The sequence below is a fragment of the Streptomyces sp. NPDC107517 genome (assembly GCF_055582645.1).
Genome location: NZ_JBVJPM010000017.1, coordinates 55,822 through 110,704, shown reverse-complemented (window position 1 = coordinate 110,704; position 54,883 = coordinate 55,822). Strand labels below are relative to the sequence as shown.

Below are 54,883 nucleotides of genomic sequence, written 5' to 3'. Positions count from 1 at the left end.
GCGAACGACGTGAGGAGGATCCCGACGATGAAGAGAAGGGCGATCTTGATGCCGTCCGGCCGCTCGATGACGTTCGTGACGAGCGTGTACCCGAACACGGCGGTGATCGCCCCGAAGCCGACGGTCGCGGCCTTGCGCCCGCGTGAGCGCACCGCGACCGTCGAGGCGAACGACGCCGACAGCATCAGGACCAGGACTCCGGTCGCGTACGCGCCGCTCTGCTCGTCGACGTTCGCGTTGAACCAGAGCGTGATGAAGACCGCGATCGCCATGAAGAGGAGCACCAGGGGGCGGACGGCGCGCGTCCACTCCGGAGCCATGCCGTAGCGCGGCAGATAGCGCGGCACGAGGTTGAGGAGCCCCGCGAGTGCGGAGGCGCCGGCGAACCACAGGATGGCGATGGTGGAGACGTCGTACACCGTCCCGAAGCCCTCGCCCAGGTACTGGTGCGCGAGGAACGCGAGGGCGCGGCCGTTGGCCGGGCCGGCGCTCTCGAACGCGGACTGGGGGATGAGGATCGTCGTCGCGAGGCTGGAGAGCAGCAGGAAGCCGCTCATGATCAGCGCGGCCGTGGTGAGCAGCTTGCGGGTGTCCCGCACCCGTCCCGCGGGCCGCTCGTACGTGTCCGTGGCGTCGCCGCGCACCTGGGGCATCACGGCGACGCCCGTCTCGAAGCCGGACATGCCGAGTGCCAGCTTCGGGAAGACGAGGAGCGCCACGCCGATCATCGCGACGGGCGAGGAGTGCGCGGCGGTCATGGCGTCCCACCAGTTTCCGATCTTCACCGGCTCGGTCAGGACGTGCCACGCGGCGGTCATGAGGACGACGACGTTCAGCATGAGATAGAGGGCGACGAGCACGACCGCCACCCGTATCGCCTCACGGAACCCCTTGAGAAACACCGCGCCGAGGCCCGCCACCAGCAACAGCGTGATCCAGGTGTTCGCGCCGTCGAGCGAGGCGGGCGCGAAGGGGTTCTCGACGACGTGCGCCGCGGCGTCCGCCGCCGACAGCGTGATCGTGATCATGAAGTCCGTGGCGGCGAACCCGAGCAGGACAAGGACGAACAGCTTCCCCGCCCACCACGGAAGGAGCCGTTCCAGCATCGCGATGGAACCCTCGCCGTGCGGGGACTCCTTGGCGACGCGGCGGTAGACCGGCAGCGCGCCGCCGAGCGTGAGGGCGATCAGGACCAGGGTGGCCAGCGGGGAGAGCAGTCCCGCGGCGAGGGCGGCGATGCCCGGCTGGTAGCCGAGGGTCGAGAAGTAGTCCACGCCCGTCAGGCACATCACCCGCCACCAGGTGTGGCCCTTGTGCTCGGCCGGCGGCGTGCCGTGCGGACCCGGGTGCCGGGCCGTCGTCTCGCTCAGACCTTCGAGGAGCCAGGACCGCCATCGTGGGGAGGGAGGCCGGACGGCCGTGCCTTCGACGGGTTCGGCCTGCGTGCCGGTCATGGGCGGAACTGCTTTCTGTCGTGGCGGTACGGACCCTGAGGGGTGCATCCGCGCAGGAAGCCGCAGGACAGGACGTCACGCGACCGCTGCGACGACGAGCGAGTATTCACCACCGCGCGACCCGGGCGACGGGCGGGGCGGGCGAACCCCGGCACGCGGCATACGCTGGCCGGATGCAGGACGAGTACCGCACCGTGGCCCGTGAGGGCGTGCACGAGACAGAGATCAGCCGCTCCCGGTTCCTGTGCGCGCTCGCGCCCGCGGCCACCGAGCGCGAGGCCCAGGACTTCGTCGCGCGCATCCGCAAGGAGCACCCCACCGCGTCCCACAACTGCTACGCGTACGTCATCGGCGCCGACGCCTCCGTGCAGAAGGCGAGCGACGACGGCGAACCGGGCGGCACGGCGGGCGTCCCCATGCTCCAGATGCTCACGCGCCGCGAGATGCGGTACGTCGTCGCGGTCGTGACCCGCTACTACGGAGGCGTGAAGCTCGGTGCGGGCGGCCTCATCCGCGCCTACGGAGGAGCGGTCGGCGAGGCGCTCGACGCGCTGGGCACCCTCACCCGCCGCCGCTTCCGGCTCGCCACCGTCACCGTCGACCACCAGCGCGCCGGCAAGGTGCAGAACGATCTGCGGTCCACGGGACGTGAGGTGCGTGACGTCCATTACGGGGAGGCGGTCACGATCGAGATCGGCCTGCCGGACGCCGACGTGGACGCGTTCCGCGCGTGGCTGGCCGATGTCACCGCCGGCACCGCGGAGTTCGAGCTGGGGGGAGAGGCGTACGGGGACGCGTGAGCGGCGGTGGCGGCCGGGACGCGTGCGCGGCGGAGCAGGTGCCGATACGCCGGTAGCCGCCCGTGATGTCCGACCCGCCCGTTAGTCTCGGGGATCATGAGGCTGCTGCACACTTCCGACTGGCATCTCGGCCGGGCGTTCCACCGGGTGAACATGCTCGGCGCCCAGGCCGAGTTCATCGGTCACCTCGTCGCGACCGTCCGTGAGCGGGACGTCGACGCGGTGGTCGTGTCGGGCGACGTGTACGACCGCGCGGTGCCGCCTCTCGCCGCGGTCGAGCTGTTCGACGACGCCCTGCACCGCCTCGCGGAGCAGGGCATCCCCACGGTGATGATCTCCGGGAACCACGACTCGGCGCGCCGCCTCGGCGTCGGCGCCGGGCTCATCGGCCGCGCCGGCATCCACCTGCGCACCGACCCCAGAGCCTGCGCGACCCCCGTCCTGATCCCGGACACCACGGGTGACGTTGCCTTCTACGGACTGCCCTATCTCGAACCGGCGCTGGTGAAGGACGAGTTCGCGGTGTCGAAGCCGGGCCACGAGGCGGTCCTGGCCGCCGCCATGGACCGGGTGCGGGCCGATCTCGCCGAGCGCCCGGCAGGCACCCGGTCCGTCGTCCTCGCGCACGCCTTCGTCACCGGCGGCCAGGCCAGCGACAGCGAGCGCGACATCACCGTCGGCGGTGTCGCCGCCGTCCCCTCCGGCGTCTTCGACGGCGTCGACTATGTGGCGCTCGGCCATCTGCACGGCAGCCAGGTAATCTCCGAGCGCGTGCGCTACTCCGGCTCGCCGCTCCCGTACTCCTTCTCCGAGGCCGACCACCGCAAGAGCATGTGGCTCGTCGACCTGGACGCGGACGGCTTCGCGGCCGCCGAGCGCGTCGACTGCCCGGTTCCCAGGCCGTTGGCCCGGATCCGCGGGGACCTCGCGGACCTGCTCGCGCGCCCGGACCTCGCCACGCACGAGGAGGCGTGGGTCGAGGCCACCCTCACCGACCCGGTCAGGCCCGACGACCCCATGGCCCGCCTCGTCGAGCGGTTCCCGCACACCCTCAGCCTCGCCTTCGACCCGCAGCGCGCCCCCGAGGACCCCGACGTCTCGTACGCGCAGCGGCTCAAGGGGCGCGACGACCAGCAGATCGCGGAGGACTTCGTGTCCCACGTGCGCGGCGCCGGACCCGACGAGCGCGAGCGCGCCGTCCTGCGTGAGGCGCTCGACGCCGTACGCATCGACGACACCCGGCGCGAGGTCGCCCGATGAGGCTCCACCGGCTGCGGATCACCGCCTTCGGACCCTTCGGCGCAAGCCAGGAAGTCGACTTCGACGACCTGTCGTCGGCGGGCCTCTTCCTGCTCCACGGCCCTACGGGCGCCGGGAAGACCTCCGTCCTCGACGCCGTCTGCTACGCCCTGTACGGGTCGGTGCCCGGCGCCCGGCAGGGCGGCGGCCAGGGCACGTCCCTGCGCAGCGACCACGCCGAGCCCGGCACGCGCACCGAGGTCACCCTCGACCTCACCGTCGCGGGCCGCCGCCTGGAGCTGACCCGGCAGCCCCCGTGGGAGCGCCCCAAGAAGCGCGGCACGGGCACCACCACGGACAAGGCCCAGAGCTGGCTGCGCGAGTACGACGCCCCGGCGGGCACCTGGAAGGACCTCAGCCGCTCCCACCAGGAGATCGGCGAGGAGATCAGCCAGCTCCTCGGCATGAGCAAGGAGCAGTTCTGCCAGGTCGTCCTGCTGCCGCAGGGGGACTTCGCGCGGTTCCTGCGGGCCGACGCCGAAGCCCGCGGCAAGCTCCTCGGCCGGCTCTTCGACACCCGGCGCTTCGCCGCGGCCGAGCAGCGGCTCGCCGAGCGGCGCCGCGCCGCCGAGAGCGAAGTACGCGCGGCGGACGCCGAGTTGCTCGCCGACGCCCACCGCATGCAGCAGGCCGCGGGGAAGATCGTCGAACTGCCCGCGACCGACGCCGCGCCCGGTGACCCCGGGCTCGCCGACTCCGTCCTCACCTGGGCCGCCGTCGCCCGCTCCACCACCCGCGAGCGGCTCACCGTCGCGCACCTCGCGCTGACCGCCGCCGACGCGGCCCGCACCGAGGCGCAGCGCGACCTGGCCGGCGTGCAGGAAGTGCAGCGGCTGCAGTGCAGGTTCGAGGAGGCGCGGGAGCGGGCCGCTCTGCTCGACGAGCGGGCCGACGAGCACCGGCGGGTCCAGGAGCGCATGGCGCGGGGCCGCAAGGCCGAGGCCGTCGCCCCCGCACTCGCGCTGCGCGAGGCCGCGGAGAGCGAACACCGCAGGGCCACGAGCGAGGACACGCGCGCGCGTGCCGCGCTGCCCGAGTCGTACGACGGCGACGGCGCGGCGGGCCTCGCCACCGCCGCGCGGAAGGCGGCCGAGGAGCTGGGCGGCCTGGAGTCCGCCCGGCGCGCCGAGCTGCGTCTGACGGAACTCGCCGGGCAGCGCCACGGACTCGACCGCGAGGAGCGCGCCGACGACGAGCTGCTCCAGGACGCGGCGAGCTGGCTCGACGGCTGGGACAGCGCCCGGGCCGCGCTCCGGGAAGCCGTCGAGTCCGCGCAGGACGCCGCGACGCGCGCCGAGCACCTGGCGGGTCAGCTGGAGCCCGCGCAGCAGAAGCTGGAGTCCGCCCGGCGCCGCGACCGGCTCGCCGACGAGGCCGCCGACGCCCGGACCCGCACCCTGCGCGCCCGTGAGGACGCCGCGGCCGCCCATGAGCACTGGCTCGGCCTCAAGGAACAGCGGCTGAACGGAATCGCTGCCGAGCTGGCCGCGCAGCTCGTCCCCGGCGAGAGCTGCGCGGTGTGCGGGTCCACCGACCACCCCGACCCCATGCGCAAGACCGCCGAGCACGTGGGCCGCGACGCCGAGGAGTCCGCCCTCGCCGCGTACCGCCGCGCGGACGACGCGCGCACCGCGCAGGAGAGCCTGCTGGCCGCGGTGCGCGAGTCGCTCGCCGCCGCGACGGCCGCCGCCGGAGAGGCGTCCGCCCTGGAACTCGCCGATGCGGCCGAGGAGTTGCGCGCGCGACACGCCGAGGCGCGGGGCCTCGCCTCGGGGCTGCACGCCGCGCGTGAGGCACTCGGCCGGGCCGAGGGCGAGCACGACCGCAGACTCGCCGCGCAGCAGGAAGCCGCACGTCGCGCCGTCGCACGCGCCACCCTGCGTGAGAGCGTCGACCGCGAACAGGGCGTTTTGGAGCGCGAGTTGGCGCAGGCGCGCGGGACGGAGGCCAGTGTCGGCGCGCGCGCCGCGCAGCTGGAACGGCTCGCGGCGCAGCTCACGGCCGCCGCGGACGCGGCACGCGGCGCCGACGAGGCCGCCGAGCGGCTCAAGGACGCCGACGCACGACTCGCCGACGCGGCGTTCCGCGCCGGGTTCGACACGCCGGAGGCGGCCGGGGCCGCCCTGCTCGACGACGCCCAGCATCGGGACCTGCAACACAGGCTCGACGCCCGCCAGTCCGAGGAGGCCGCGGTGCGCGCCGTACTCGCCGAGGACGACACGGCGGCAGCGGCCCGGCAGGCGCCCGCCGATGTGGCCGCGGCACGGTATGCCGCCGAGGCGGCCGACCGACGGGTGCGCGAGGCGGCCTCCGCGCGCGACGACGCGGCCCGCCGCTGCACCGAGATCGACCGGCTCTCGGCCCGCTGCGCCACGGCCGTGCGACGGCTCGCACCGCTGCGCGCCGCGTACGACCGCGTGGCGCGCATGGCAGGCCTCGCCGCCGGGACGTCCGCGGACAACGAGCGCAAGATGCGCCTGGAGTCCTATGTGCTCGCGGCCCGGCTCGAACAGGTCGCGGCCGCCGCGACCGCGCGGCTGGCCCGCATGTCGTCGGGCCGCTACACGCTCGTGCACTCCGACGACCGTTCGGGGCGCGGCCGTTCGGGCCTCGGCCTGCATGTCGTCGACGCGTGGACGGGGCGCGAACGGGACACCGCGACACTCTCCGGCGGCGAGACGTTCTTCGCGTCGCTCGCTCTGGCCCTCGGCCTCGCGGACGTCGTCACGGACGAGGCGGGCGGCGTCCGCCTCGACACGCTCTTCATCGACGAGGGCTTCGGCAGCCTCGACGACCAGACCCTGGACGAGGTGCTCGACGTCCTGGACTCCCTGCGCGAGCGGGACCGCAGTGTCGGCATCGTCAGCCACGTCGCCGACCTGCGGCGCCGGGTGCACGCGCAGCTGGAGATCGTGAAGGGACGGTCGGGTTCGGCCGTACGGCAGCGGACCTGAGCCACTTCCGGCGGCGGGTCAGTGGCCGAGCGGGCGCCGCGGGAGCGGGGACGAGTAGACCACGCTGGTCGTCACCGAGCCGAGCGCGCCGATCCTGCCGGAGACCTCCTCCAGGTGCTTCATCGAGCGCGCCGCGACCTTGATGACGAAGCAGTCGTCGCCGGTGACATGGTGCGCCTCGAGGATCTCCGGAGTCACCTCGACGAGGTCGTGGAACGGCTTGTAGTGCCCGTTCGGGTAGCGCAGCCGTACGAACGCCAGGATGGGCAGGCCGATCCGCTCCGGGACGACCACCGCCGCGTACCCCGCGATCACCCCGGCCTCCTCGAGGCGCCTCACCCGCTCGGTGACGGCACTCGCGGACATGGAGACGGCCCGCGCGAGCTCGGCGTAGCTCGCCCGGCCCTCGCGCTGGAGGACGTCGAGGATGCGCCAGTCGGTGGCGTCGGGGATGTACGGGGATTCACCGGTCATGCGGCAGGAATAGCAGGGACATCCCCGGCAGATCAAGGGTGATGCCGGGGATCGTCACTTCAGGAAGATCGCCGGGAACCGTAGATTTCTGGTCGAGGGCGGCACGGTCGTGCGGCCCGCAGAGATCCGCCCGGGAGGCCGACATCATGACCGCGACCACCACCGTCACCCCCAACTCCGTACTCCGTGTGCCCCCGGCGTCCCCCGCCGCGGCCGCCGCGTACTTCGGCGCGAGCCTCGCCTTCCACGCCGACGTGTCCGACGTCGCCTCGGCGCTCGCCGCGGGCGGCGACCCGGGTTTCGTCGTCATCGACACCCGCTCCACCGCCTCGTGGGACCAGGGGCACGTACCCGGCGCCGTCCACCTGCCCACCGCGCTCATCGCCGAGCAGGCCGAACAGCTCCTCGACAAGTCCGTGCCCGTCGTCACGTACTGCTGGGGCCCGGGCTGCAACGGCGCCACACGCGCCGCTCTCGCCCTCGCCGAACTCGGCTTCCAGGTCAAGGAGATGCTCGGCGGCTTCGAGTACTGGGCGCGGGAGGGCTTCGCGTACGAGACGTGGGAGGGGCCCGCGCAGCGCGACGCCGACCCGCTGACGGCGCCGGTGGACTCGGACGACTGCGGCTGCTGAGCGAGTGCCGGGAGCGTGGGTGTGCGGGCGGCAGCCGCCAAGTGCCGCCGCCCGCGATCGAGCTACAGCTGGGACAGCTCGTCCACCAGGTCGTCGAGGCCGAGCGATCCCTGTGAGAGAGCCGCCATGTGCCAGGCCTTCGCGTCGAACGCGTCCCCGTGCCTGGCCTGCGCGCCCGCCCGGCCGAGCAGCCACGCGCGCTCGCCCAGCTTGTAGCCGATCGCCTGCCCGGGGATGGACAGATAGCGGGTCAGCTCGCTCTCCACGAAGTCCGCGGGCCGGCTGCTGTGCGCGCCGAAGAACTCCTGCGCGAGGGCGGGCGTCCACCGCTCGCCCGGGTGGAACGGCGAGTCCGCCGGGATCTCCAGCTCCAGATGCATGCCGATGTCGACGATGACGCGGGTCGCGCGCATCATCTGCGCGTCCAGATATCCGAGCCGCCGCTCGGCGTCCGTGAGGAAGCCCAGCTCGTCCATCAGACGCTCCGCGTACAGCGCCCACCCCTCGGCGTTGGCGCTCACCATGCCGACGCTCGCCTGGTAGCGGGAGAGGCTGTCCGCGACGTGCGTCCACTGCGCGATCTGGAGATGGTGACCGGGTACGCCCTCGTGGTACCAGGTCGAGACCAGGTCGTAGACGGGGAACCGGGTCTGGCCCATCGTCGGCAGCCAGGTGCGCCCCGGCCGCGTGAAGTCCTCCGACGGCGCCGTGTAGTAGGGCGCCGCGGCGCTGCCCGCCGGGGCGATCATGGACTCCACCTTCCGTACCCGCTCCGCGAGTTCGAAGTGCGTGCCGTCGAGGGCGTCGATCGCCTCGTCCATCACGCCCTGGAGCCAGCGCTGCACCTCCTCCACGCCCTCGATGTGCGTGCCGTGCTCGTCGAGGTGCGCGAGCGCCACCCACGGCGTCGCGGCGCCGGGCAGGATCTTCTCCGCCTCGGTCCTCATCTCGCCGAGCAGGCGGTGGTACTCCGCCCAGCCGTACGCGTACGCCTCGTCGAGGTCGAGGTCCGTGCCGTTGTAGTAGCGCGACCAGCGGGCGTACCGCTCGCGGCCCACCGTGTCGGGCGAGCCCTCGATCGCGGGCGCGTACACGTCGCGCATCCAGTCGCGCAGCTCGACCACCGCGGCCGTCGCGGCGCTGCCGGCCCCGTCGAGCTCGGCGCGCAGCGCGTCGGGCCCGGCCGCGGTGAAGTCCTCGAACCAGCCGCGTCCCTCGCCCGCCCACTCGGTGAGCTGCTCGATGAACGTGGCGGTCGGCCGCGGTCCGCCGTGGAGCTTCTTCTCCAGGCCCAGCGACAGCGTCTCGCGGTACCCGGCGAGCGCCCCCGGCACGGCGCGCAGCCGCTCCGCGACGGCCGCCCAGTCCGCGTCGGTCGCGGTGGGCGTGAGGGTGAACACCTCCCGCACGTTGTGGACTGGCCCGCCCAGATTGGTGACGGCCCGCAGGTTCTCCTCGGCGTCGTGCACGGCGAGTTCGGCCGTGAGCCGCTCCCGCAGGAGGCGGCCGCAGCGGCGCTCGGCCGCGCTGTCGGCCCCGGGCCTGCGCTCGGCCTCGTCGAGCCGGGCGAGGGTCGCCCGCGCGAGATCGGCGAGGGCCTCCTGACCGGCGGGCGAGAGGTCGGGCAGCCTGCTGTGGCTCTCGGGCACGCCGAGGTAGGTGCCGGTGACGGGGTCGAGGGCGATGAGTTCGTCGACGTAGGCGTCGGCGACTTCGCGCGGGAGCGGTCCGGTGACGGATGCTGCTGTGACTGACGAATCTGACATGCCGCCATCGTCGTACGGGGTGGGGGGCCGCGTCATCAGGATTCGCCGACGGCGTCGGCGGACGGGGGCAGCAGCGGGCCGCACTCCCACTGCTGGAAGATCAGCCGCGTCTCGACGCGCGCCACCTCGCGGTGCGCCGTGAACTCGTCGAGCACCAGCCGCTGGAGGTCGGCGGTGTCACGCACGGCGACATGCACCAAGTAGTCGTCGGGGCCCGTCAGATGGAAGACCGACCGCGCTTCCGGCAGCGCCCGGATCCGCTCCACGAAGGGGCCGACCAGCTCGCGCCGGTGCGGCCGCACCTGCACCGAGAGCAGCGCCTGGAGCCCGCGGCCCAGCTTCGCCGGGTCGAGGCGCAGCTGATGCCCGAGGATCACGCCGGACCGGCGCAGCCGGGTCACGCGGTCGAGGCACGTGGAGGGCGCGACGCCGACCTGCGCGGCGAGGTCCCGGTAGGTGATGCGGGCATCGTTCTGGAGGAGGCGCAGTATGTGCAGATCAACCGGATCAAGTGCGACGGAATCGGCCATTGGCCGAACGTAGCACGGGGTCCGCCCGAAGAACCCCGGCCCTTGTTCAGGCTGTCACCCATGGACAACGACCTGTACGCAGCGATGCGCCCGGGCCCCGCCCACCGGCGGGCCCTGGCCACCGAAGCCGTGCACGCCGGCCGCGACGACCTCGCCGGACTCGGTCTGCACGCCCCGCCCATCGATCTGTCCACCACCTACCCGTCGTACGACAGCCGCGGCGAGGCCGCCCGCATCGACGCGTTCGCGGCGGACGGCGTCGTCGACGAGGGCCCGCCGGTGTACGCCCGGCTCGGCAACCCGACCGTCGGCCGCTTCGAGACCGCGCTCGCCCGGCTCGAAGGGACCGAGAGCGCGGTCGCCTTCGCGAGCGGCATGGCGGCCCTGACCGCGGTGCTGCTCGTACGCAACGGCGCCGGGCTGCGCCATGTCGTCGCCGTCCGGCCGCTGTACGGATGCAGCGACCACCTCCTCACCGCGGGGGCCCTCGGCACGGAGGTGACCTGGGTGGACCCGGCGGGCATCGCGGACGCGATCCGGCCCGACACCGGGCTCGTGATGGTGGAGTCACCCGCCAATCCGACGCTCGCCGAGCTCGATCTGCGGGCGCTGGCCCACTCGTGCGGAACGGTGCCGCTCCTCGCCGACAACACCTTCGCCACGCCGGTGCTCCAGCGGCCCGTCGAGCACGGCGCGCGGCTGGTGCTGCACAGCGCGACCAAGTTCCTCGGCGGGCACGGGGACGTCATGGGCGGGGTCGTGGCCTGCGACGAGGCGTTCGCCCGCCGGCTGCGCCAGGTGCGGTTCGCGACGGGCGGCGTGCTGCACCCGCTCGCCGGCTATCTGCTCCTGCGCGGTCTCGCGACCCTGCCGGTGCGCGTCCGGGCGGCGTCGGCGACGGCGGCCGAACTGGCGGCGCGCCTGTCGGGGGACCCGCGCATCGCGCGCGTGCACTATCCGCGGATCGGCGGCGCGATGGTCGCCTTCGAGACCGTGGGCGACCCGCACGAGGTGATCCGTACGGTCCGCCTGGTCACGCCCGCCGTCAGCCTCGGCAGCGTCGACTCGCTCATCCAGCACCCGGCGTCCATCAGCCACCGCATCGTCGACGCCGGCGACCGCAGGTCGGCGGGCGTGAGTGACCGGCTGCTGCGGCTTTCGGTGGGTCTTGAGGACGTCGAGGACCTGTGGGCGGACCTGGACCAGGCATTGGGGGAGCCGGGTGCGGTGACCGGGCGTGCGGCCGAGGCGCGTCTGCGGGTCCCGGAGTGACGTAGAGGTGCTTGCCCGGACCGGACAGAAGCAGGAGGGGACCGGTCCGGGTCGGACAGACGCAGGACCGGACCGGACCGGACCGGACCGGACCGGACCGGACCGGTCCGGGCCGGCTCGCGCGGAGCAGGTCCCGGCCGGCCAGGCCGTCAGCGCCGGCCGGCCCGGACCTCAAAGCCGGCCGGCAAGGACCTCAGTGCCGGTCGGCCCGCTCGTACGCCGCGCGGGGCCCCTCGTACGGAAGCCGCGACCTGACCGCGGTCGCCTCCAGGCGCGCCGTGATCACCAGCGTGCCCTCCTCGATCTGGTAGTCGAGGGGCAGTCCGAGGCCGCGCATCGCCGCGACCATCCCGGTGTTGGACGCCTGCGTGACGGCGTACACGCTCTCGCAGCCCGCCTCGATCGCCATCGCGACCAGGCGGCCGAGCAGTTCGGTGCCGATGCCGCGGCGCTGCCAGTCGTCCTCGACGAGCAGTGCGATCTCCGTCTCGTCGCCGTCCCAGAGCAGATGCCCGAGGGCGACGATGCGGCCCGACGCGGTCTGCGCGGCGAGCGTGCGGCCGAAGCGGGGGCTGAGGAGGTGGTTGAGGTAGCGGTCCGCGTCGCCGACGGGCCCGTGGTAGCGCTTGCTCAGGGTCGCGCGGGAGCAGCGCTCCTGCATGGCCTTGGCGGCCTCCACGTCGTGCGAGTCGGCCCGGCGCACGGTGATCGCGTTGCCCTCGGGGAGCGTCAGGACGTCCTGGCTGCGCGGGATGCGCGGGCCGAGCCGCGCGTCGAGCTCGACCAGGGCGCGGGCGCGCGCGAACTCGGTGGGCGTGAACGGCAGATACGGCCGCTCCACGGTGATCACGCCGCCTTCCGGGGCCCGGAGCCGTATCACGGTCCCTTCGAGTGCCCCCTCCACGGGCGCGCTCTCACTCCTTCGGCCGCTCATCGTCGTGGCCGGGAGTGACCTGATGGTGCAGCGGCCGAGCAACTGGCGCAGGGCGAGCGGGAGTTCGGCGGCGTCCAGGGCCGTGCGCGTGGCGAGACCGAGGATGCGGGTGGGCGCGTCCACGAGGTCGTGGGCGTCGGCCCGCTCGATCCAGGTACCGGAGCCGCCGGCCAGGGACACGGCCCGGGTGAGTTCGGCGGCGGGCAGGTCCTGCGGCGCGCGCAGCAGGAACTCGTCCACGGTGCCCTCGCCCAGCGGATGCGTCTGGAGGCTCAGGATGTCGACCCGCAGCGGGGCGAGCGCCGTGCACAGTGCCGCGAGCGACCCCGGCTCGTCACGGACCGTCGTCCGCATGCGCCACAGCGCGGTGGCCGTGGCTTCGTTCGTCGCCTGCGGGCCGGCGCCCGCGGTGACCTCTGTGTCGGGCCGTTCCGACTGCCCGGCGGGCTCCGTGGGGAGCCGCCGGGCGTCGGTATCGCCTGTCGGGGGTGCGTGGTTGTGGCGGCGTGCCCACCATGTGTGGAAGCCGGCCGTGGCGAGGAGCGCGACCGCCGAGATGGCGAGCAGCGCGGGGCCGTCGGGGCCGTGACCGACGAGGTTCGCCACGGCGTCCGCGACGGCCACGGCCGTGAACAGGGCGGCGAGCTCGACGACGTCGCGCCGCCAGTGGTGGACGGGGCGGCCGTTCCTGGCCCGCCTCACATCAGACATGTCTGGACTCATGCAGCCACTGTGAAGGAACGGTGTTGCGTGATCACGAACGCTTTGTGACCGATGGGTAAAGCCTGCTTATGTCCTCTTTGGCTGCCTTGGTCCCCTACTGGCCGACCCGCCCCGGCTGAAGCACCTTGGAGAACAGCACGTCGCCGCCCTGCTGCCGCAGCCGTACCGTCAGCTCGCCGCTGCCTCCGTCGATGTCGACCTCGCCGAAGTACTGCGGGGTCTCCATCGGCGACGTGTTGGCCCGGTCCGGCGCCTTGACGAAGCTCTGCTCGGGACCGAAGGTGGCGTCCAGCTTCACCGCCTGGAATCCGCCCGCCGCCAGCGGGCCCGAGACGAACTCCCAGAACGGCTCGAAGTCCTGGAACGCGGCGCGCGAGGGGTCGTAGTGCTGCGCCGACGTGTAGTGCACGTCCGCGGTGAGCCACAGCGTGCCCGTGATCCGGTCGTGCTTGATGTGCCGCAGCAGCTCGGCGATCTGCAGCTCGCGGCCGAGCGGTGCTCCCGGATCGCCCTGCGCGACGGCCTCGAAGTTCACCGCGCCGTCGGCCACGACCAGGCCGAGCGGCATGTCGGAGGCGATCACCTTCCAGACGGCCCGCGACCGGGACAGCTCACGCTTCAGCCAGGCCAGCTGCCGCGCGCCGAGGATCCCGGTCGCGTCGTCGGGCTGCCGGCCCGGGGAGTTGGCGTTGCGGTACGAGCGCATGTCGAGCACGAACACATCGAGCAGGGGGCCGTGCCGCAGGACCCGGTACACGCGGCCCTCGTCGTCGCCCGGCGGCAGCGTGGAGACGGGGAAGTACTCGCTGAACGCCCGCAGGGACCGGGCGGCCAGGACGTTCGTGTCCTTCTCCGTGTAGCGGGCGTCGTCCAGGATCTGGCCCGGATACCAGTTGTTGTGCACCTCGTGGTCGTCCCACTGGACGATCGACGGCACCTGCGCGTTGAAGCGGCGCACGTTCTCGTCGAGGAGGTTGTAGCGGAACGCGCCGCGGAACTCGGCCAGCGTCTCGGCGACCTTGGACTTCTCCTCGGTCGTGACGTTCCGCCACACCCGGCCGTCCGGCAGCGTGACGCTGGGCAGGATCGGGCCGTCGGCGTAGATGTTGTCGCCGCTGCACAGGAAGAAGTCCGGGTTCAGGGCGCGCATGTCCTCATACACGCGGTAGCCGCCGATGTCCGGGTTGATGCCCCAGCCCTGGCCCGCGATGTCGCCCGACCAGAGGAAGCGCACCCCGTCACGGCGGCCCACGGGGGTGGTGCGGAAGGTGCCGGTGACGGGTTCGCCCGTGCGGCGGGGGTCGTCGGGGTCGGCGAGCGTCACGCGGTAGTGGATCTGCTCGCCCGGCGGCAGGCCGCGCAGGCGGGTGGTGCCCGTGAAGTCCGTGCCCGCGCCGAGCAGCGGCCCGTGCCACCTGGTGGACCGGCGGAACGACTCCGTCGCGGAGGTCTCCACGATCATGCGGGCGGGCCGGTCGGAGCGCGTCCAGATCAGCCCCGAGTGCGCGCCGACGTCCCCTGCCTGAACACCCCACGCCGCCTTCGGGCGACCCGACAGGGCGAAGGCCGGCGCGGCGGCCGCGACCGCGGCGGGCAGCGCCAGCGCGGCCGACGCGGCGAGCGAACCGCGCAGCACCCCGCGGCGGCCGGGCAGAGAACTCGGCGGACGGTGTGACATGAATACGCCTCCAGAAACGGGTTCCGACGACAGTGCGGTGCCACCCTGCGTGGACGCCGCGGCGAAGCCACACCTACGGGCTCACCACGGCGCACACGCGAACCCCAAGTGAACAACTGCCCCTGCAGATCGGGGAACCCGGCGCGCTGTCGCCTCACACGCCCATGACGCCGTTCACGCGTGCGTGGCCCTCCCATGCGCCGCGCGCGCCAGGAGACGTACGCCTTCCGCGATCCGGGCCGGCGGCAGATGCGCGTAACCGAGGACCAGCCGCACCCCGCCGTCGCCCCTGTCCGACGTGCCGTAGTGGCTCAGCGGGCGGACGGTGACCCCGGCCGCCGAGGCCCGTTCGAGGAGCGCCTCCTGCGGTCCGTAGCGCTCGGGGAGGCAGGCGATCACATGCAGTCCGGCGGCGATCCCCGTCACCTCAGTGCCCGGCAGATGTTCCCGCAGCGCGGCCACGAGGGTGTCGCGCCGCTCTCGATAGGCGCGCTGACAGCGCCTCAACTGGCGGTCGTAGTCGCCGCGCTCGATGAAACGGGCCAGGAGCGCCTGGTCGAGGGCGGGGTTGCCGAGGTCCATGTAGCGCTTGCGCTCGACGACCTCGTCGGTCAGCCTCGCGGGTACGACCATCCAGCCGAGCCGCAGCCCGGGAGCGAGCGACTTGCTCACCGAGCCCGCGTACGCGACGTGCTCCGGGTCGAGCCACTGGAGCGCTCCTACCGGCGCGCGGTCGTAACGGAAGTCGCCGTCGTAGTCGTCCTCCACCACGAGGCCGTCCACCGACCGTGCCCAGTCGAGGAGTTGAGTGCGGCGCGCCGGTGAGTAGGCGATACCGGAGGGGAACTGGTGGGACGGCGTGGTCACCGCGGAGCGCACACCCGCGGCCCGCAGCGGTCCGAGGGCCGGTCCGTCGCCGTCCAGGGGGAGCGCGGTCGTGCCGATACCGGCCGAGGCGAACAGTGAAGCGAGGTCGGGGCTCCCGGGGTCCTCGACGCCCACCGACCGCTCCCCGCGCGCGTGGAGCACGAACCCGAGCAGCGTCACCGCCTGTGCCACCCCGGAGCAGACGACGATCCGCTCCGGATCGGCGACCACGCCCCGCCGGCGCGCGAGGAGTTCCGCCAGCGCGGTACGCAGCCGGGGGATACCCCGCGGATCCGGGTAGCCCAGCATCTGGTGCGGCAGTTCGGCCAGCACGCCGCGCTGCGCCGCCGACCACGCGGCCTGCGGGAACAGCGACAGATCGGGGCTGCCCGCCACGAAGTCGGCGCGCGTGCCCGGCGGGCGGGGCGCCAGGTCCCGCACACCGGCCGCCGCCGCGGCGCGCACCGCCCCGCCCACCCACGTACCCGCCCCGCGCCCGCTGCGCAGATACCCCTCGGCGGTCAACTGCTCGTACGCCTCGGTGATCAGCCCGCGCGAGACACCCAGATCCGCCGCGAGATCTCGGCTCGACGGCATCCGTGTCCCGGGGGCGAGCCGCCCTGACCTGACGGCGTCCCGCAGCGCGGCCTGGAGACCGCGGCCACGCGCGCGTGCGGGCGCCGATGCGGCGGGAAGCAGTAACTCCCAGGCGGCGGACCATGGTTGGCCGCCACCGCTTCCTGCGCGCGGATTGGTCCCCGATGGCGTCATGAACGTGGACCTTAATCCGGGCCGCCGCTCTCCCTAGCGTCAGGGCCATGAACGCGCACCCGATCCGAGGGGCCCTGCCGACCGCCCTCGCCTGCGTCCTCGTCGGTGCCTCCTTCACCGCCAACAGCGTCCTGGGCGACTATCCGTACGCGGGCGGCCAGTTCCTCCGATACGCCCTCGCCTGCCTGCTTCTGCTGCCGCTCCTGGGCCGGGGCGGCACGGCGCCGCTGCGCCACCTCACCGGCCGCCGATGGGGGCGTCTCGCCGTGCTGGCGGCCGTCGGGATGGTCGGCTTCAACCTCGCGGTGCTCGCCGCCGAGCGCGGCGCCGAACCGGCCGTCCCCGGGGTCTTCGTCGGCTGCGCCCCGGTCGTCGTGGCCGTACTCGTACCCCTGCTTGCGGGCCGTCGGCCCCGATGGGTCGTCCTCAACGGGGCGTTGCTGGTCGCCGCAGGCGCGTTCACCGTGCAGGGCTGGGGGCGCACGGACACGGCCGGTCTCCTGTTCTCCGTGGGAGCCCTCATCGGGGAGGTCGGTTTCGCCGTCCTCGCGGTGCCGGTGCTGCGGGCCCTCGGCCCGAAGCTGCTCTCCTGCACGGTCTGCGGGGTCGCGGCCCTGGAATCGGCCGCGGTCGGCGCGGTGCTCGACGGCACGGACATGCTCCGCGTACCCGACGCCACCGAGGCGACGGCACTGTTGTGGCAGGCCGCCGTCGTCACAGTGATCGGCTTCGTGTGCTGGTACATCGGCATGCAGCGCATCGGCGCCGAGCGCGCCACGCTGTTCTCCGGCCTCATCCCCGTGGCGGCGGCGTGCACCGCGCCACTCGTCGGCACCGGGACGTACGGCGCCGCGCAGGCCGTCGGCAGCGCGCTCGTCGGCGCCGGAGTGGCGCTGGGCTCCGGCGTGTTCGGCGCGCGGTCAGCGGCTGGTGTCCAGGATGACGCGGGAGACGAGCGCCGGGTCGTCGCTCATGGGGACGTGACCGCAGCCGGGCAGCCGCACGAGGCGGGCCCCGGGGACGGCGTGCTTGGCCCTGATGCCCTGGCGGCGCAGCAGCAGCCGGTCGCGGGTGCCCCAGGCGACGGTCACCGGGAGGTCCGGAACGTCGTCCGTGAACTGCACGTCCAGGCCCGCGGCGAGGGTCTGCGCGAACCCGGGGGCGTGGCGCAGGGCCAGGGTCTCCGCGACGACCGCATCGGGTGAACGGCGGCCGGGGCGGGCGTAGATGGTGCTCGTCAGGGCCGCCCGGCCCGCGGCCGAACGGGACAGCCGCTCGATCGCGGGAACGGGCAGCACCCGCGCCCCCTGCCGCATCGCGCGGAGCGTGCCGAACGCGTAACGGCGCTCGGTCTGCGACCAGAACCCGCCGGGCGACAGCGCGGTGACCGACCGTACGAGCTTCTCGCGGCCGAGCTCCAGGGCAAGCAGACCGCCGAGGGAGTTGCCCGCCACGTGCGGCCGCTCGATGCCGAGGGCCGCGCAGAGCGAGCCGAGCGTCGCCGTCACCGTCGGCAGGTCGTAGGAGACGCCGTCGGGCAGTGCGGGAGAGGCGCCGAAGCCCGGCAGGTCGATGGCGATCACGTCGCGTTCGGCGGCCAGGACCGGGATCACGGGGGCCCAGGCCTGCCAGTGGTGGCCGATCCCGTGCAGGAGGAGCAGAGGTTCCCCGGTGCCCACGCGTTCGTACGCGACGGTCACCTCGCGGGGGCCATCGGGGGTTTCGATGCTGAAGGACACCTCTGTGGCCATGTCGCTCCCTGTCCCCGACGCCGGCGCGACGGTTCCTTAGACTGCTTGTCAGCAACAATTACCGCTCAGTAGCCTCCAGTTCAAGGGGGACGGGGGAGCGAAGCCCGGCGCGGGGACGTTTGTGGCCGGCGACGCACCGAATTCACCTGGACACGTGCCGCCGCGTCCGTTGGGATGGAGGGGTGGCAACCGACACCGTGACTGAGGTCTTCGAAGAACACCGGCCGGTCCTGATGGGGGTCGCCTATCGCATGCTGGGCCGCGTGGCCGACGCCGAGGACGTCGTCCAGGACGCCTGGCTGCGCTGGGCGCAGGCCGACCGCGACGAGGTGCGCGAACCACGCGCCTACCTCGTCCGCGTCGCCACCCGCCTGGCCATCGACCGGCTGCGGCAGGCGCAGACCCGGCGCGAGGCGTACGTGGGTCCCTGGCTGCCGGAGCCGCTGGTCACCGACTTCGGGCCGACCGCGCCCGACACCGCGGAGGCGGCCGTGCTCGCCGAGTCGGTGTCGCTCGCCGTTCTCGTCGTCCTGGAGTCGCTCTCTCCGCTGGAGCGCGCCGTGTTCGTGCTCCGCGAGGCGTTCGGGTTCCCGTTCGCCGAGATCGCCACCACGCTCGAACGCAGCGAGTCCGCCGTGCGTCAGCTCGCGGGACGTGCCCGCAAGCACGTGGACGAGCGCCGGCCGCGCTTCGACGTCGACCCCGTCGAGCAGCGCGACCTCACCGAGCGCTTCCTCGCGGCCGCGACGGGCGGGGACCTGGAGGGCCTGATGGTGCTCCTCGCGCCCGACGCGCGCCTCGTCGGCGACAGCGGCGGCAAGTCCAAGGCGCCGCTGCGCGTCATCGAGTCCGCCGACAAGGTGGGCCGTTTCCTGCTCGGGGCCGCCAAGGGCGGCGGCGCCGGATTCACCTTCCGGTTCGTGGAGCTCAACGGAGGGCCTGCCGTGCTCGCCCTCGTCGACGGCAAGCCGGACGGCGTCTTCCAGGTCGATGTCGCCGACGGTCACGTGCAGTGCGTATACATCGTGCGCAACCCGGACAAACTGGTGTCGCTCGCCTGACGCTGTTCCCGCGGCCCTCTTCGCGGCCGTCTTCGCGGCCCTTTCCATGGCCGTCCTTGTGGCCACCGAAGCCCCCGCCCCGACCGGGCGGGGGCCTTCGTCGTTTCGCGAACGCGGCGTGAACGCTCTGCTGACCGCCATGAACGCTCTGCGGCAGAGGCCCCGCGGGCCCCGGAGCGGACCGACGATTGGTCTTGACCAAGTCGGAGGGCGGGCCTACCCTCGCAGAGATAGTGCAGGAACCTTTAATAAACAAGGGCGCTAAACGCAGCCGGGACACGGCGATTGCGGAGGACAGGGTGGGGACCACGCAGTTGGAAACGGCGCCGGAGCCGAAGTACTGGCACCTCAAGACCGTGCTGACCGAGGCACTCGACTCCGAGTTCGCCGTGGGAGAGATCCTGCCGAACGAGCGGGACCTCGCGGCCCGCTTCGGAGTCGCCCGTGCCACGCTCCGCCAGGCGCTCGAACAGCTCGAACTCGAAGGCAGGCTCCAGCGCCGCCGTGGCGTGGGCACCACCGTCGCGCCGCCCCGTGTGGGCGTGGCGGTCGACTCGTCCGACGACCAGGAGTGGCCCGGCGCCGCCGACGGTGACGCCTGGCAGGCCGTCGACAGCGAGCTCGCGGTGCCGCCGCCCGCTGTGGCCCGCATCCTCGGCTCCGCGCCCGACGAGCGCGTCCACATGGTGCGCCGTACGCGCGTGTCGCACGGCCAGCCCGTCGCCGCCGAACTGCTGTACGTACCGTCGTCGTCCGTGCCCGAACTCTCCGCCATAGACGCCCCGTCGGGGCCCTCCCGCGCGCGTTCCGTGCTGCGTGAGCTGCGGCGGCTCGGGCTCGAAGGACAGGACCGCGCCGTCGAGCTGGGCTCGGCCCGCGCCGACGACGCGAAGGAGCTCGACCGGCTGCCGGGCGCGCCCGTCCTCGTCGTCACGACCCGGTTCTTCAGCGAGGGCGAGACCGCCGCGGTCTCCGTGGCCACCTACCGAGCCGACACCTGCCGCCTCACCTTCGGCGACTCGGGCGGCGTCGAGATCCACCACGGCCCGGACCGCCGCGCCTCCTGACCCGGGCACGCCGCCATCCGGGCACGCTGCAATCCGCGCACGCCGAGCGTGCCGCAATCCGTAAGGCCCACCGTGATCCTGCACGGTGGGCCTTTCGATGTCCGGCGCGTTCTGGCTAGCGGCGCGCCGTGACCGTGCCCTCGACGGCGAACAGCTGCTCTTCGACATGGTCCAGCGCGAGCCGCAGCGCCCCGGTCGAGACCGCCGCCTCGCCCAGCACCGACAGGGCCACGCGCGGCGGCCGCAGGCAGTAGCGGGCCAACTCCCGGCGCAGCGGCTCCAGTACGCCGTCCAGGCCGGCCGCCCAGCCGCCCACGACGACCAGTTCCGGATCGAGGGCGAGCACCAGCGCCGCCACGTCGTGCACCAGCCGCTGGAGGAACCGGTCGACGGCCGCGCCCGCCCGCTCGTCGCCCTGGCGAGCGAGAGCGAAGACCTGCGCGACGGCCTGCTCGTCGAGCGGGTGCAGCGGCTCGTCCGTCGTCGAGAGCAGCGTCTCGGGGCGCACCTCGCGTCCCAGCAGGTGCAGCGCCCCGATCTCCCCGGCCGCGCCGCCGTACCCGCGGTGCAGCCGGCCGCCGATCAGCGCGCCCGCGCCCGGGCTGAGCCCCGCCAGGACGAACACGACGTCGTCGGACTCGGTCGCCGCGCCCTTCCAGTGCTCGGCCACCGCCGCGGCGTTCGCGTCGTTCTCCACCAGGACCGGGCACTTGAAGGAGCGCCGCAGCCGCTCGCCCAGCTGAAGGCCCGTCCACTCGGGAAGGGCGGTGCCGAGGCGCACGGTGCCGTCGGCCTCCACGATGCCGGGGCTGCCGACGCCGACCGCCCGCAGCGAGTTGCGGGCGACGCCCGCGCGGCGCAGCAGGTCCGCGACCGCGATGCGCAGCCGCTCGATCCGCTCGTCGGCCGGAGCGGTCTCGTCGACGTCCCTGGCGGCCGTGCCGAGCACCTTGCCGTCCAGGTCCGACAGGACCGCGGCCACGCGGTGCGGGCCGATCTCCAGACCGAGCAGATGCCCCGCCTCGGCCCGGAAGCGGAACCGGCGCGCGGGCCGCCCCTGGCGCCGCGTACCGCTGTCGTCGACGGCCGTCTCCACGACGAGCCCCGCCGTGATGAGCCCTTCGACGACGCCCTCGACCGTGGGCCGGGACAGCCCGGTGACCCGGGTGATCTCGGTGAGCGTCGCGAGATCCGTGGCGCGCAGGGCATGCAGCACCACCGCGGAGTTGATCCGCCGTAGCAGGGAGGGGTCCCCGCCGGTCAGCCGCCCCAACGTCCGTCCTCCCAGCTCGCGCGCGTGTTGGGCGGATCGTACTCGCCGCCGCGCAGCCCGGCGAGCGCGGGTGCACTTCTGGGACGGGGGACGCTCAGCCGGGCGAGACGAAACCGGATTCGTAGGCGGCGATGACCGCCTGCGTCCGGTCCCGCGCCCCGAGCTTGGCGAGGACGGCGCTTACATGCGACTTGACCGTCTCCGTGCCCACGACGAGCCGGCCGGCGATCTCCGAGTTGGACAGGCCCCGCGTCATGAGGCGCAGTACGTCCGCCTCCCGCTCCGTGAGCGCCGCGCGCTCCATCGCCTCCCGCGCCGATGTGTTGCCGTACTCGGCCGCGAGGCGCCGCACGGCCGCGGGGAACAGCAGCGAGTCGCCCTCGGCCACCAGCCGGACCGCGTTCACGATCTCGGCCGGCCGCGAACGCTTCAACAGGAACCCGTCGGCGCCCGCCCGCAGCGCCCCGTACACGTACTCGTCGTTCTCGAACGTCGTGATCACGAGGATCTTGGGCGGTTCGGACACGCTGCGCAGCACTGCGCGCGTGGCCTCGATGCCGTCCAGGAGAGGCATGCGCACATCCATGGCGACCACGTCCGGACGCAGCTGCCGGACGAGCGGAATGACGGCGGCGCCGTCGGCCGCCTCGCCCACGACCTCGATGTCCGGCTGCGCCGAGAGCACGGCGCGCAACCCCGCGCGGACCAGCGGTTCATCGTCGACGAGGAGCACGGTGAGCGGCATCCGGACAGCCTAGGCGAGCGGGTCAGGGCGTACGCGAGGGGCGGGGATCAGCCGAGCAGGACAGGGCGTATGTGAGGGGCGGGGATCAGCCGAGCGGGTCGGGGCGTGCGTGAGGGGCGGGGATCAGCCGAGCAGGACAGGGCGTATGTGAGGGGCGGGGATCAGCCGAGCGGGTCAGGGCGTACGCGAGGGGCGGGGATCAGCCGAGCGGCAGCTCGACATGCACCCGCCACTGCCCCTCGTCGGGCCCCGTCCGCGCCCGTCCGCCGAGAAGAGCCGCCCTCTCGCGGATGCCCCGCAAACCGCTGCCGGTCCCGCTGCCCCGGCCGTTCACCGGCGCGCCCACGGGAAGCGGATTGCGTACGTCGAGCCACAGGCGGGCGTCGTCGACCGTGACGGCGACCCGGATCGGGACGGTGCCCGAGTGGCGCAGCACGTTCGTCAGCGCCTCCTGAAGGATGCGGTAGCCCTCTCTGGAGACGGGACCGGGCACCGTGTCCAGCGCACCGAGCACCTCCGCGTCGACCTCCGCGCCCGAGGCGCGCGCCGAGTCCAGAAGGCGGTCCGCCTCGGTGAGCGTGGGCCGGCGGTTCGCGGGCTGCCCCGACTCGCGTAGCACCAACAGGACACGCTCCAGGTCCTCCAGGGCTGCCCTGCCCGTCTCCTCGATGGCGTCCAGGGCCCGGTCGGTGAACGCCGGGTCGGCGGCCGCCCGTGCCGCGCCCGCCTGCACGACGGCGACGGTCAGCGCGTGCCCGATGGAGTCGTGGAGTTCGCGGGCGATGCGATTGCGCTCGAGCAGCTGCTCGGTGCGCTCCTCCAGGGCGGCCAGACGCTCCGCCGCGGACGGCCCGAGCAGGCCGAGGGCGGCCGACGCCATCAGGCGCCCGGCGAGCGCGACCACTGCCAGAAGCACCAGCGGCGGCACCGGCACGAGGAACGCGTACGCCCAGCCGTGCCCCGGTACGGGGACGAGGGACTCGGCCTCGGCGGGGCCGCCCGACGTGGCGTCCACCAACTCCAGTGCCAGCGCCATGAGTTGGCCGGTCGTGAACGCGACCGCGCAGCCTGCCCACAGACGCAGCACCAGCCACACCGCGGTCCTGCCCCGGTCTCGCCACGACGCGGACGGTGTCACGGACACCCCCGCCTCCCGTGGACCCGAACCGTCCTCCACGCGCGCGTGGGCACCCGGGAATAGCATGAGGCGGGCCTGAAGACCCTCGGCCCTGCGCACCACGGGGATCACGGCGGCCGCCATGAGCAGCGGGACCGGAATCAGCAGCATCAAGGCCCAGTCCCCGTACCCCGGCCGGGTGAGCCCCGGGTACACGGACCCGCACACCAGAGCGATGATCGCGCCGACGAGGAGGTGCAGCCAGCGGGTGTACGTGACCGCGCGGGTCAGCGGCGCGAGGAGGCGGGACATGCCGCCATCGTGCCAGCGGTGCGGGTGCGGACGGCTCCCCCTCATGGGGGAGACGCTCTCCACGCCCGGGGGAGGACCCGGCGGGGCGCGGCCGGAAGGCTGGGGCCATGACCAGCATCGACGTCCAAGAGCTCACCAAGGAGTACGGCTCGACCCGCGCGGTGGACCGCCTGACGTTCCGCGTCGGGCCCGGCCGGGTCACCGGATTCCTCGGCCCGAACGGCGCCGGGAAGTCCACCACCATGCGCCTCGTCCTCGGCCTCGACCGGCCCACATCGGGCACCGCCACACTCGGCGGCCGCCCTTACGCCACGCTCGGCGAACCCCTGCGCGAGGTCGGCGCCCTCCTCGACGCCCAGGCCGCCCACGGCTCCCGTACCGCCCGCGACCACCTCCGCGCGCTCGCCGCCTCCAACCGCATCCCGGTGCGGCGGGTCGACGAGGTCCTGGAGCTCGCCGGGATCGCGGCCGTCGCCGGGCGGCGGATCAAGACGTTCTCGCTGGGTATGCGCCAGCGCCTCGGCATCGCCGCCGCACTCCTCGGCGACCCGCGGGTCGTGATGCTCGACGAGCCGTCGAACGGCCTGGACCCCGAAGGCATCATCTGGATCCGTGAACTGATGCGCGGGCTCGCCCGCGAAGGCCGTACGGTCCTCGTCTCCAGCCACCTCATGAACGAGACCGCCACGTTCGCCGACCACCTCGTCGTCCTCGGACGGGGCAGGCTGCTCGCCGACACCCCGATGCAGGACTTCATCGACGCGCACAGCGAACGGCGCGTCCGCGTGCGCACCACCGATCCCGCGAGCCTGCACGCCGTGCTTCGCCGCAAAGGACTCGAAGCCGTGGCCACCGGCGACGGCCGCTGGACCGTCGCCGGGGCGCGCGCAGAGGAGATCGGCGCGCTCGCCGCCACGGACGGCATCCCCGTCCTCGAACTCGCCGACGAATCGGCCTCCTTGGAGGAGGCCTACCTCGCCCTCACCGCGGACACCACCGAGTTCGCGTCCGCCGCGACGCCCCTCCAGGAGGCCTGACGATGTCGACCACCGCCGTGCTGCGTTCCGAATGGATCAAGGTGAGATCGGTGCGCGCCGGCGCCGGCTCACTCGTGGCGGTCTTCGTCACGACCGTCGCCATCACCGTCCTGGCCTCTGCCACGGTCGGACAGGCCGAGGCGGACAACGAAGGAGCCGACCTCCTCTTCGGTGCCTTCTACGCACTCAACTTCGGCCAGATCGCGGCCATCGCCTTCGGCACGACCGCCGTGTCGTCGGAGTACCTGGGCGGCGCCCTGCGCGTGTCCCTCGCGGCGGTCCCCAACAGAAATCTCCTCTACGCCGCGAAGATGACGGTCGTCGGTGCCCTCGCCGTCGTCGCGGGCCTTCTCACCTCGTTCGTCACGTTCCTCTCGGGGCAGGCGTTCATGGGGTCCTACGCCCTCGGTCTCGGCGACCCGGGCGCGCTGCGCGCCTGCGTCGGAGGCGGCCTCTACCTCGCGCTGATGTCCCTGTTCGCAGCGGGTCTCACCGTCGTCCTGCGCAGCGCGGTCGCCGTACTGAGTCTGCTCATCCCGTTCATCCTGATCGTGTCCTTCGTCGTGGGCGACATGGCCGCCTCCGTCGCCGACTTCCTGCCCGACCACGCCGGACAGCAGGTCCTGCGCCAGGACCCGGCCGGCACGCTCGGGCCGTGGACGGGGCTCGCCGTGACCGCGGCCTGGGCGGCGGCCGCGCTCCTCGCCGGCTGGTGGGCGTTGCGCCGCAGGGACGCGTGACGGCAGGGGCTCGTAACCGCCGGACGCCCCGGCAAATGTCAGTGGTGGCCGCTTTACTGGACATCATGAGCACCGCACAGCATCTCGCGACGATCGACCTGCTGCGCTCCCGTGAGTTCCCCGCGGAGCACGGCAGATCGGACGCGGGCTCCGGCGGACCGGGTTACCACATCGCGGAGTTGGCGACGTGCGGCGAACTCGGGGAGCCGGGCCCCGAGGGCGCGGCTCAGGACCAGTGGGTCGCCGACCGGGACGGGCTCTCCTCGGTGCTCACCGAGCGCTGGGGGGAGCCGCAGTGGTTCAGCCTGTGGAGCGTCAGCCTGCGCGCGGTCGAGGGCGGGGAGGACATACCGGAGCCCTGGGCCGCGCTCAGCGCGTATGTTCCGGACGTCCAGTTGTGGCAGGCGGACGGGCGGTGGATCGTGCTGGGCATCCCGCTCGGCGCGGAGGACCTGCCCTTCCGGCTCGTCGCCGCCGTCACGGACGTGGACCCGCCCTGACGACGCGCCTGGGCCCCGTATACGGGAACTCCCGTGCCACCATGGGACCTTGGCAGCGGATCATGGCACGACCGAGGCGAGGGAGAGCACGTGAGCGAGCAGAGCGGGCAGGACCCGGGGGAGCGGAGCGCGAGCCACATCGCACACAACGCCCGCGTGTGGAACTACTGGCTCGGCGGCAAGGACCACTACGAGGTGGACCAGCAGGTCGGCGACCAGGTCACCTCCATGTATCCCAGCATCGGCGAAGTGGCCCGCGCCGACCGGGCCTTCCTCGGCCGCGTCGTGACCTACCTCGCCGGCCGGGCAGGCATCCGCCAGTACCTCGACATCGGCACGGGCCTGCCCACCGCCGAGAACACCCACGAGGTCGCCCAGCGCATCGCCCCCGACTCCCGCGTCGTCTACGTCGACAACGACCCGATCGTGCTCACGCACGCCCGCGCGCTCCTCACCAGCACGGACGAGGGCGCCACCAGCTATGTGGACGCGGACGCGCACGACCCCGCGGCCATCCTCCGCGCCGCGTCCGGCACCCTCGACCTGGGCCGGCCGGTCGCGGTCATGATGCTCGGCATTCTGAACTTCATCCTTGACACCGCCGAGGCCACGTCCATCGTGCGCCACCTCCTGGACGCGGTCCCCTCCGGCAGTTGTCTCGTGGTCACGCACCCCACGCTGGAACTGGGCGGGGAGGGGAACGAGGAGGCGATGCGCTTCTGGAACGAGAACGCGACGCCGCCGATCACCGCCCGCGGCCGGGCCGAGATCGAGGGCTTCCTCGAAGGGCTGGAGATCCTTGAGCCCGGCCTCGTCTCGTGCGCGCGCTGGCGGACGGACTGCTCCGACGAGGGGCCGGTCGTCGCCCAGTTCGGCGTCGTGGCCCGCAAGCCCTGACGCAAGCCGTCCTCAACGCGAGCCGTCCCCAACGCAAGCCGTCCCCGAGGCAAGCCGTGAAGCAGGCTCTAGCGCGCCGTGTCGGCCGAGGCGGCGGCGCGCAGCCGCCCGTACTCCTCGGCCATCGTCGCCGCCGTCCAATGCGCGTTCAGACCACTGGGGTTGGGCAACGCCCACACCCGCGTACCGCCGATCATCCGCTCCTGCGGGCCGATCCTCGCCTTCGGCTCCTGGAAGGCCGTTCGGTACGCCGTCACGCCCACGACCGCGAGCCAGCGCGGTCGCAGCCGCTCCACCTTGGCGGTGAGCAGACGGCCGCCGTCGCGGTACTCCTGCGTGCTCAGCTCGTCCGCCCGCGCCGTGGCCCGCGCGACGACGTTCGTGATCCCGAGCCCGTACGACAGGAGTTCCTCCTGCTCGGCGGGGGCCAGCCGGCGGGGCGTGAACCCGGACAGGTGGAGCACCGGCCAGAAACGGTTGCCGGGGCGCGCGAAGTGGTGGCCGGTCGCGGCCGTCGTCAGGCCCGGGTTGATCCCGCAGAAAAGCACGGAGAGGCCGCTCGCGACCACATCGGGAACGATGCGGTCGCGAGCGGCCTCCAGGTCCGCGGGGGTCAGCCGGGTCAGAGGATCGCTCCGGGCGCGTAACCGGCGGCCTCCGGGTGCTGCTTGACGATCTCCTCGACACGCGCGACGACGGTGGCGACCTGGTCGCTCGCCGCGCCCGTGAAGGACAGCTTGTCGGCCATCAGCTCGTCGAGCCCGGCGCGGTCCAGCGGGATCCGGGAGTCCGCGGCGAGCTTGTCGAGCAGCTCGTTGCGCTCGGCGCCCTGCTCGCGCATGGCCAGGGCCGACGCGACGGCGTTCTCCTTGATGGCCTCGTGGGCCTCCTCGCGGCCGACGCCCGCCCGCACCGACGCCATCAGGACCTTCGTCGTGGCGAGGAACGGCAGGTAACGGTCCAGCTCGCGGGCGACGACGGCCGGGAAGGCGCCGAACTCGTCGAGCACCGTCAGGAACGTCTCCAGAAGACCGTCGAGCGCGAAGAACGCGTCCGGCAGCGCGACGCGGCGCACCACGGAGCAGGAGACGTCGCCCTCGTTCCACTGGTCGCCCGACAGTTCACCGGTCATCGACGCGTAGCCGCGCAGGATGACCATGAGGCCGTTGACGCGCTCGCAGGAGCGGGTGTTCATCTTGTGCGGCATCGCGGACGAGCCGACCTGGCCCGGCTTGAAGCCCTCGGTGACGAGCTCGTGCCCGGCCATCAGACGGATCGTCTTGGCGGTCGAGGACGGCGCGGCCGCGAGCTGCACGAGCGCGGTGACGACCTCGTAGTCGAGGGAGCGCGGGTACACCTGGCCGACCGAGGTGAACGCCTGCGCGAAGCCCAGGTGGCCCGCGATGCGCTGCTCAAGATCGTCGAGCTTCGCCGCGTCGCCGCCGAGCAGGTCCAGCATGTCCTGCGCGGTGCCGACGGGGCCCTTGATGCCGCGCAGCGGGTAGCGGGAGAGCAGCTCCTCGATCCGGGCGTACGCGACGAGCAGCTCGTCGGCGGCGGTCGCGAAGCGCTTGCCGAGGGTCGTGGCCTGCGCCGCGACGTTGTGCGAGCGGCCGGCGATCACCAGCTCGCCGTACTCACCGGCCAGCTTGCCCAGGCGCGCGAGGACGGCGACGGCGCGGTCGCGGACCAGTTCGAGGGAGAGCCGGATCTGGAGCTGCTCGACGTTCTCCGTCAGGTCGCGGGACGTCATGCCCTTGTGGACCTGCTCGTGGCCGGCGAGGGCGTTGAACTCCTCGATGCGGGCCTTCACGTCGTGGCGCGTGACCTTCTCGCGCTCGGCGATGGAGGCCAGGTCGACCTGGTCGAGGACGCGCTCGTAGTCGGCGAAAGCGGCGTCCGGCACCTCGATCCCGAGGTCCTTCTGCGCGCGCAGCACGGCGAGCCAGAGCTGACGCTCCAGCTTCACCTTCTGCTCGGGGGACCAGAGAGTGGCGAGCTCGGCGGAGGCGTAGCGTCCGGCGAGAACATTCGGGATACGGGGCTTTGCAGGCGCAGCAGTCACGTGTACGGAGTTTACCGGGCGTCCGTACAGGCTCCGCACCATCCACATGATGTAGGAACCTACAGGTCAGAGGCTCCTTGGCCGTGCTCGCCGCATCACGTCCGGGAGCGGCGCGTGAGACGTGTGTGAGGCGACGGCGCCGGCGGATGCGAGGGTCACAGGCCCTGGGGCCGCCTGCCGGGTTGGCTCTTGCTGCACGAGGAGCGTTTCCAGGATGACGCGCCGGGCCTCTTCGAATCGCCGCATGGCCAGGTCCGGCAGAGAGGCGACGTGGCACCCCATGGCGCGGGCGACGGCCGGCGGCAGGGTGCCGATGGAGGCCGGCCGGCCGACGTCCAGGCCGAGGAAGACGTCGATGTCGCTGGTGTCGATCACGTGGCTTCAACGCCGATTCCGGCCTCTCGCCCGTCGATGGCTTGAACGTATGAGCAACGCTGTGATCGTGGCCCGGGACCGTGTCGAGTCCTTGCTGAGACTCCACTCTCCGGCTACGCCGGTGCCGCCTCCGACGAACTGATGGCTGAGGCGGAAGCCGCACTCGGGTTCAGCCTCCCCGCCGATCTGCGGACGCTCTGGCAACAATGCGGCGGGCCGGTCGGGCCGTTGACACCCGACGGCGAGGTGCTGCTCGGAGTGCGGCAGGCCTTGGAGACCTCCGCCCTGCTGAGTCACCCGGAGCGAACCCCGCCCGCAGGTCAGCCTCGCGGAGCCTCGTACGGGAGCAGCTCGGGGCGCTTCGCCGGGCGGCCGTCGCCGGAGGAGCGGCCCGTCAGGCGGCGGCCGATCCAGGGGACCAGGTGCTGCTTGGCGAAGCGGGCGTCGGCGAGGCGGCGCGCGCCCCAGCCCGGCGGCACGGTCGGCGGGAGCACGGCCTGCCAGTCGTCCGCGGGCTCGTGGCCGAGCGCCTGCCAGACAGCCTCGGCGACCCGGCGGTGCCCTTCGGGGGTCAGGTGCAGCCGGTCCACGTCCCACATGCGGGGGTCACCGAGGACGGGCGGCCCGTACAGGTCGACGACCACCGCGCCGTGCCGCGCCGCGAGGTCGTCGATGCAGGTGAACAGCTCCTCCATGCGGGGCCGGAAACGCTCCATCACCGGGCCGTTGCGGCCGGGGCTGCGCATCAGGACGAGCTGCTCGCAGGCCGGCGCGAGCTTCTCGACGGCCTCTTCGAGGAGCCCGCGCACCCGGCCCATGTCGACCTTGGGGCGCAGGGTGTCGTTGAGGCCGCCCACCAGCGTGATGACATCGGCGCCCATCGCGGCCGCGACGTCCACCTGCTCGTCGACGATCTGGCCGATGAGCTTGCCTCGCACGGCGAGGTTCGCGTAGCGGAAGCCGGGAGTGCGGGCCGCCATCCGGCCGGCCAGTACATCGGCCCAGCCTCGGTAGGAGCCGTCGGGCAGCAGGTCGGACATGCCTTCGGTGAACGAGTCACCGACCGTGACGAGGCTGCTGTAACTGGTGTGGTTGGCATTTTTCTGCATGGCGAAAGCGATGGTAACCCGGGCCCCGCGAGGGCCGACGGGGCGCCGTGTGCCCGACGTCGGGCACACGGCGCGGAGATCACACGGGCTGGCCGAACAGCTCTCGCAGGACGTCCTCCATCGTCACCAGACCCGCGAGCCGCCCGTCCGAGCCGAGGACCGCCGCCACATGCGTACGGCTGTCCCGCATCGCCGAAAGGACGTCGTCGAGCGGCGTCGTCTCGCGGACGCGCGCGATCGGCCGCATGTCCGGGATCCGGAACGGCAGATCGCGCGGCGAGGCGTCCAGGGCGTCCTTCACGTGCAGATAGCCGACGATGCGGCGGTTGTCGTCGACCACGGGGAAGCGCGAGAACCCCGACCGGGCCGACAGCTGCTCCAGCTGCTCGGGCGTGACGCCCACATGCGCGTAGACCACCTGCTCCAGTGGCAGGACGACGTCCCTGACCGGGCGGCGGCCCAGTTCGAGCGCGTCGCGCAGGCGCTCCTGGGCGCGGTCGTCGATCAGTCCCGCGTCGCCCGAGTCCTTGACGAGACGGGCCAGCTCGTCGTCCGAGAACGTCGCGGACACCTCGTCCTTGACGTCGACACGCAACAGCTTGAGCAGCCCGTTCGCGAAGGCGTTGACCGTGAAGATCACCGGACGCAGCGCCTTCGCGAGGGTCACGAGCGGCGGGCCGAGCACCAGCGCGCTGCGCACCGGCTCGGCGAGCGCGACGTTCTTCGGGATCATCTCGCCGAGCAGCATGTGCAGATACGTGGCCACGGTCAGCGCGATCACGAACGAGATCGGGTGGATCAGACCGTGCGGCACGCCGACCGCGTCGAACACCGGCTCGAGGAGATGGGCGATGGCGGGTTCGGCGACGATGCCGAGCACCAGGGTGCACAGCGTGATGCCGAGCTGCGCCGCGGCCAGCAGGGCCGACACGTGCTGAAGGCCCCACAGGACGCTCTTCGCCCGCCGGTCGCCCTCGTCGGCGTGCGGTTCGATCTGGCTGCGGCGTACGGAGATCAGGGCGAACTCGGCGCCCACGAAGAAGGCGTTGACGACCAGCGTCGCCAGACCGATCAGGAGCTGGATCGCGGTCATCGGTCCCCCTCCGGGGCGTCGTCGGACTGCCCGGTCAGGGGCGCGTGCAGCAGGACGCGGGCCGCGCGGTGACCCGCGGCGTCCACGACGTCGAGCCGCCATCCGGCCACCTCGACGCTGTCGCCGACGGCCGGGATCCTGCCGAGCTCGGTCGCGACCAGGCCGGCGAGCGTCTCGTAGGGGCCGTTGGGGGCGCGCAGTCCGACCCGCTGGAGCTGGTCGGTGCGGGCGGCGCCGTCGGCCGAGTAGAGACCGCGGCCCTCGTCGTCGATACCGGCAGGCGCGAGGTCCGGCGTTTCGTGCGGATCGTGCTCGTCCCGCACCTCGCCCACGACCTCCTCGACGATGTCCTCGACGGTCGCGACGCCCGCGGTGCCGCCGTACTCGTCGATGACGACGGCCATCGTGCGCTTCCCGGACAGCCGGTCGAGGAGCCGGTCGACGGTCAGGGTCTCGGGTACGAGGAGCGGCTCGCGCATGAGATCGGACACGGAACGGCGGCCGCGGAGTTCGGCGGGCACGGCCAGGACGTCCTTGATGTGGGCGACGCCGACGACCGAGTCGAGATTGCCGCGGTAGACGGGGAACCGGGACAGGCCCGTGGCCCGCGTCGCGTTCGCCACGTCCTCGCAGGTGGCCTGCGCGTCGAGCGCCACGACCTGGACGCGCGGCGTCATCACGTTCTCGGCGGTCAGATCCGCGAGGTTCAGGGTCCGCATGAACAGCTCGGCGGTGTCCGCCTCGAGTGCGCCCTCCTTGGCGGAGTGGCGGGCCAGGGCCACCAGCTCCTGCGGTCCGCGCGCGGAGGCCAGTTCCTCGGCGGGCTCGATGCCGAAGCGGCGCACAGCCCGGTTCGCGGTGTTGTTCAGGTGCGTGATGAAGGGGCGGAACGCGGCGCTGAACCAGCGCTGCGGCGTCGCGACGCGCTTGGCGACGGCCAGCGGCGACGAGATCGCCCAGTTCTTGGGGACGAGCTCGCCGACGACCATCAGGAAGACGGTGGAAAGGCCCGTGCCGATGACCAGCGCGGCCGAGGAGGCGGCACCGCGGGAGAGCCCGAGACTCTCCAGGGGGCCCGCGATCAGTGTCGCGATGGACGGCTGGGCGAGCATGCCGACGACCAGATTGGTCACGGTGATCCCGAGCTGGGCGCCGGAGAGCTGGAAGGTCAGGTTCCGTACGGCCTTGAGGGCGCCGGCGGCGCCGCGCTCACCGCGCTCGACGGCGCGCTCGAGGCCGGAACGCTCGACCGTGGTGAGGGAGAACTCGGCCGCGACGAACGCACCGCAAGCCAGCGAGAGCAGCACCGCCACGGCGAGCAGAAGCACTTCGGTCATCGGGTCACCTCCGTCCCATGATCGGGCAGGGCGGTGGGTATCGCGCGATGTCGCAGGCGCCGGGTACTGGGAGGCTCGCCCATGGGCGGACGCTCACACCTTTCAAGAGAGGAAGCAGAACAACAGCAGGACAGGTGGAGCAACCATGGTAAAGGATCGGCAAAACGGATCGGCAAAGCTGATCGGCGCGGCCGGTGGGGCCGGGACGCCCTGGCCCCGGCCCCGGATGGTGTCAGTTCGGACTGTGTCTGTTCGGACCGTGTCAGTCCGGATGGTGTCGGTCCGGACCCTGTCTGTTCGGGAGAGGCCCGTCCGGTAGGGGCACGTCCGGCAGGGGTCCGTCCGGAGCGTGAGCCCGGTACGGATCAGTCCGTGAGGTGCTTGACCCAGCGGGTCCACTGCGGCTCCGGCGCGTAACCACCGGCACGCCACGCGTGCTGCGCGCGCTCGTTGCGGTCCAGGACCATCGCGTCGCCCCGCCGCCCACCGAGCCGTACGAACCGCTCCTCCGCGGCCGCCAACAGCGCCGACCCCACGCCCTGCCGTCGCGCGTCCGGATGCACCGCGAGGCGGTACAGATGGCAGCGCCACCCGTCGAAGCCGGCGATGACGGTCCCCACCAGTTCCCCGTCGCGCTCGGCGAGCAGCAGCGACTCGGGGTCGCGGGTGACGAGCCGCTCCACGCCCGCCCGGTCGTCACTGATGCTCGTGCCCTCGGCGGCCACCTTCCAGAAGGCGAGGGCGGCATCGAGGTCGTCGGGCGTCGCGGCCCGTATCCGAAGATCACTCATGGGTCCCGATCCCATCACCGAGCGGCCGGGCCGGTGCGCCATTTCAGTATGCGGACCGCCTCATCCCCCTCGCAGCTCCTCGATGACCGGACCGAACGCCTCCATGTACGGCTCCAGGACCGTGAGGTACGTGAACCCGTAGCGCTCGCGCTGCGCGCGCACCTGGTCGGCGATCTCGCGGACCGTGCCGACGAGCAGCAGCGGAAGCTCCAGCGCCTCGTCCTGCGTGAACTGCGGGATGTGTTCGAGAACCGGCCGGATCGCGGCCCGCCGGTCGTCGGTCACCGTGACCATCTGGATCAGCAGATTGAGCTCGGCGGGCTCCGCGCGACCCGTGGCGAAACGGTGGTAGGCGGCGACGCGCTCGTCGAGTTCCCCGGGGGCGAGGTGCTGGAGCTTCCCGCTCGGGTCGCCGGGGACGGAGCGCGCCCCGGTGAACGCCGCGATCTCCGCGTGCTCGGCCGCCAGCTTCAGGAGCCGGTCGCCGTTGCCGCCGATCAGCAGCGGCGGGCGGGGGCGCTGCGCGGGCCGCGGCTGATGCTCGTCCGACCCGAGCAGCCGGTCCAGCTCCTCGACGAGGCGCCGCAGCCGGTCCACACGCTCCCCGGGTGAACCCCACGGCAGCCCGGCCGCTTCGTGCTCCGCCTGTACGTAGCCCGTGCCCAGGCCGAGTTCGAGCCTTCCGCCGGTGAGCGCGTCCGTGGTCGCCACCTCCCGGGCGAGGAGCACCGGGTTCCAGAAGCCGGCGTTGAGGACGAACGTGCCCACACGTGGGCGTTCGGTCGCCTCGGCGGCGGCGACCAGGGAGGGGAACGGGGAGGGCATGCCCAGGTGGTCGGCGACGAGGATCACGTCGTAGCCGAGTTCCTCGGCCCTGCGGCAGCGCCTGCGCCACTCGTCGCCGGTCGCGGGGGTGACCATGTTGACGCCGAACCGGAACGCGCGACTCATGAACTCTCCTCACTCTCGGGCGAGTTGAACCAGCGGGAGTCGAACTCGGGCGAGATGACGTCGGACGAGTTGAACGGCCGGGAGGCCGTATGGCGAGTACATCATTCGTGCGCGATGGCCGCCAGCACGTTCATGCGCGAGGCGCGCAGCGCGGGAAGGAGCGCCGCCGCGAGTCCCACGACGACCGAGCCGACCACGACCGCGACGATCGTCCCCCACGGGATGGCGAGCGCCTCCATGCCCTGGAGGGCCAGGACCTTGTGGATCGCGAGGCCCCACACGACGCCGAGCGTGAGCCCGAGCACCGCGCCGAACACGGCGATCACCACGGACTCCAGGCGGATCATCCGTCGCAGCTGGCGCCGGGAGAGCCCGATGGCGCGGAGCAGACCGATCTCGCGTGTCCGCTCCACGACCGACAGGGCAAGGGTGTTGACGACGCCCAGGACAGCGATCACGATCGCGAGCCCGACCAGCGCGTACACCAGGTACAGCAGCACCGCGATCTGATCGTGCACGAGCTTCTTGTAGTCGGCCAGGTCGCGCACCTGTACCTGTGGGTACGGATCGAGGGCCTTCTCCAGACGGGCGCGCAGCACGTCCGCGCCCGTACCGGGGGAGGCGTTCACGTACACCGCCGAGTCCTGGCCGTCGGGCAGGAACTTCTCCAGCGTCCCCATCCCCATGAACAGGCCGCCGGACATACCGAATCCGTCCCCGCCGCCCTGGTCGGTGAGGGCCGCGACGGTGAGCCGGCCCGTGCGCCCGCCCGGCAGGTCCACCGGCACCACCGTGCCCACGCGCGCGTGGTGCTCCTTCGCGAACTCCGCGTCCATCGCGACCTTCCCGGGCGCGAGCGCGGCCGCCGAGTCGCCCTGGGAGTACGTGACGTGCGCGACGTCGTCGAGCCGTGCCTCGTAGCCGGCGGCGGTCGTCTTCACGCGCTTGCCGTCCGGCAGGCGCACCGCGAGCGGCACGAACCGCTGGCGCACCACGAGTCCCGCACCCTCCGTGGCGCGGATCCTGTCGGTCACTTCTTCAGGAAAGGGCATGAAGTTGGAATTCTGGACTGTGAAGTCGGCGCCGAGGGTCTTGTCGATCTGCTCGTCGAACGACTTGCTCATCGACGCGCTCGCCACGGACATGCTCGCCACCAGGGCGAGCCCCACCATCAGTGCGGCGGCCGTGGCCCCGGTGCGCCGCGGGTTGCGCAGCGCGTTGCGCTGGCTCAGCCGTCCCGCCGAGCCGAACACGGCGGGGAAGGCGCCGCCCAGGACGCGGATCACGGGACGTACGAGCAAAGGGCCCGCGATCACGGTGGCCAGCAGCGTCAGGACGATGCCGACGATGAGGAGCAGCGAGGCGCTCGCCGTCTTCGTGGCCCCGGCACAGCCGGCGAGAGCGGCCACCCCCGCCACGCCGACCACCGCTCCTGCCACTGCGCGCACCCGCAGCGGCCGCCCCGCACCCGCGATCTCGGCGTCCGCGAGCGCCGCCATGGGGGAGACCCGGGACGCCCGCCGCGACGGCAGATACGCGGCCACGAACGTGACTCCGACCCCGACCGCGAAGGCCGCGACGGGTGTCCCCCAGCCGATCACCATCTCGGTCGACTTCAGGTTCATCCCGAACGCGCTCATGAGTCTGATGAGGCCGAGCGCGAGCCCGATGCCCGCCGCTAGGCCGAGCACCGAGCCCACCAGGCCGAGCAGCACGGCCTCCGTCAGGACGGAGCGGCGCACCTGCCGCCGGTCGGCCCCGAGCGCACGGAGCAGTCCCAGCTCGCGGGTGCGCTGAGCGATCAGCATCGAGAACGTGTTCACGATCAGGAAGATCCCGACCAGGACCGCGATCCCGGCGAAGCCGAGCATCACGTACTTGATCACGTCGAGGAACGAGCCGAGGGCCGCCGCGTCCGATGTGGCCTGTTCGTCGGCGGTCTTCAAGTCGTAGCCCGAGCCCAGCTGTCGGGCGATCCGTTGCTTCAGGGCGGCGTCGCTCACGCCGGGGGCCGCGTCCACGGAGATGCTCGTCGCGCGGTCCGCACTGCCGAGCAGCTTCTCCTGCGCCGTCGCCGTGTCGAGGAAGACGAGCGCGGCGCCGGGGTTGGTGGTGCGGAAGGTCGCGATGCCGACGATCCGTACGGTGAAGGAGCCCGGCTGTGCGAGGACGGTGAGCGAGTCGCCGACACGGAGGTGCTTCTTGTCGGCGGTGTCGGCGTCGAGCAGCGCCTCGCCACTGCCGCGCGGGGCGTGCCCCGAGGTCAGGCGGACCGGACTGCGGTCCGTCACATACCAGTTGGTGGCGATGGTGGGGGCGCCGCTGGTCGGGCCGACCGATCTGTTCTTGTCGTCCACGACGGTGATGTTCTCGGCGGCGGCGTCGACCCTCGCCGCGGCGACGCCGTCGATGGACCTGATCTGCCGGGCGAGGCGGGCCGGGACGGTCTCGACCGCCCCGGTCGGCACCGACTCGCTGAGGGAGTCCTGCTTCGGATTCACCTGGACGTCGGCAGACGTGGACGCGAACAGCCGGTCGAAGGTGCGGGTCACCGTGTCCGAGAAGACCAGACTGCCCGTCACGAACGCCACCGAGAGGACGATGGCAAGCCCCGACAGGACCAGTCGGCCCTTGTGCGCGAGGAAACTCCTGAGCGTCGCCTTCAGCACAACGGCCTCTCTACGGCTGCGAGTTGTGGGGGTTTCCCCCGGTGAACAGGCGCATGCGCTCCAGGACCGCCTCCGCCGTGGGCTGCGGCATCTCGTCCACGAGGCGGCCGTCACCGAGGAAGAGCACCAGGTCGGAGTGGCCCGCCGCGCCGGGGTCGTGCGTCACCATCACGACGGTCTGCCCGAGCTCGTCCACCGCCTCGCGCAGAAACCCGAGGACCTCCAGGCCCGCGCGCGAGTCCAGGTTCCCCGTCGGCTCGTCCGCGAAGATCAGTTCCGGCCGCGACGCGAGGGCCCTGGCGCAGGCCACCCGCTGCTGCTGCCCTCCGGAGAGCTGCGCGGGACGGTGCTTGAGCCGGTCACCCAGGCCCAGCGTGTCGATGACCTGTTTCAGCCACTCCGCGTCCGGGGTGCGGCCCGCGATGTCCATCGGCAACGTGATGTTCTCCGCCGCGTTCAGCGTCGGAATGAGGTTGAACGACTGGAACATGAAGCCGATCCGGTCGCGCCGCAGCCGCGTCAGCTCCTTGTCGCGCAGGCCCGTGATCTCGGTGCCCCCGAGCCACACCTGCCCCGCGGAGACCGAGTCGAGCCCGGCCAGGCAGTGCATCAGTGTGGACTTGCCCGACCCCGAGGGGCCCATGACCGCGGTGAACCGGCCGCGCGCGATGTCCACATCGACCGAGTCGAGCGCGAGGACCGCGGTCTCGCCGGACCCGTACGCCTTGGTCAGGCCGCGGGCGCGCGCGGCGACGTCGCCCGCCTCCGTCAGGCCGTAGGGCTGTTCTGCTGCCGCTGTGGACAAGGCCGCCTCCTGGATCCCGCCGTCGTCCTGGCCGTCACGACTCCCGTGTCGCGTACGAGGGTAGTGGGGCGCGTCACACCCGCGGTATCCCTCCGAGGTCGGGCTCCCGATACGCGTGTAAGGGACACCTTCGGTGTCTCCTTGCCGGTGCTAGCGCGTCGGCGCTAGCGTGAAGTCATGGCGAAGACTCAGCTGAACGTACGGGTGGACGAGGACACCGCCCGAGCCGCGCGCGAGCGTGCGCTCGCGCGCGGCGTGAGTGTGAACCGGTACATCGAGGAGCTGGTCAGACAGGACGCGGGCGAGCTCGGCCGGACGTTCGTCGAGGCAGCCGCCGACTTCATGAAGCAGTACGAATCCGTGTTCGCCGAGGAATTCGGCGCGGAGCGCGAAGGCCGACGCTGAGCACTTGAGCGAATCGAAGAACGTGCGCATCGACCTGGCCTGGCTTCTCATGATCGCCGAACAGAAGACCCCCGGAGACCCTCAGGTGACCGACTGGGGCGCGCTCGTAGCCGCCGTCAGCCGGCACGAGGCGGAGATATTCGGGACCGCCGTCTACGACAGCCCGCACGCGCGGGCCGCCGCACTGCTCCAGCTGCTTCTCCACGTCCCGGCCCTCGAACGCTCGAACGCCATGTTCGCGTCGGCCGTCGCCTACGCCTATCTCGTCGCCAGCGGCTTCAAGGTCGCCACGTCGCCCGACCAGGTCAGGGAACTGGCCCGCCTGGTCAAGGACGGCGGGGCGACCGTGCACGACATCGCGGAGGAACTCCGCAGATGGACCCTGTGAGCCGCTCGGCGCCGTCCGGGGCTACCCGGCGACGCTCGCGGCGAAGGCCGTCGCGTCCCATGTTCCGTCCAGCTCCGGTGCCAGCCAACTCGGCGCGGATGCACGGAAGTCGGGATGTGTACCCGCTCCTTCGGGAATCGCGCCGAGGAGCTTCGTACCCGAGACCTCCGGGAAGTCCGCGAGATTGCAGCGGGTCGCGAGGTCGGGGCGCTCCGGCCAGCTGCCGACGACGACGCCGAGCGGCGTCAGGTCACGGGCGCGCAGTGCCTCCGTCGTCAGGGCCGTCGAGTTGAGCGTGCCGAGCCCCGCCGCCGCGACGACGAGAACCGGCGCTCCGAGCTGCCTGGCGGCGTCCGCGAGGGTGCCCCCGTCCGCGTCGAAGCGCACGAGCAGGCCGCCCGCGCCCTCGACCAGGACGAGGTCGTGGTCCGTGGCCAGTTTCGCCGCCGCGTCGGCCACCTCGTGCGGGCGCACCGGGGGGAGGCCGGCGCGCAGCGCGGCCGTCGCGGGCGCCAACGGCTCGGGGTACCGCGCCAGTTCGACGGCCGTCACCCCGCCGCCGACCAGACGCGTCACCTCGTCCGCGTCCCCGCACTCACCGGGTCCGACCCCGGTCTGAGCCGGCTTCAGGACGGCCACCGACCGCCCCGCGGCCAGCGCAGCGGCCGCCACGGCCGCCGTCGTGACCGTCTTGCCGATCTCGGTTCCGGTCCCCGTGACCACCAGTACCGTCATGCCGTTCAGCCCTCCCGCGCCGCCGCGCACACCGCGCGGCCGATCCGTGCCAGATCCTCGTCCCCCGTGATGTACGGGGGCATCGTGTACACGAGGTCGCGGAACGGCCGCAGCCACACGCCCTCGCGCACCGCCGCCCGAGTGGCGGCCGCCATGTCGATCTCGTGGTCCAGCTGTACGACGCCGATCGCGCCGAGCACGCGCACGTCGCGCACCCCGGGCAACTCCGAGGCCGCGGCGAGCGACTCCCGCAGACCCGACTCGATCCGCTTGACCTCCGTGGCCCAGTCCTGCCCGAGCAGGAGGTCGATCGAGGCGCAGGCCACCGCGGCGGCGAGCGGGTTCCCCATGAACGTGGGCCCGTGCGCGAGCACCGGCACCTCGCCGCGCGAGATCCCTTCCGCCACGCGCGCCGTGCACAGCGTCGCTGCCAGCGTCATGTAGCCGCCGGTCAGCGCCTTGCCGACACACATCACATCGGGTGTCACCGACGCGTGCTCCGCGGCGAACAGCGCCCCGGTCCGCCCGAACCCGGTGGCGATCTCGTCGAACACGAGGAGCACGTCGTGCGCGTCGCAGGCCTCGCGCAGGACCCGCAGATACGCGGGGGAGTGGAAGCGCATCCCGCCCGCGCCCTGGACCACGGGTTCCACGATCACGGCCGCCAGCTCATGGGCATGACGCCCGATCAGCTCGTGCAAATGATCCGCGTAGGCCTCCTCGTACGCGGCCGGCGGGGCATCGGCGAACACGTGCTGCGGCAGCGCACCCGACCACAGCTCGTGCATACCGCCCTCGGGGTCGCAGACCGCCATCGGCTGCCAGGTGTCGCCGTGGTAGCCACCGCGCCAGGTCAGCAGGCGGCGCTTCTCCGGCCGCCCGAGGGAGCGCCAGTGCTGGAGGCACATCTTGATCGCGACCTCGACGGACACGGAGCCCGAGTCGGCGAGGAACACATGCTCCAGACCTTCGGGCGACATGTCGACAAGGCGCTTCGCGAGCCCGACGGCGGGCTCGTGCGTGAGCCCGCCGAACATGACGTGGCTCATCCGGCCGAGCTGGTCGCGCACCGCCTCGTTGAGCACGGGGTGGTTGTAGCCGTGGACAGCCGACCACCAGGACGACATCCCGTCGACCAGCTCGGTACCCTCACCGACCCCATCGCCCCCGCCGCCGAGCCGGAGCCGCACCCCGGCCGCCGACTCGACGACGAGCGGCTCCTGCCGCCCCGGCATCGGACCGTACGGATGCCAGACGTGCCGCCGGTCGAGGTCGAGCAGCTCCGCCACGGGCAGCCCCGACACCGGCAGTACCGGCCCCTCAGGCATTGGGCGCGAGATCCGTACCGGCACCCCGGCGGCGTACGGCGACGAGGTCCGTACGTGCCTCGGGGACCTCGGCGACCGGGGACTCCGCAGCGTCTTCGTGCGAGCCGCAGCCCCCTTCCTCATGGGAGCCGCAGCCACCGCCGGAACCGCAGGCCGAGCCCGCGCCGGAACCGCAGGCCGCCTCGGCCCCGGAACCGCAGGGCCCGCCCCGGTGTTCGGGCAGCGTCACCTGGTCGGTGCCCTCGACCTCGAACCCGGCGTCCGTGATCATGTCCAGGTCCGCCTTGCCCGCCTGGCCCTCACTCGTCAGGTAGTCGCCGAGGAAGATGGAGTTGGCGAGGTGGAGCGCCAGCGGCTGCATCGAGCGCAGGTGCACCTCGCGCCCGCCCGCGATCCGCACCTCGACGTCGGGGCAGACGAAGCGGACCATCGCGAGGATCCGCAGGCAGCGCTGCGGCGTCAGGTTCCACTCCTTGGCGAGGGGCGTGCCCTCGAAGGGGATGAGGAAGTTGACCGGCACCGAGTCCGGGTCGAGTTCGCGCAGGGAGTAGACGACGTCGACCAGGTCCTCGTCGCTCTCGCCCATGCCCGCGATGAGACCGGAGCAGGCGGACAGACCGGCCGCGTGGGCCTTCTGCACCGTGTCGACGCGGTCCGCGTAGGTGTGCGTCGTCGTGATGTCGCCGTACGTGCTCTCGGAGGTGTTGAGGTTGTGGTTGTACGCGTCGGCGCCCGCGCCGCGCAGCCGTTCGGCCTGGCCCTCGGAGAGCAGACCGAGGCAGGCGCACACCTCGACGCCCTCGTTCTGCTCCTTGATCGCGCCGATGGTCTCCGACACGCGGTCGACGTCCCGGTCCGTCGGGCCGCGCCCGGACGCCACCAGACAGACCCGCTTCGCGCCGCCCGCGACACCGGCGGCCGCGGCCTTCGACGCCTCGTCGGGCTTCAGCCACGTGTACTTGAGGATCTCCGCCTTGGACCCGAGCCGCTGCGAGCAGTACGAGCAGTCCTCGGGGCACAGGCCCGACTTGAGGTTGACCAGATAGTTGAGTTTCACCCGCCGGCCGAACCACTGCCGCCGCACCTTGCCGGCCGCGGCCACCACATCGAGCAGTTCGTCGTCGGAAGTCGCCAGAACGGCGAGCGCTTCTTCACGGCTCGGCAGCTCGCGCCGCAGCCCCTTGTCCACCAGCGTGTTCAGCAGGTCCATGGCCCGATCCTGACCTACGTCCCCTGCTCAGGCCAAGGAGGCTTCGGACAACTCTGCCGGTTCGGCGTGTGGGTATTGCCACATCCTGGGTGGCTGGATGTCCCGCTAGTGTCTGTGCACTGCCTACAAAACTGTCTACAAAGCAGCAGCGGGCACGGGACAGCACACCCCACTCGAGAACCGGCCGCGACGTGGCCGTCGGAGGGACTCACATGGCGGGATCGCCGTTCGGCTGGATCGACGAGCAGGAGCGCGTGCGCCGCGGCGCCGGACTCGTCCGCACGCTGCGTCCCCGCCCCTCCGAGAGCCCGCTCCTCGATCTCGCGAGCAACGACTACCTCGGTCTCACCCGCCACCCCGAGATCACCAGGGGAGCGGCGGACGCGGCGCTGCGCTGGGGCGGCGGGGCCACCGGCTCGCGGCTCGTCACGGGCACCACGGAGCTGCACACCGAACTCGAGCGTGAACTGGCCGAGTTCTGCGGCTTCGAGGCGGCGCTCGTCCTGTCGTCCGGCTACGCTGCCAATCTCGCCGCCGTGACCGCGCTCGCCCCGCACGGTTCCCTGATCGTCTCGGACGCGAGCAATCACGCCTCCCTCATCGACGGCTGCCGGCTCGCCCGCGGCGCCGCGCAGGTCGTCCCGCACGCCGACCCGGACGCCGTACGTAAGGCCCTCGACACGCATCAGGGACAGGCGGTCGTCGTCAGCGACTCCGTCTTCTCGGTGGACGGAGATTCGGCCCCACTGGCCGAACTGGCTGGAGCTGCACGGGAGTTCGGGGCCGGCTTGATCGTCGACGACGCACACGGGCTCGGAGTGCTCGGTGACGGTGGCAGGGGGGCGCCGCAGGCTGCGGGGCTCTCGGGCGCCGACGACACCGTCGTCACCGTCACGCTGTCCAAGTCGTTCGGCAGCCAGGGCGGCGCCGTCCTCGGTCCCGCCCGGGTGATCGACCATCTCGTCAACACCGCACGGACGTTCATCTTCGACACGGGCCTCGCGCCCGCGGCGGCCGGCGCCGCCCTCGCGGCCCTGCGCCTGCTGCGCCGTGAGCCCGAGCGCGCCGAACGGGCGCGCGCCGTCGCCTCCTCACTGCACGAACTCCTCACGGCCGCCGGGCTCCAGGCCGTACGGCCGGACGCCGCCGTCGTCTCCGTGCGCGCGCCGTCGCCCGAAGAGGCCGTGCGCTGGGCGGCCGACTGCCGCGAAGCCGGCCTCGCCGTCGGCTGCTTCCGGCCGCCCTCCGTGCCGGACGGCATCTCGCGGCTGCGGCTGACCGCCCGCGCCGATCTGACCGACGATCAAATCGCCGAAGCCGTACGGGTGATCAGCCGCAACGCTCCCGACTCGGCTTTCACCGCAAGGAGTTGAGGAACCCCTCCCAGGCGGAGGGCGTGAACAGCAGGGCGGGTCCGGCCGTGCGCTTGGAATCGCGCACGGCGAGCAGTCCGGCCGAAGGTCCGCGGTGCAGCGGAGCGGTCTCGACACAGTTGTTCATTCCGGTGCTGCGGCTGCTTCGCCGCCATGGCGCGTCGTGCAGAGAGGTGCTGGGAACCGCGGCGGATGGTACGTACCGAGGCAGAGCTGACATGGTGCCTCCTTACGTGCGTTCACTGTCCGGAGGAGGATGCGCTCCGGCGATCCCGGCGATGAAATCCAGCGTGTCCCCGGGCGAAAGGGCGTGGATCCGAAGGGTGTCGAAGGCGTCCGTGTACGCCTTGAGGTCTTCTTTCCGTTCGAGGTAGAGGCTACTCGTCAAATGGTCGAGAACTACTACGTCCAGATCGGAAGTGTTCGGAAATGAGAACACAACGAAAGGGCCGGTTAGTCCGACATGCTCCCCCGCGGCGAACGGCAATACCTGTAGCCGCACATGAGGAAGCTTCGCCACGGCCGCGAGATGGCGCAGCTGCTCCGCCATCACCCGGGGACCGCCCACGGGCCGCCGCAGCACCGCCTCGTCGAGTACCGCGCTGAGCCGCAGCGGCGACGCCGAACGCAGCACGTCCTGCCGGGCGATCCGCACCTCGACCAGGGCGTCGACCTGCCCCTCCGGCAGCCCGTCGAGCGCGGCCCTGGTCACCGCACGCGCGTAGTCGGGCGTCTGGAGGAGGCCCGGCACGACGGACGTCTCGACCGTCCTGACCCGGCACGCCTGCGACTCCAGGCTGATGAAGTCCCGGTAGGCGGGCGGCAGTAGACCCCGGTAGGCGTGCCACCAGTGCTGGCCGCCGTCGTCCCCCGACCCGGCCAGCGCGACCAGCAGATCCCGTATGCCGGGGTCCGTGACCTCGAACGCGTCGAGCAGGAGGCGTACGTCCGACGCCTTCACGCCGCTGCGGCCGGTCTCGATACGGCTCACTTTCGACTGGTGCCAGCCGACGAGCCGGGCCGTCTCGCCACTGGTGAGCCCCGCGCGGTCGCGCAGCGCGCGCAGCTCCGCGCCGAGCCTGCGGCGGCGCACCGCCGGACCGTGTTTCATTCTGTCTCCTCGGACCTGTGGCCCGGCTCCTTCCGGCCCGGCGGATCGTGTTCCGAGCCGACGGTAGAGGAAGTCGGCGGCGTACGCCCAAATGTGGTGCGCCGACGCAGAGTTCACCGCTTCGAGCGACAGATATATGCATATCTCGGGGGATCGGCTCCACCGGCGGAGCGGGAGTGGCACTCTGGCGCGAAGCACCAGTCCGGGGGTTGCCTCGAGTCATCCGCCATGTGTCGGATTCAGGCCCCGGCGAAAAAAGGGACGACGTCGCCATGGCAGATCACCAGGAAGCATCCGTCACTCTGCCGAGCGATCCTGCCTCGGTCTCCTCGGCCCGCACATATGTCGGCGACGTACTCGCCGAATGGGGCATGCCGCGCGACGCGGAAACGGCCGACACGGTCCGGCTCATCGTCTCCGAACTCGCCACGAACGCCGTGATGCACACCCGCGGGCAGTCGCCGGTCTTCACCGTCGACGTACAGCTGGAGCGCGACGAACACCTGCGTATCGGCGTCACGGACAGCCACCCGCGCCACCCGAAGCGGCTCCCGGCCGCCGTCCAGCAGGACAACGGGCGCGGCATGGTGATCATCCGCTGTCTGACGGCCGAGTGCGGCGGAAGCCTGTCGGTCAGGCCCACTCCCGAGGGCGGCAAGACCGTGTGGATCGCCCTGCCGTGGACGGTCCCTGTCCAGTCGCTGTGAAGGCCGGCGGTGGTGGCGCGGCTACGGGGACGGTGTGTCCGTCCCCTTCACCGCGCCCGCGTGAGTGAGCGCCGCACCAGACGCGGCAGCACGCCCCACAGGCCCGCACAGACCGTGAACGTGCCCGCCCCGGCCGCGATGCCCGCGGCCCGCCCCGCGGTGAAGTCCACGACGAGCAGCACGGACCCGGCCAGGGCAAGTGCCAGAACGCCCAGGCCGGCCGCGGCGAGCCACGAGGACATCCGCACGATCTGCGGCTTGGCACCCCGCCCGAACAGCGCGCGGTGCAGTGCCGCGGGCGCCGTGAACAGCGCGGCGGCGAGCACCGCGAGCAACAGCGTCGCGATGTACGTCGCGCGCTGCACGCCGTCCAGCGCCGGGAACCTGGGAGTGAACGCCAGCGTCAGCAGGAACGCGAAGAGGATCTGCACGCCCGTCTGCGTGACGCGCAGCTCCTGGAGCAGCTCGCCGAAGTTCCGGTCCGCGCGCTCCAGCGGCGTCTCGTGCCGGTCCTGCCCCACGCTCCTTGAGCCCGAGTTGCGTGGGGCGTCCTCGTCGCCGGCCGGTCGGTCCTCGTTCATACGACCACGAGTACCCCGTCGCGCGGCTCCGAGACGGCCGGGCAGGCGCGTACGCCCGGTGACGACGCCTGACGGGTCCCCGGGGTCCCCGAGGCCCCCGGGGACCTGTCAGGTGGCGCTACCGCACACGCCCGTACCAGACGCTCCTCGTCCAGATCCGCTCGAGCCGCACCACGGCACCGGTCTTCGGCGAGTGCCAGATCCTTCCCTTCCCGGCGTAGATGCCGACGTGGTAGACGCCGCGGCCCGAATGGAAGAAGACCAGGTCACCGCGTTTGCGATGGGACGCCGAGACATGGCGGGTCTTGTTGTACTGCTGGGCGGCGGTACGGGGCAGTTTCTTGCCCACACGCTTGAACGAGTAGACGGTCAGGCCCGAACAGTCGAACCTGTGCGGTCCTGTGGCGCCCCACTGGTAGGGGCTTCCTTTCCTTGAGGCCGCGATCTGGAGGGCCTTCGTCGCAGGTGGCGAGGCCTCCGCTTCGGGCGTGGCTCCTGGCACCAGCAGGCTGCCGCCCGCTACGGCGAGCGTGAGGGCCGAGGCGGTGCCGGCCCGGGTCAGCAGCGACGGGACACGATTGAGCGCAGTCATGCGCAACCCTTCGTCAGCCGCCTGTGAAGGATGACCTGTCGGATTCGGGCTGGCGAAGTTGCCCGGCCGCGAAGTGCGGCTTCACCCCAAGGGCCGGCCCGGAAAAAAGCTCCGGCGGCCCGTCGTGCTCGGGTCCTCCACTCCTGCCGATCCACTTCTGTCGACCTGGCATCCGTACGGCGGCAGGACTCGGCGTCCGCACGGACCGCCCCGCCGCGGCGGCGGGGGCTTGTCGTCGGAAGGGATCTTCACGCACAAACGTCGAGAACGCAGCGCCGAATCGGCGTTGTGTGAGTGTCCTCACGAGTGATCCATTCGGGTGGACAGCGCACTTTTCCACCCCGGCGCGGGGGTCCCAACGAGGCCCGCACCAGCAGCGGAAGGCGGAATTCCCGATTTGGCGTAGGCGTTCCGCGCAACTTTTCCGGTTCGCAAAACGGGTGCCGGCTACGCCGTATGTGGGTACCTCTTCTGGTCCGTTTCGACCTCGGCGCGGACGGTTCGGATCGATCGCTTCGGATTTGAACGGTCCGTCAATTGACCGACCCCGGCGGCACCGTGACCCGTTGTGTCCTCCTTTCTCCGTCCAGGACCCGCAAAGCGCGAGCCAGCGTCGTCGCGTGGAGCTCGGTCTCGCCCCGCTGATGCATGAGCGTCAGGGCGTCCCTGAGCGCCGTCGCCCCGCCGACGAGTGCTTGCGCGGCCCGCAGTCCGCCATATGTGCGGTCGCTCCTGGCCGGGTTGATCCTTCCGAGCAGGTCGACCACTTCCAGATAGCGGGCGAGGAGTTCGCACTCGGCGCGCGTCAGCGCGGGCAGCGGGGGCAGCTCGGGCGGCAGCATCGCCGGGTCACCTGGCGCCGTGGGCCGAACCGGACAGCTTGCGGTTCTCGATGACCCGGTCCACGAGTCCGTACTCCACGGCGTCCTGGGCCTGAAGGATCTTGTCCCGCTCGATGTCGGCGCCGATGCGCTCTCGGCTCTGCCCGGTGTGCAGCGCGAGCAGCTCCTCCAGCTGGGCGCGCATGCGCACCAGTTCACGGGCCTGGATCTCCAGGTCGCTCGGCCGGCCCTGTGCGGGCTCGGCCAGCCCCGGCTGATGGATCACCACGCGCGCGCCGGGCAGCATGGCCCGCTTCCCCGGCGTCCCGGCGGCCAGGAGTACGGCGGCGGCGGAGGCGGCCTGCCCGAGGCACACGGTCTCGACCTCGCAGCTGACGAACCGGATCGTGTCGTAGATCGCCGTCATCGCGCTGAACGAGCCGCCGGGGGAGTTGATGTACAGCGAGATGTCCCGGTCCGGCGCGGCGTACTCGAGGTGCATGAACTGCGCCATCACATCGTTCGCGGAGGTGTCGTCGATCGGTGTCCCCAGGAAGACGATCCGCTCCTCCAAGAGCTTGGAGTACGGATCGAGCGTGCGGTGCCCGGCCGAGGTGCGCTCGGTGAACTCGGGCAGGACGTAGCGGGCGGAAGGTCGGTACATGGCGCATGCCTCCGTGAGCGCGGGACTCTGTCGCTGCTTCTGTAAAAAATGTACAGGACGTACGGAAGGCGTAGGGCCAAGACTCCGAGAAACGCGAAGAAGGGGGCCGGCCCGCGCCCGATGCGCGTGGCCGGCCCCCTTTTCCGTGCTTCTGGGGCGGTGGCTACCGGTCTCCGTCGTCCGTCCGAGACAGGCGCAGCGCGAGGTGCTGAAGGAGGTCGGCGCTCTTGATGTCGGTCCTGCCCGAGTCATGCACCTCGGCGAGTTCGGAGAAGAGGAACGCGAATGCGCCCACCAGGGAGATCGTCACCGGCATCAGCGCCGCCACGGTCGCCTCCGCCGCCTCCTCCACGCTCGAATCCGCCGGGATCTCGATGGAGGGGAACGCCTCTGTCACCAGGCGCCCGAGCTGGGCGTCCTCGGTCTCGATGTCGGGCTCGGCGTCCTTGCTGAGCCTGCGCACCATTTCCTGGGTCTCGGTCAGGACGCCGATTGCGCGCAGGATGATCTCGCTCTGTTCCATGCGCGGAGCCTAGGCGGACGGTGCCCCGCCACGGGCGCTGTTCCGGGCGGGGCTTCGTCGGATCCGCGCAAGCAGCCATGCAGCACGAACAGTTGACACGTCGACGTTACGCGCAGCCACTGACAGCGGCGGCAGCCCCGAACCGTCCCGCTCGGACCGCCGCCCCACCTGCGGGTTGCCGCGCGGTCACGGACCGTGTCCGCGCCGGGGGGCCGGTCTAAGCTGGAGGACATGGCCTACGAGATTCCGGTGACGCAAGCCCGCGCTGAGCTCGCCGATCTGATCAACCGCGTCGTGTACGGCGGTGAACGCGTCGTCGTGACCCGGCACGGCAAGCCCCTCGTCGCGCTGGTCTCCGCCGCCGATCTCGAACGGCTCGAGGCCCTGGGGGAGCCGGCGGACGAGCACGTGATCAGCTCCGTCTCCGGCATCGGCCCGACCTCATCCACCGGCGGCGACCGCCACCGCTTCGGCATCGCCGCGGAGCACCGGGGGCCGGAGGTCAGGTAAGTCGGCAGGTCCGGGGGATCCGGCGGGTCTGGAGATCCGGCAGTTCCGGCAGGTCTGGAGATCCGGCAGGTCCAGCCGGTCGCCCGGATCCAGCCGGTCCGCCACGTCCAGTACGTCTCGCTGGCCTCAAGAGGCGCCCGGATCAAGCGACTTGGGTGACCGCCCCGGGCAGAAAGGGGCCGTGCGCCCCCGTCCGCTACAGCGGGGACGCACGGCTGTCATCAGGGCGCGTGGCGTCAGCCGACCGCCACCGCCTCCCGCGCCGCGGGCCCCCCGGCCCTTGCGCCGGCGCCCCGCTTCCCGCGCAGCCCGCCGAGCAGTACGCAGACGAGCCCGAGCCCTGCCCAGGCCGCCAGCGTGATCGCGGGCGTCATGGCCCGCGCCCCGTCGAAGTACGAGACCGAGCGCAGCAGCGTTCCGCCCGCGCCCGGCGGCAGGAACTGGCCGATGCGGCCGACCGGTTCGGGCAGCAGCTGCGGCGCCGACGACACCCCCGAGAACGGGTTGCCGAGCAGCACCATCAGGAGTGCGCCCACCCCTGTCCCCGCCGGGCCGATCAGCGCGGAGAGCCCGGCCACGGTGCCGCCCACGGCCAGCGCCGACAGGCCCAACACCCCTGCTTCGACCCACCAGTTGCCCGTAAGCACCCCGAGCCAGCTGTGCGTGAGCGTCGCCGCCACGACGCCTACGAGCGCGGACGCCACCACGAGGGCACCCGCCGCCCGCCATCCCCGCAGTCCGAGCAGCGTCGCCACGGTGCCGCCGGCCACGCCCGCGATCGCCAGCGGCAGCACGCTCGAACTCAGCACCGCACCGCGCGGATCCCCGGCCGGCGCGGCGACCACGTCGACCGTCGGCACCCGCGTGCCCTTCGGCGCCTCGGCGGCCACGGCCTGCTGGAGCAGCTGCGCCACGACGGGGCTCGCGGCCGTCGCGGTGAGGAGCTTCGAGCCCTGGGCCGTCGCGACCACCGCTCCGTAGACGGTCCGGTCCGCGATCGCCGCGCGCGCCGCCGCCTCATCGGCGTACCGGTGGATCTCGAACGCGCCTTTGTGGGACCGCAGTTGCTGCTCGACGGGCGCTGCGGCGGCCGCCGGCCCCGCGACGCCGAGCGGGAGATCCCGGGGCGCTGTTCTGGCCCCGGGCCAGGCGAACGCCCACAGCGCGAGGGCGGCGAGCATCGGCACGAGCAGGGCGACCGCGGCCATCCTGCGCGCCGGAGACGGCGGGGCCGGGGTGGCGGTCGGGCTGGACATGACTTCCTCCGGGAGGAGCGGGAGCTTATAGCGAAGGATCGTTCGTTTTACTTGGCAGCCACTGTCCCGGCGTGGTCGTCCCTTGTCAAGAATGAATGTTCGTTTTACTTTGTGACCATGGCTCGTGTATCCCAGGAACACCTGGACGCCCGTCGTCGGCAGATCCTCGACGGTGCGACCCTCTGCTTCGCGCTCAACGGCTTCCACGCCACGTCCATGCAGGACGTGCTGAAGTCGGTCAACCTCTCCGCGGGCGCGGTGTACCGCTACTTCAGCGGCAAGGAGGAGCTGATCGGGGCCATCGTCACCGAGGTGCTCGACGAGATACGGGGTGTCTTCGAGTCGGCCGGCGCCGAGAGCCCGCCCGCGCCGCCGGACGTGCTGGTGGGGAGGGTGCTGAGCAGGATCCTCGGGATGCGGCCGGGGCTCACGCACGAGGGCGTGTCCGTCTTCCCGCGGCTGATGGTCCAGGTGTGGACGGAGACCCTGCGCAACGAAGAACTCTCCCGGGTGATGCGTGAGGGGTACGTCGGCGTGCGCGCGGCCTGGGTGAAGATCGTCGAGGGGTATCAGGCCGCGGGGATGATGCGCGCCGACATCCCCGCCGACGCCGTCGCCCGGGTCATGATCGCCACGGCGCAGGGATTCGCCGCGCAGCAGGCCCTGTTCGGGGAAGTCCACGTCCCTGTCGAAACTTTGCAGAACGGCCTGCGGGCCCTGATGAGTATGGGCGAGGCCGGCTGACGGTCATGGGCGGGTCAAGGGGTGGTTAACCTCGTTGAAACTCCCCCCAATTACCCTGCACCGCACGTCACCAGGGGCTTTTGTAGCCGGGATGCACAAGATCATGTGCATTTATTGTGTGTTACATCTATACCCGTCGCGGTGGCCGCGGCAGCCGGACCCCGCACGGTCCGGAGCGAAGGACTGTGAGGTGGCAGCCGTGCAACTGACCCCGCACGAGCAGGAAAGACTGCTCATTCATGTGGCAGCCGACGTGGCCGAGAAGCGTCGGAGCCGGGGTCTGAAACTCAATCATCCCGAGGCGATCGCTCTCGTCACGTCGCACATTCTCGAAGGTGCACGTGACGGCCGGTCCGTAGCCGAACTCATGTCGTCCGGTCGCAAGGTGCTCACGCGCGACGACGTGATGGAGGGCATCCCCGAGATGATCCACGACGTGCAGGTCGAGGCGACGTTCCCCGACGGCACCAAGCTCGTCACCGTCCACGATCCCATCGTCTGACGGGGGAGCGCTGCCATGATTCCCGGAGAGATCCTCTTCGCGGACGAGCCCGTCGTGTTCAACGAGGGCCGCGAGGTCACCCGTCTGACCGTGCTCAACGCTGCCGACCGGCCCGTCCAGGTCGGCTCCCACTACCACTTCGCCGAGGCCAATCCCGGTCTGGAGTTCGACCGTGCCGCAGCGCACGGTCTGCGACTCAACGTCGCCGCAGGGACCGCCGTGCGCTTCGAGCCCGGAATCCCTGTCGACATCGAACTCGTGCCTCTGGCCGGCCGGCGCATCGTGCCCGGCCTGCGGGGCGAGACCGGAGGTGCCCTCGATGGCTGAACTCTCCCGCGCCGCCTACGCCGACCTGTTCGGCCCCACCACGGGCGACCGCATCCGCCTCGCGGACACCGACCTGCTGATCGAGATCGAGGAGGACCGCTCCGGCGGCCCCGGACGCTCCGGTGACGAGTCCGTGTTCGGCGGCGGCAAGGTGATCCGCGAGTCCATGGGCCAGTCACGCGCCACGCGCGCGGACGGCGCCCCCGACACCGTCATCACCGGCGCCGTGATCATCGACCACTGGGGCATCGTCAAGGCCGACATCGGTATACGGGACGGCCGGATCACCGCGATCGGCAAGTCCGGCAACCCGGACACGATGGACGGCGTCCACCCCGACCTCGTCATCGGCCCCGAGACCGAGATCCTCGCCGGCAACGGCAAGATCGTCACCGCGGGCGCCATCGACACCCACATCCACTTCATCTCGCCGACCATCGTCGACGAGGCGCTCGCCTCCGGCGTCACCACGCTGATCGGCGGCGGCACCGGCCCGGCGGAGGGCTCCAAGGCGACCACGATCACCCCTGGTTCGTGGCACCTCGCCCGCATGTTCGAGGCGATGGAGTCGAGCCCGGTCAACATCGGGTTCCTCGGCAAGGGCAACACCACGTCCGCCGAGTCCATGTACGCCCAACTACGCGGCGGCGCCGTCAGCTTCAAGATCCACGAGGACTGGGGCGCCACGCCTGCCGTCATCGACGCCTGCCTGAACGTCTGTGAGGACACCGGCGCGCAGCTCGCCGTCCACACGGACACCCTGAACGAGGCGGGTTTCGTCGACGCCACCTTCGACGCCGTGGCCGGCCGCACCCTGCACGCCTTCCACGTCGAGGGCGCGGGCGGCGGGCACGCGCCCGACATGATCACGGCGGTCTCGCTGCCCAACATGCTGCCGAGCTCGACCAACCCGACACGGCCGCACACCGTCAACACCGTCGAGGAGCACCTCGACATGCTGATGGTCTGTCACCACCTGAACCCGGCCGTTCCCGAGGACCTGGCCTTCGCCGAGTCCCGGATCCGGCCCACCACCATCGCGGCCGAGGACATCCTTCACGACATCGGCGCCATCTCGATCATGTCCTCGGACTCCCAGGCGATGGGCCGCGTCGGCGAGGTCGTCCTGCGGACCTGGCAGACCGCGCACGTCATGAAGCGCCGCCGCGGCCAACTCTCCGGCGACACCCGCGCCGACAACCGGCGCGCCCGTCGCTATGTCGCCAAATACACGATCAACGCGGCCGTCGCACAGGGTGTCGACCACGAGATCGGCTCCGTCGAGACCGGCAAGCTCGCCGACCTCGTGCTCTGGGACCCCCGGTTCTTCGGCGTCAAGCCGCAGCTCGTCATCAAGGGCGGCCAGATCGCGTACGCACAAATGGGTGACGCCAACGCGTCCATCCCGACGCCGCAGCCCGTCCTGCCCCGCCCCATGTTCGGCGCCCACGGCAGGGCCCCCGCCTCGAACTCGTTCTTCTACGTGACGCAGACCGCCCTCGACGACGGTCTGCCGGAACGCCTCGGCCTGGACAGGAAGTTCGTGCCGATCCGCTCGACGCGGGGGCGGACGAAGGCGGACATGCGGGAGAACGACGCGCTGCCGCGGGTCGAGGTCGCCTCCGACAGCTTCGCCGTCACCATCGACGGCGAACTCGTCGAACCCGCGCCCGCCGCCGAACTGCCGCTCGCCCAGCGGTACTTCCTGTTCTGACGGGCCGAGAAGAAGAGACATGACACGAGCCGCACTACTCGTCCTGGCCGACGGCCGCTTCCCCGCCGGTGGGCATGCCCACTCCGGCGGGGCGGAGGCCGCCGTCAAGGCGGGACGCATCACGGGCGCGGCGAGCCTGGAGGACTTCTGCCGGGGCCGTCTGCACACCACGGGACTGGTGTCGGCGTCCCTGGCGGCGGCCGCCGCACTCGGCCTCGATCCGGTCACCCTGGACGAGGCCGCCGACGCCCGTACACCGTCACCCGCCCTGCGCACCGCGGCGCGCAGGCTCGGCAGACAGCTCATGCGCGCCGCGCGCGCGGCCTGGCCGCATCCCGAACTCGACGCGCTGGCCCGTCGGTTCCCCAAGGGGGCCCACCAGCCGGTGGTCCTCGGCCTCACCGCGCGGGCCGCGGGCCTCGGGCCCGTCGACGCCGCCTACTGCTCCGCGTACGAGAGCGTCAGCGGGCCCGCCACCGCCACGGTCAGGCTGCTCAGCCTCGACCCCTTCGACGCGACGGCGGGGCTCGCGCGCCTCGCGGACGACATCGACCGGGTCACGACGGCGGCCGCCGAGGCGGCGGCACGAGCCGTCACCGAAGGGGCGGATTCATTGCCCGCGGCGTCCGCGCCGCTGTTGGAGGTGGGGGCCGAGGCCCACGCGGCCTGGGCTGTACGCCTGTTCGCGTCCTAGGACGCGACGCGGCGGACACGCCTCAGGGCGCCCTGCCTCCCCACTGAACGATTGGAGTCACACCATGCACCTCGACCACTCGCACGACGGCCCCGCCGCGGTCAGCGCCGACGCCTGCCGCCCCGACGGCACCCGCCGCGCCGTTCGTATCGGCCTCGGCGGCCCCGTCGGATCCGGCAAGACCGCCACCGTCGCGGCGCTCTGCCGCGCGCTGCGCGACGAACTGTCCCTCGCCGTCGTGACGAACGACATCTACACGCGCGAGGACGCCGAGTTCCTGCTCCGCGAGGCCGTGCTGCCGCCCGAGCGCATCACCGCCGTGGAGACGGGCGCCTGCCCGCACACCGCCATCCGCGACGACATCTCCGCCAACCTGGAGGCCGTGGAGGACCTGGAGGACGAGGTCGGGCCGCTCGACCTGATCCTCGTCGAGTCCGGCGGCGACAACCTCACGGCCACGTTCTCGCGCGGCCTCGTCGACGCGCAGATCTTCGTCATCGACGTCGCCGGCGGCGACGACATCCCGCGCAAGGGCGGCCCCGGCGTCACCACCGCCGACCTGCTCGTCATCAACAAGACGGACCTCGCCCCCTACGTCGGCTCCGACCTCGCCCGGATGTCCGCCGACGCCAAGGAACAGCGCGCCGAACTCCCCGTCGTCCTCCAGTCCCTGCGCTCCGCCGACGGTGTGCGCGACGTCGCCGACTGGGTGCGTGCACAGCTCACCGCGTGGACGGCATGACCGCAGGCGTACGCTCCACGGCCCGCATCACGGCGAGCGACGACGGCCGCGGCGGCACCTGTCTCCCCGTCCTCGACGCAGAGGGCTCCCTGGCCCTGCGCCGTATC

General features: G+C 72.1%; 56 protein-coding genes, 1 pseudogene and 1 riboswitch (2 of these 58 running past the window's edge). Of the genes and pseudogenes, 24 read left to right on the top strand and 33 right to left on the bottom strand.

Annotation, left to right across the window (positions count from 1 at the left end):
* On the bottom strand, positions 1–1,454 hold the 5' portion of the coding sequence (locus ACZ67T_RS31910) for an APC family permease (RefSeq protein ID WP_469988516.1). It extends 523 nt beyond the left edge of the window; the window shows 1,454 of its 1,977 coding nt (coding positions 1–1,454); its start codon is at positions 1,452–1,454; its stop codon lies off the left edge, out of view.
* Positions 1,455–1,627: 173 nt separating this feature from the next.
* On the opposite strand from ACZ67T_RS31910, the gene ACZ67T_RS31905 reads away from it, so the two are divergent.
* The 3 genes from ACZ67T_RS31905 (at position 1,628) to ACZ67T_RS31895 (ending at position 6,507) form a co-directional block, all read left to right on the top strand.
* Entirely contained in the window at positions 1,628–2,254 is a 627-nt protein-coding gene (locus ACZ67T_RS31905; protein ID WP_469988514.1) for a YigZ family protein, read from the top strand.
* Between the two features lie 96 nt (positions 2,255–2,350).
* Positions 2,351–3,514, top strand: coding sequence for an exonuclease SbcCD subunit D (locus ACZ67T_RS31900; RefSeq protein ID WP_469988512.1), 1,164 nt, complete (start codon positions 2,351–2,353; stop codon positions 3,512–3,514).
* Positions 3,511–6,507 carry an AAA family ATPase gene (locus ACZ67T_RS31895; protein ID WP_469988511.1) on the top strand — a complete coding sequence of 999 codons (2,997 nt, stop codon included), beginning with the start codon at positions 3,511–3,513 and terminating at the stop codon, positions 6,505–6,507. The genes ACZ67T_RS31900 and ACZ67T_RS31895 overlap by 4 nt, the downstream gene beginning before the upstream one ends.
* 18 nt (positions 6,508–6,525) lie before the next feature.
* Here ACZ67T_RS31895 and ACZ67T_RS31890 read toward each other — a convergent pair whose 3' ends face one another.
* Together ACZ67T_RS31890 and ACZ67T_RS31885 are read right to left on the bottom strand one after the other, a co-directional pair.
* Positions 6,526–6,981, bottom strand: a complete 456-nt coding sequence (locus ACZ67T_RS31890) for an Lrp/AsnC family transcriptional regulator (protein WP_469988509.1) — start codon at positions 6,979–6,981, stop codon at positions 6,526–6,528.
* Positions 6,971–7,150, bottom strand: coding sequence for a hypothetical protein (locus tag ACZ67T_RS31885; RefSeq protein WP_469988507.1), 180 nt, complete (start codon positions 7,148–7,150; stop codon positions 6,971–6,973). The genes ACZ67T_RS31890 and ACZ67T_RS31885 overlap by 11 nt, the downstream gene beginning before the upstream one ends.
* Here ACZ67T_RS31885 and ACZ67T_RS31880 point away from each other — a divergent pair.
* Entirely contained in the window at positions 7,128–7,613 is a 486-nt protein-coding gene (locus ACZ67T_RS31880; protein WP_469988506.1) for a rhodanese-like domain-containing protein, read from the top strand. The genes ACZ67T_RS31885 and ACZ67T_RS31880 overlap by 23 nt on opposite strands.
* Before the next feature lie 62 nt (positions 7,614–7,675).
* Here the strand turns inward: ACZ67T_RS31880 and ACZ67T_RS31875 are convergent, their stop codons facing one another.
* Together ACZ67T_RS31875 and ACZ67T_RS31870 are read right to left on the bottom strand one after the other, a co-directional pair.
* Entirely contained in the window at positions 7,676–9,379 is a 1,704-nt protein-coding gene (locus ACZ67T_RS31875) for a DUF885 domain-containing protein (protein WP_469988504.1), read from the bottom strand.
* A gap of 35 nt (positions 9,380–9,414) precedes the next feature.
* Entirely contained in the window at positions 9,415–9,909 is a 495-nt protein-coding gene (locus ACZ67T_RS31870; protein ID WP_469988502.1) for an Lrp/AsnC family transcriptional regulator, read from the bottom strand.
* 60 nt (positions 9,910–9,969) lie between these two features.
* Between ACZ67T_RS31870 and ACZ67T_RS31865 the strand changes: the two genes are divergently transcribed.
* Positions 9,970–11,181 (top strand): trans-sulfuration enzyme family protein, encoded by a 1,212-nt coding sequence (locus ACZ67T_RS31865; protein WP_469988501.1) that lies wholly within the window; start codon positions 9,970–9,972, stop codon positions 11,179–11,181.
* 193 nt (positions 11,182–11,374) lie between these two features.
* Here the strand turns inward: ACZ67T_RS31865 and ACZ67T_RS31860 are convergent, their stop codons facing one another.
* From ACZ67T_RS31860 to pdxR, 3 genes are all read right to left on the bottom strand, one after another.
* Positions 11,375–12,826, bottom strand: coding sequence for a GNAT family N-acetyltransferase (locus ACZ67T_RS31860; RefSeq protein WP_469988499.1), 1,452 nt, complete (start codon positions 12,824–12,826; stop codon positions 11,375–11,377).
* 106 nt (positions 12,827–12,932) lie between these two features.
* Positions 12,933–14,516: an alkaline phosphatase D family protein gene (locus ACZ67T_RS31855; protein ID WP_469988497.1), complete on the bottom strand. Its 1,584-nt coding sequence runs from the start codon at positions 14,514–14,516 to the stop codon at positions 12,933–12,935.
* A 174-nt stretch (positions 14,517–14,690) separates the two neighbouring features.
* Complete coding sequence (gene pdxR / locus ACZ67T_RS31850; protein ID WP_469988495.1) at positions 14,691–16,154, bottom strand: MocR-like pyridoxine biosynthesis transcription factor PdxR; 1,464 nt, start codon at positions 16,152–16,154, stop codon at positions 14,691–14,693.
* Positions 16,155–16,201: 47 nt separating this feature from the next.
* Here pdxR and ACZ67T_RS31845 point away from each other — a divergent pair.
* Positions 16,202–16,990: pseudogene (locus ACZ67T_RS31845) on the top strand (EamA family transporter); the annotation flags it as partial.
* 84 nt (positions 16,991–17,074) lie between these two features.
* Here ACZ67T_RS31845 and ACZ67T_RS31840 read toward each other — a convergent pair.
* The gene (locus ACZ67T_RS31840) at positions 17,075–17,905 is read right to left on the bottom strand and encodes an alpha/beta fold hydrolase (protein WP_469988494.1); all 831 of its coding nucleotides are present in this window, start codon (positions 17,903–17,905) and stop codon (positions 17,075–17,077) included.
* A gap of 182 nt (positions 17,906–18,087) precedes the next feature.
* Here ACZ67T_RS31840 and ACZ67T_RS31835 point away from each other — a divergent pair, with 182 nt between their 5' ends.
* Both ACZ67T_RS31835 and ACZ67T_RS31830 read left to right on the top strand, forming a co-directional pair.
* Positions 18,088–18,966, top strand: coding sequence for an RNA polymerase sigma-70 factor (locus ACZ67T_RS31835; protein WP_469988492.1), 879 nt, complete (start codon positions 18,088–18,090; stop codon positions 18,964–18,966).
* 299 nt (positions 18,967–19,265) lie between these two features.
* A complete protein-coding gene (locus ACZ67T_RS31830) occupies positions 19,266–20,033 on the top strand; it encodes a GntR family transcriptional regulator (RefSeq protein ID WP_469988490.1) in 768 nt (255 codons plus the stop codon).
* Between the two features lie 115 nt (positions 20,034–20,148).
* On the opposite strand, the gene ACZ67T_RS31825 is transcribed toward ACZ67T_RS31830, so the two are convergent.
* The 3 genes from ACZ67T_RS31825 to ACZ67T_RS31815 form a co-directional block, all read right to left on the bottom strand.
* Complete coding sequence (locus ACZ67T_RS31825) at positions 20,149–21,306, bottom strand: ROK family transcriptional regulator (RefSeq protein WP_469988488.1); 1,158 nt, start codon at positions 21,304–21,306, stop codon at positions 20,149–20,151.
* A 94-nt stretch (positions 21,307–21,400) separates the two neighbouring features.
* Entirely contained in the window at positions 21,401–22,051 is a 651-nt protein-coding gene (locus ACZ67T_RS31820) for a response regulator transcription factor (protein ID WP_469988486.1), read from the bottom strand.
* Between the two features lie 199 nt (positions 22,052–22,250).
* Positions 22,251–23,480: a sensor histidine kinase gene (locus ACZ67T_RS31815; RefSeq protein ID WP_469988485.1), complete on the bottom strand. Its 1,230-nt coding sequence runs from the start codon at positions 23,478–23,480 to the stop codon at positions 22,251–22,253.
* A gap of 107 nt (positions 23,481–23,587) precedes the next feature.
* Between ACZ67T_RS31815 and ACZ67T_RS31810 the strand changes: the two genes are divergently transcribed.
* The 4 genes from ACZ67T_RS31810 (at position 23,588) to ACZ67T_RS31795 (ending at position 26,654) form a co-directional block, all read left to right on the top strand.
* Positions 23,588–24,517: an ABC transporter ATP-binding protein gene (locus ACZ67T_RS31810; RefSeq protein WP_469988483.1), complete on the top strand. Its 930-nt coding sequence runs from the start codon at positions 23,588–23,590 to the stop codon at positions 24,515–24,517.
* A 2-nt stretch (positions 24,518–24,519) separates the two neighbouring features.
* The gene (locus tag ACZ67T_RS31805) at positions 24,520–25,257 is read left to right on the top strand and encodes an ABC transporter permease (RefSeq protein WP_469988481.1); all 738 of its coding nucleotides are present in this window, start codon (positions 24,520–24,522) and stop codon (positions 25,255–25,257) included.
* Between the two features lie 65 nt (positions 25,258–25,322).
* Positions 25,323–25,757 carry a hypothetical protein gene (locus tag ACZ67T_RS31800; RefSeq protein ID WP_469988479.1) on the top strand — a complete coding sequence of 145 codons (435 nt, stop codon included), beginning with the start codon at positions 25,323–25,325 and terminating at the stop codon, positions 25,755–25,757.
* A gap of 90 nt (positions 25,758–25,847) precedes the next feature.
* Positions 25,848–26,654, top strand: coding sequence for an SAM-dependent methyltransferase (locus tag ACZ67T_RS31795; protein WP_469988477.1), 807 nt, complete (start codon positions 25,848–25,850; stop codon positions 26,652–26,654).
* A gap of 68 nt (positions 26,655–26,722) precedes the next feature.
* Here ACZ67T_RS31795 and mug read toward each other — a convergent pair whose 3' ends face one another.
* The 10 genes from mug to ACZ67T_RS31745 form a co-directional block, all read right to left on the bottom strand.
* Positions 26,723–27,271: a G/U mismatch-specific DNA glycosylase gene (gene mug, locus ACZ67T_RS31790; RefSeq protein ID WP_469988628.1), complete on the bottom strand. Its 549-nt coding sequence runs from the start codon at positions 27,269–27,271 to the stop codon at positions 26,723–26,725.
* A 5-nt stretch (positions 27,272–27,276) separates the two neighbouring features.
* A complete protein-coding gene (purB, locus tag ACZ67T_RS31785; protein ID WP_469988475.1) occupies positions 27,277–28,719 on the bottom strand; it encodes an adenylosuccinate lyase in 1,443 nt (480 codons plus the stop codon).
* Between the two features lie 66 nt (positions 28,720–28,785).
* On the bottom strand, positions 28,786–29,094 hold the full coding sequence (locus ACZ67T_RS31780; protein ID WP_469988474.1) for a hypothetical protein: 309 nt from the start codon (positions 29,092–29,094) through the stop codon (positions 28,786–28,788).
* A 320-nt stretch (positions 29,095–29,414) separates the two neighbouring features.
* Positions 29,415–30,203 (bottom strand): SGNH/GDSL hydrolase family protein, encoded by a 789-nt coding sequence (locus ACZ67T_RS31775; RefSeq protein ID WP_469988472.1) that lies wholly within the window; start codon positions 30,201–30,203, stop codon positions 29,415–29,417.
* A 79-nt stretch (positions 30,204–30,282) separates the two neighbouring features.
* A complete protein-coding gene (locus tag ACZ67T_RS31770; RefSeq protein ID WP_469988470.1) occupies positions 30,283–31,296 on the bottom strand; it encodes a hemolysin family protein in 1,014 nt (337 codons plus the stop codon).
* Positions 31,293–32,633, bottom strand: a complete 1,341-nt coding sequence (locus ACZ67T_RS31765) for a hemolysin family protein (RefSeq protein WP_469988468.1) — start codon at positions 32,631–32,633, stop codon at positions 31,293–31,295. The genes ACZ67T_RS31770 and ACZ67T_RS31765 overlap by 4 nt, the downstream gene beginning before the upstream one ends.
* Before the next feature lie 365 nt (positions 32,634–32,998).
* Entirely contained in the window at positions 32,999–33,424 is a 426-nt protein-coding gene (locus tag ACZ67T_RS31760) for a GNAT family N-acetyltransferase (RefSeq protein ID WP_469988467.1), read from the bottom strand.
* A gap of 60 nt (positions 33,425–33,484) precedes the next feature.
* A complete protein-coding gene (locus ACZ67T_RS31755; RefSeq protein ID WP_469988465.1) occupies positions 33,485–34,375 on the bottom strand; it encodes an LLM class F420-dependent oxidoreductase in 891 nt (296 codons plus the stop codon).
* Positions 34,376–34,476: 101 nt separating this feature from the next.
* Complete coding sequence (locus tag ACZ67T_RS31750) at positions 34,477–37,044, bottom strand: ABC transporter permease (protein ID WP_469988464.1); 2,568 nt, start codon at positions 37,042–37,044, stop codon at positions 34,477–34,479.
* Between the two features lie 10 nt (positions 37,045–37,054).
* Entirely contained in the window at positions 37,055–37,849 is a 795-nt protein-coding gene (locus ACZ67T_RS31745; RefSeq protein ID WP_469988462.1) for an ABC transporter ATP-binding protein, read from the bottom strand.
* A 177-nt stretch (positions 37,850–38,026) separates the two neighbouring features.
* On the opposite strand from ACZ67T_RS31745, the gene ACZ67T_RS31740 reads away from it, so the two are divergent.
* Together ACZ67T_RS31740 and ACZ67T_RS31735 are read left to right on the top strand one after the other, a co-directional pair.
* Positions 38,027–38,254, top strand: coding sequence for a toxin-antitoxin system HicB family antitoxin (locus ACZ67T_RS31740; protein ID WP_100597555.1), 228 nt, complete (start codon positions 38,027–38,029; stop codon positions 38,252–38,254).
* A gap of 49 nt (positions 38,255–38,303) precedes the next feature.
* Positions 38,304–38,642, top strand: a complete 339-nt coding sequence (locus ACZ67T_RS31735) for a fic family toxin-antitoxin system, toxin component (RefSeq protein WP_469988626.1) — start codon at positions 38,304–38,306, stop codon at positions 38,640–38,642.
* Between the two features lie 21 nt (positions 38,643–38,663).
* On the opposite strand, the gene bioD is transcribed toward ACZ67T_RS31735, so the two are convergent.
* Genes bioD through bioB form a run of 3 tightly spaced genes read right to left on the bottom strand, consistent with a single transcriptional unit; the run spans position 38,664 to position 41,915 of the window.
* Positions 38,664–39,377, bottom strand: coding sequence for a dethiobiotin synthase (gene bioD / locus ACZ67T_RS31730; RefSeq protein ID WP_469988461.1), 714 nt, complete (start codon positions 39,375–39,377; stop codon positions 38,664–38,666).
* Between the two features lie 5 nt (positions 39,378–39,382).
* Entirely contained in the window at positions 39,383–40,705 is a 1,323-nt protein-coding gene (locus tag ACZ67T_RS31725; RefSeq protein WP_469988459.1) for an adenosylmethionine--8-amino-7-oxononanoate transaminase, read from the bottom strand.
* On the bottom strand, positions 40,698–41,915 hold the full coding sequence (gene bioB / locus ACZ67T_RS31720; protein WP_389476838.1) for a biotin synthase BioB: 1,218 nt from the start codon (positions 41,913–41,915) through the stop codon (positions 40,698–40,700). Before bioB ends, ACZ67T_RS31725 begins: the two co-directional genes overlap by 8 nt.
* A 212-nt stretch (positions 41,916–42,127) precedes the next feature.
* Here bioB and ACZ67T_RS31715 point away from each other — a divergent pair, with 212 nt between their 5' ends.
* Positions 42,128–43,288, top strand: a complete 1,161-nt coding sequence (locus ACZ67T_RS31715; RefSeq protein ID WP_469988457.1) for an 8-amino-7-oxononanoate synthase — start codon at positions 42,128–42,130, stop codon at positions 43,286–43,288.
* Here ACZ67T_RS31715 and ACZ67T_RS31710 read toward each other — a convergent pair.
* Positions 43,272–43,508, bottom strand: a complete 237-nt coding sequence (locus tag ACZ67T_RS31710) for a DUF397 domain-containing protein (protein WP_469988455.1) — start codon at positions 43,506–43,508, stop codon at positions 43,272–43,274. The genes ACZ67T_RS31715 and ACZ67T_RS31710 overlap by 17 nt on opposite strands.
* Before the next feature lie 9 nt (positions 43,509–43,517).
* Positions 43,518–44,399 carry a helix-turn-helix domain-containing protein gene (locus ACZ67T_RS31705; RefSeq protein ID WP_469988453.1) on the bottom strand — a complete coding sequence of 294 codons (882 nt, stop codon included), beginning with the start codon at positions 44,397–44,399 and terminating at the stop codon, positions 43,518–43,520.
* 272 nt (positions 44,400–44,671) lie between these two features.
* Between ACZ67T_RS31705 and ACZ67T_RS31700 the strand changes: the two genes are divergently transcribed.
* Positions 44,672–45,106 (top strand): ATP-binding protein, encoded by a 435-nt coding sequence (locus tag ACZ67T_RS31700; RefSeq protein ID WP_469988452.1) that lies wholly within the window; start codon positions 44,672–44,674, stop codon positions 45,104–45,106.
* 47 nt (positions 45,107–45,153) lie between these two features.
* On the opposite strand, the gene ACZ67T_RS31695 is transcribed toward ACZ67T_RS31700, so the two are convergent.
* The 5 genes from ACZ67T_RS31695 to ACZ67T_RS31675 form a co-directional block, all read right to left on the bottom strand.
* The gene (locus ACZ67T_RS31695) at positions 45,154–45,687 is read right to left on the bottom strand and encodes a DUF6328 family protein (protein WP_469988450.1); all 534 of its coding nucleotides are present in this window, start codon (positions 45,685–45,687) and stop codon (positions 45,154–45,156) included.
* 118 nt (positions 45,688–45,805) lie between these two features.
* Entirely contained in the window at positions 45,806–46,279 is a 474-nt protein-coding gene (locus tag ACZ67T_RS31690) for a C40 family peptidase (RefSeq protein ID WP_469988449.1), read from the bottom strand.
* A gap of 3 nt (positions 46,280–46,282) precedes the next feature.
* Positions 46,283–46,460: riboswitch (cyclic di-AMP (ydaO/yuaA leader) on the bottom strand.
* A gap of 352 nt (positions 46,461–46,812) precedes the next feature.
* Positions 46,813–47,121, bottom strand: coding sequence for a hypothetical protein (locus ACZ67T_RS31685; protein WP_469988447.1), 309 nt, complete (start codon positions 47,119–47,121; stop codon positions 46,813–46,815).
* A gap of 7 nt (positions 47,122–47,128) precedes the next feature.
* Positions 47,129–47,764 carry an ATP-dependent Clp protease proteolytic subunit gene (locus tag ACZ67T_RS31680; protein WP_469988445.1) on the bottom strand — a complete coding sequence of 212 codons (636 nt, stop codon included), beginning with the start codon at positions 47,762–47,764 and terminating at the stop codon, positions 47,129–47,131.
* A gap of 163 nt (positions 47,765–47,927) precedes the next feature.
* Complete coding sequence (locus ACZ67T_RS31675; RefSeq protein ID WP_469988443.1) at positions 47,928–48,287, bottom strand: hypothetical protein; 360 nt, start codon at positions 48,285–48,287, stop codon at positions 47,928–47,930.
* A 231-nt stretch (positions 48,288–48,518) separates the two neighbouring features.
* Between ACZ67T_RS31675 and ACZ67T_RS31670 the strand changes: the two genes are divergently transcribed.
* Positions 48,519–48,797: a type II toxin-antitoxin system Phd/YefM family antitoxin gene (locus ACZ67T_RS31670; RefSeq protein ID WP_469988441.1), complete on the top strand. Its 279-nt coding sequence runs from the start codon at positions 48,519–48,521 to the stop codon at positions 48,795–48,797.
* A 236-nt stretch (positions 48,798–49,033) separates the two neighbouring features.
* On the opposite strand, the gene ACZ67T_RS31665 is transcribed toward ACZ67T_RS31670, so the two are convergent.
* Entirely contained in the window at positions 49,034–50,053 is a 1,020-nt protein-coding gene (locus ACZ67T_RS31665; protein ID WP_469988439.1) for an ABC transporter permease, read from the bottom strand.
* Positions 50,054–50,170: 117 nt separating this feature from the next.
* Here ACZ67T_RS31665 and ACZ67T_RS31660 point away from each other — a divergent pair, with 117 nt between their 5' ends.
* The 7 genes from ACZ67T_RS31660 to ACZ67T_RS31630 form a co-directional block, all read left to right on the top strand.
* On the top strand, positions 50,171–50,797 hold the full coding sequence (locus tag ACZ67T_RS31660) for a TetR/AcrR family transcriptional regulator (RefSeq protein ID WP_469988437.1): 627 nt from the start codon (positions 50,171–50,173) through the stop codon (positions 50,795–50,797).
* A gap of 199 nt (positions 50,798–50,996) precedes the next feature.
* Positions 50,997–51,299: an urease subunit gamma gene (locus ACZ67T_RS31655; protein WP_383084142.1), complete on the top strand. Its 303-nt coding sequence runs from the start codon at positions 50,997–50,999 to the stop codon at positions 51,297–51,299.
* Positions 51,300–51,314: 15 nt separating this feature from the next.
* A complete protein-coding gene (locus tag ACZ67T_RS31650; protein WP_326714182.1) occupies positions 51,315–51,626 on the top strand; it encodes an urease subunit beta in 312 nt (103 codons plus the stop codon).
* Positions 51,619–53,340, top strand: a complete 1,722-nt coding sequence (locus ACZ67T_RS31645) for an urease subunit alpha (protein WP_469988435.1) — start codon at positions 51,619–51,621, stop codon at positions 53,338–53,340. The genes ACZ67T_RS31650 and ACZ67T_RS31645 overlap by 8 nt, the downstream gene beginning before the upstream one ends.
* Positions 53,341–53,359: 19 nt before the next feature.
* On the top strand, positions 53,360–54,034 hold the full coding sequence (locus ACZ67T_RS31640) for an urease accessory protein UreF (protein WP_469988433.1): 675 nt from the start codon (positions 53,360–53,362) through the stop codon (positions 54,032–54,034).
* Positions 54,035–54,098: 64 nt separating this feature from the next.
* Complete coding sequence (gene ureG / locus ACZ67T_RS31635; RefSeq protein ID WP_469988431.1) at positions 54,099–54,776, top strand: urease accessory protein UreG; 678 nt, start codon at positions 54,099–54,101, stop codon at positions 54,774–54,776.
* Positions 54,773–54,883, top strand: the 5' portion of a protein-coding gene (locus tag ACZ67T_RS31630; protein WP_469988429.1) for an urease accessory protein UreD. Its footprint extends 645 nt past the window's final position; only the first 111 of its 756 coding nucleotides appear in the window; the start codon lies at positions 54,773–54,775; its stop codon lies beyond the right edge, outside the window. Before ureG ends, ACZ67T_RS31630 begins: the two co-directional genes overlap by 4 nt.

Bases quoted from the DNA above. Each gene is read 5' to 3' on its own strand.
- ACZ67T_RS31900 (WP_469988512.1), top strand. From the start codon at position 2,351: ATGAGGCTGCTGCACACTTCCGACTGGCATCTCGGCCGGGCGTTCCAC.
- ACZ67T_RS31865 (WP_469988501.1), top strand. From the start codon at position 9,970: ATGGACAACGACCTGTACGCAGCGATGCGCCCGGGCCCCGCCCACCGG.
- ACZ67T_RS31735 (WP_469988626.1), top strand. From the start codon at position 38,304: ATGATCGCCGAACAGAAGACCCCCGGAGACCCTCAGGTGACCGACTGG.
- ACZ67T_RS31705 (WP_469988453.1), bottom strand. From the start codon at position 44,399: ATGAAACACGGTCCGGCGGTGCGCCGCCGCAGGCTCGGCGCGGAGCTG.
- ACZ67T_RS31685 (WP_469988447.1), bottom strand. From the start codon at position 47,121: ATGCTGCCGCCCGAGCTGCCCCCGCTGCCCGCGCTGACGCGCGCCGAG.
- ACZ67T_RS31680 (WP_469988445.1), bottom strand. From the start codon at position 47,764: ATGTACCGACCTTCCGCCCGCTACGTCCTGCCCGAGTTCACCGAGCGC.
- ACZ67T_RS31860 (WP_469988499.1), bottom strand. From the start codon at position 12,826: ATGTCTGATGTGAGGCGGGCCAGGAACGGCCGCCCCGTCCACCACTGG.
- bioB (WP_389476838.1), bottom strand. From the start codon at position 41,915: ATGGACCTGCTGAACACGCTGGTGGACAAGGGGCTGCGGCGCGAGCTG.
- ACZ67T_RS31645 (WP_469988435.1), top strand. From the start codon at position 51,619: ATGGCTGAACTCTCCCGCGCCGCCTACGCCGACCTGTTCGGCCCCACC.
- ACZ67T_RS31775 (WP_469988472.1), bottom strand. From the start codon at position 30,203: ATGCAGAAAAATGCCAACCACACCAGTTACAGCAGCCTCGTCACGGTC.
- ACZ67T_RS31695 (WP_469988450.1), bottom strand. From the start codon at position 45,687: ATGAACGAGGACCGACCGGCCGGCGACGAGGACGCCCCACGCAACTCG.
- ACZ67T_RS31710 (WP_469988455.1), bottom strand. From the start codon at position 43,508: ATGTCAGCTCTGCCTCGGTACGTACCATCCGCCGCGGTTCCCAGCACC.
- ACZ67T_RS31640 (WP_469988433.1), top strand. From the start codon at position 53,360: ATGACACGAGCCGCACTACTCGTCCTGGCCGACGGCCGCTTCCCCGCC.
- ACZ67T_RS31840 (WP_469988494.1), bottom strand. From the start codon at position 17,905: ATGGCCACAGAGGTGTCCTTCAGCATCGAAACCCCCGATGGCCCCCGC.
- ACZ67T_RS31650 (WP_326714182.1), top strand. From the start codon at position 51,315: ATGATTCCCGGAGAGATCCTCTTCGCGGACGAGCCCGTCGTGTTCAAC.
- ACZ67T_RS31770 (WP_469988470.1), bottom strand. From the start codon at position 31,296: ATGACCGCGATCCAGCTCCTGATCGGTCTGGCGACGCTGGTCGTCAAC.
- ACZ67T_RS31725 (WP_469988459.1), bottom strand. From the start codon at position 40,705: ATGCCTGAGGGGCCGGTACTGCCGGTGTCGGGGCTGCCCGTGGCGGAG.
- ACZ67T_RS31905 (WP_469988514.1), top strand. From the start codon at position 1,628: ATGCAGGACGAGTACCGCACCGTGGCCCGTGAGGGCGTGCACGAGACA.
- ureG (WP_469988431.1), top strand. From the start codon at position 54,099: ATGCACCTCGACCACTCGCACGACGGCCCCGCCGCGGTCAGCGCCGAC.
- bioD (WP_469988461.1), bottom strand. From the start codon at position 39,377: ATGACGGTACTGGTGGTCACGGGGACCGGAACCGAGATCGGCAAGACG.
- ACZ67T_RS31805 (WP_469988481.1), top strand. From the start codon at position 24,520: ATGTCGACCACCGCCGTGCTGCGTTCCGAATGGATCAAGGTGAGATCG.
- ACZ67T_RS31765 (WP_469988468.1), bottom strand. From the start codon at position 32,633: ATGACCGAAGTGCTTCTGCTCGCCGTGGCGGTGCTGCTCTCGCTGGCT.
- ACZ67T_RS31870 (WP_469988502.1), bottom strand. From the start codon at position 9,909: ATGGCCGATTCCGTCGCACTTGATCCGGTTGATCTGCACATACTGCGC.
- ACZ67T_RS31755 (WP_469988465.1), bottom strand. From the start codon at position 34,375: ATGAGTCGCGCGTTCCGGTTCGGCGTCAACATGGTCACCCCCGCGACC.
- ACZ67T_RS31855 (WP_469988497.1), bottom strand. From the start codon at position 14,516: ATGTCACACCGTCCGCCGAGTTCTCTGCCCGGCCGCCGCGGGGTGCTG.
- ACZ67T_RS31660 (WP_469988437.1), top strand. From the start codon at position 50,171: ATGGCTCGTGTATCCCAGGAACACCTGGACGCCCGTCGTCGGCAGATC.
- ACZ67T_RS31700 (WP_469988452.1), top strand. From the start codon at position 44,672: ATGGCAGATCACCAGGAAGCATCCGTCACTCTGCCGAGCGATCCTGCC.
- pdxR (WP_469988495.1), bottom strand. From the start codon at position 16,154: ATGACGCCATCGGGGACCAATCCGCGCGCAGGAAGCGGTGGCGGCCAA.
- ACZ67T_RS31760 (WP_469988467.1), bottom strand. From the start codon at position 33,424: ATGAGTGATCTTCGGATACGGGCCGCGACGCCCGACGACCTCGATGCC.
- ACZ67T_RS31800 (WP_469988479.1), top strand. From the start codon at position 25,323: ATGAGCACCGCACAGCATCTCGCGACGATCGACCTGCTGCGCTCCCGT.
- ACZ67T_RS31890 (WP_469988509.1), bottom strand. From the start codon at position 6,981: ATGACCGGTGAATCCCCGTACATCCCCGACGCCACCGACTGGCGCATC.
- ACZ67T_RS31690 (WP_469988449.1), bottom strand. From the start codon at position 46,279: ATGACTGCGCTCAATCGTGTCCCGTCGCTGCTGACCCGGGCCGGCACC.
- ACZ67T_RS31665 (WP_469988439.1), bottom strand. From the start codon at position 50,053: ATGTCCAGCCCGACCGCCACCCCGGCCCCGCCGTCTCCGGCGCGCAGG.
- ACZ67T_RS31820 (WP_469988486.1), bottom strand. From the start codon at position 22,051: ATGCCGCTCACCGTGCTCCTCGTCGACGATGAACCGCTGGTCCGCGCG.
- ACZ67T_RS31740 (WP_100597555.1), top strand. From the start codon at position 38,027: ATGGCGAAGACTCAGCTGAACGTACGGGTGGACGAGGACACCGCCCGA.
- ACZ67T_RS31670 (WP_469988441.1), top strand. From the start codon at position 48,519: ATGGCCTACGAGATTCCGGTGACGCAAGCCCGCGCTGAGCTCGCCGAT.
- ACZ67T_RS31715 (WP_469988457.1), top strand. From the start codon at position 42,128: ATGGCGGGATCGCCGTTCGGCTGGATCGACGAGCAGGAGCGCGTGCGC.
- ACZ67T_RS31895 (WP_469988511.1), top strand. From the start codon at position 3,511: ATGAGGCTCCACCGGCTGCGGATCACCGCCTTCGGACCCTTCGGCGCA.
- ACZ67T_RS31880 (WP_469988506.1), top strand. From the start codon at position 7,128: ATGACCGCGACCACCACCGTCACCCCCAACTCCGTACTCCGTGTGCCC.
- ACZ67T_RS31875 (WP_469988504.1), bottom strand. From the start codon at position 9,379: ATGTCAGATTCGTCAGTCACAGCAGCATCCGTCACCGGACCGCTCCCG.
- ACZ67T_RS31675 (WP_469988443.1), bottom strand. From the start codon at position 48,287: ATGGAACAGAGCGAGATCATCCTGCGCGCAATCGGCGTCCTGACCGAG.
- ACZ67T_RS31815 (WP_469988485.1), bottom strand. From the start codon at position 23,480: ATGTCCCGCCTCCTCGCGCCGCTGACCCGCGCGGTCACGTACACCCGC.
- ACZ67T_RS31810 (WP_469988483.1), top strand. From the start codon at position 23,588: ATGACCAGCATCGACGTCCAAGAGCTCACCAAGGAGTACGGCTCGACC.